59 protein-coding genes (2 of these 59 running past the window's edge) are annotated in these 57,671 nt (G+C 42.2%); 22 read left to right on the forward strand and 37 right to left on the reverse strand.

Annotated features, from left to right (window positions below; translation table 11 throughout):
- From U3A58_RS07450 to U3A58_RS07465, 4 genes are all read left to right on the forward strand, one after another.
- Positions 1–242, forward strand: the 3' portion of a protein-coding gene (locus U3A58_RS07450) for a M16 family metallopeptidase (RefSeq protein ID WP_323822780.1). Its footprint begins 1,000 nt before the window's first position; the window shows 242 of its 1,242 coding nt (coding positions 1,001–1,242); its start codon lies beyond the left edge, outside the window; the stop codon is at positions 240–242.
- Positions 239–721, forward strand: coding sequence for a 2-C-methyl-D-erythritol 2,4-cyclodiphosphate synthase (gene ispF / locus U3A58_RS07455; protein WP_323822781.1), 483 nt, complete (start codon positions 239–241; stop codon positions 719–721). The genes U3A58_RS07450 and ispF overlap by 4 nt, the downstream gene beginning before the upstream one ends.
- Positions 718–1,401 carry a tRNA (5-methylaminomethyl-2-thiouridine)(34)-methyltransferase MnmC2 gene (gene mnmC2, locus U3A58_RS07460; protein WP_323822782.1) on the forward strand — a complete coding sequence of 228 codons (684 nt, stop codon included), beginning with the start codon at positions 718–720 and terminating at the stop codon, positions 1,399–1,401. Before ispF ends, mnmC2 begins: the two co-directional genes overlap by 4 nt.
- A gap of 244 nt (positions 1,402–1,645) precedes the next feature.
- The gene (locus U3A58_RS07465; protein WP_323822783.1) at positions 1,646–2,119 is read left to right on the forward strand and encodes a Clp protease ClpB; all 474 of its coding nucleotides are present in this window, start codon (positions 1,646–1,648) and stop codon (positions 2,117–2,119) included.
- Here the strand turns inward: U3A58_RS07465 and U3A58_RS07470 are convergent.
- The 6 genes from U3A58_RS07470 to U3A58_RS07495 all read right to left on the reverse strand — a co-directional run bounded on the left by U3A58_RS07470 (position 2,116) and on the right by U3A58_RS07495 (position 6,725).
- Positions 2,116–2,619: a hypothetical protein gene (locus U3A58_RS07470; RefSeq protein WP_323822784.1), complete on the reverse strand. Its 504-nt coding sequence runs from the start codon at positions 2,617–2,619 to the stop codon at positions 2,116–2,118. The genes U3A58_RS07465 and U3A58_RS07470 overlap by 4 nt on opposite strands.
- Before the next feature lie 71 nt (positions 2,620–2,690).
- Positions 2,691–3,350: a phosphatidylserine decarboxylase family protein gene (locus tag U3A58_RS07475; protein WP_323822785.1), complete on the reverse strand. Its 660-nt coding sequence runs from the start codon at positions 3,348–3,350 to the stop codon at positions 2,691–2,693.
- Positions 3,351–3,422: 72 nt separating this feature from the next.
- The gene (locus U3A58_RS07480; protein WP_323822786.1) at positions 3,423–4,700 is read right to left on the reverse strand and encodes a Glu/Leu/Phe/Val family dehydrogenase; all 1,278 of its coding nucleotides are present in this window, start codon (positions 4,698–4,700) and stop codon (positions 3,423–3,425) included.
- Positions 4,701–4,770: 70 nt separating this feature from the next.
- Entirely contained in the window at positions 4,771–5,610 is an 840-nt protein-coding gene (locus U3A58_RS07485) for a phosphatidate cytidylyltransferase (protein WP_323822787.1), read from the reverse strand.
- Positions 5,594–5,800 (reverse strand): putative signal transducing protein, encoded by a 207-nt coding sequence (locus U3A58_RS07490; protein ID WP_323822788.1) that lies wholly within the window; start codon positions 5,798–5,800, stop codon positions 5,594–5,596. Before U3A58_RS07490 ends, U3A58_RS07485 begins: the two co-directional genes overlap by 17 nt.
- Complete coding sequence (locus tag U3A58_RS07495) at positions 5,775–6,725, reverse strand: CPBP family intramembrane glutamic endopeptidase (protein WP_323822789.1); 951 nt, start codon at positions 6,723–6,725, stop codon at positions 5,775–5,777. Before U3A58_RS07495 ends, U3A58_RS07490 begins: the two co-directional genes overlap by 26 nt.
- Before the next feature lie 37 nt (positions 6,726–6,762).
- Between U3A58_RS07495 and dusB the strand changes: the two genes are divergently transcribed.
- Together dusB and U3A58_RS07505 are read left to right on the forward strand one after the other, a co-directional pair.
- The gene (gene dusB / locus U3A58_RS07500; RefSeq protein WP_323822790.1) at positions 6,763–7,752 is read left to right on the forward strand and encodes a tRNA dihydrouridine synthase DusB; all 990 of its coding nucleotides are present in this window, start codon (positions 6,763–6,765) and stop codon (positions 7,750–7,752) included.
- A 296-nt stretch (positions 7,753–8,048) separates the two neighbouring features.
- Entirely contained in the window at positions 8,049–8,960 is a 912-nt protein-coding gene (locus U3A58_RS07505; protein WP_323822791.1) for a DMT family transporter, read from the forward strand.
- Here the strand turns inward: U3A58_RS07505 and U3A58_RS07510 are convergent, their stop codons facing one another.
- The 7 genes from U3A58_RS07510 to ubiE form a co-directional block, all read right to left on the reverse strand.
- Positions 8,961–10,031, reverse strand: a complete 1,071-nt coding sequence (locus U3A58_RS07510) for a DUF3810 domain-containing protein (protein WP_323822792.1) — start codon at positions 10,029–10,031, stop codon at positions 8,961–8,963.
- A gap of 10 nt (positions 10,032–10,041) precedes the next feature.
- Complete coding sequence (locus U3A58_RS07515) at positions 10,042–10,623, reverse strand: NifU family protein (RefSeq protein WP_323822793.1); 582 nt, start codon at positions 10,621–10,623, stop codon at positions 10,042–10,044.
- Between the two features lie 77 nt (positions 10,624–10,700).
- Complete coding sequence (locus U3A58_RS07520) at positions 10,701–11,435, reverse strand: ThuA domain-containing protein (protein WP_323822794.1); 735 nt, start codon at positions 11,433–11,435, stop codon at positions 10,701–10,703.
- A 70-nt stretch (positions 11,436–11,505) separates the two neighbouring features.
- Positions 11,506–12,255 carry a M15 family metallopeptidase gene (locus U3A58_RS07525; RefSeq protein WP_416377288.1) on the reverse strand — a complete coding sequence of 250 codons (750 nt, stop codon included), beginning with the start codon at positions 12,253–12,255 and terminating at the stop codon, positions 11,506–11,508.
- A 2-nt stretch (positions 12,256–12,257) separates the two neighbouring features.
- Complete coding sequence (locus tag U3A58_RS07530; RefSeq protein ID WP_323822795.1) at positions 12,258–13,016, reverse strand: SDR family NAD(P)-dependent oxidoreductase; 759 nt, start codon at positions 13,014–13,016, stop codon at positions 12,258–12,260.
- 97 nt (positions 13,017–13,113) lie between these two features.
- Positions 13,114–13,926: a type IX secretion/gliding motility protein PorT/SprT gene (gene porT, locus U3A58_RS07535; RefSeq protein ID WP_323822796.1), complete on the reverse strand. Its 813-nt coding sequence runs from the start codon at positions 13,924–13,926 to the stop codon at positions 13,114–13,116.
- Entirely contained in the window at positions 13,875–14,597 is a 723-nt protein-coding gene (gene ubiE / locus U3A58_RS07540; protein ID WP_323822797.1) for a bifunctional demethylmenaquinone methyltransferase/2-methoxy-6-polyprenyl-1,4-benzoquinol methylase UbiE, read from the reverse strand. The genes porT and ubiE overlap by 52 nt, the downstream gene beginning before the upstream one ends.
- Before the next feature lie 123 nt (positions 14,598–14,720).
- Here ubiE and yihA point away from each other — a divergent pair, with 123 nt between their 5' ends.
- The 6 genes from yihA (at position 14,721) to U3A58_RS07570 (ending at position 19,310) form a co-directional block, all read left to right on the forward strand.
- On the forward strand, positions 14,721–15,323 hold the full coding sequence (yihA, locus tag U3A58_RS07545) for a ribosome biogenesis GTP-binding protein YihA/YsxC (protein WP_323822798.1): 603 nt from the start codon (positions 14,721–14,723) through the stop codon (positions 15,321–15,323).
- Between the two features lie 49 nt (positions 15,324–15,372).
- Positions 15,373–15,819, forward strand: coding sequence for a DUF5606 family protein (locus tag U3A58_RS07550; protein WP_323822799.1), 447 nt, complete (start codon positions 15,373–15,375; stop codon positions 15,817–15,819).
- Positions 15,820–15,865: 46 nt separating this feature from the next.
- Complete coding sequence (locus tag U3A58_RS07555; protein ID WP_323822800.1) at positions 15,866–16,174, forward strand: hypothetical protein; 309 nt, start codon at positions 15,866–15,868, stop codon at positions 16,172–16,174.
- A gap of 78 nt (positions 16,175–16,252) precedes the next feature.
- Positions 16,253–16,729: a lipocalin-like domain-containing protein gene (locus U3A58_RS07560; RefSeq protein ID WP_323822801.1), complete on the forward strand. Its 477-nt coding sequence runs from the start codon at positions 16,253–16,255 to the stop codon at positions 16,727–16,729.
- A gap of 102 nt (positions 16,730–16,831) precedes the next feature.
- A complete protein-coding gene (locus U3A58_RS07565) occupies positions 16,832–17,953 on the forward strand; it encodes a sugar phosphate isomerase/epimerase family protein (protein WP_323822802.1) in 1,122 nt (373 codons plus the stop codon).
- 136 nt (positions 17,954–18,089) lie between these two features.
- Complete coding sequence (locus U3A58_RS07570) at positions 18,090–19,310, forward strand: ATP-binding protein (RefSeq protein WP_323822803.1); 1,221 nt, start codon at positions 18,090–18,092, stop codon at positions 19,308–19,310.
- A gap of 5 nt (positions 19,311–19,315) precedes the next feature.
- On the opposite strand, the gene rnhA is transcribed toward U3A58_RS07570, so the two are convergent.
- Complete coding sequence (gene rnhA / locus U3A58_RS07575; RefSeq protein ID WP_323822804.1) at positions 19,316–19,768, reverse strand: ribonuclease HI; 453 nt, start codon at positions 19,766–19,768, stop codon at positions 19,316–19,318.
- Between the two features lie 36 nt (positions 19,769–19,804).
- The gene (locus tag U3A58_RS07580) at positions 19,805–20,395 is read right to left on the reverse strand and encodes a MarC family protein (protein ID WP_323822851.1); all 591 of its coding nucleotides are present in this window, start codon (positions 20,393–20,395) and stop codon (positions 19,805–19,807) included.
- A 144-nt stretch (positions 20,396–20,539) separates the two neighbouring features.
- Here U3A58_RS07580 and U3A58_RS07585 point away from each other — a divergent pair, with 144 nt between their 5' ends.
- Positions 20,540–21,955: a sensor histidine kinase gene (locus U3A58_RS07585; protein ID WP_323822805.1), complete on the forward strand. Its 1,416-nt coding sequence runs from the start codon at positions 20,540–20,542 to the stop codon at positions 21,953–21,955.
- A 105-nt stretch (positions 21,956–22,060) separates the two neighbouring features.
- Here the strand turns inward: U3A58_RS07585 and U3A58_RS07590 are convergent, their stop codons facing one another.
- Positions 22,061–23,116 (reverse strand): aminotransferase class V-fold PLP-dependent enzyme, encoded by a 1,056-nt coding sequence (locus U3A58_RS07590; RefSeq protein WP_323822806.1) that lies wholly within the window; start codon positions 23,114–23,116, stop codon positions 22,061–22,063.
- Positions 23,117–23,128: 12 nt separating this feature from the next.
- On the reverse strand, positions 23,129–23,542 hold the full coding sequence (aroQ, locus tag U3A58_RS07595) for a type II 3-dehydroquinate dehydratase (protein ID WP_323822807.1): 414 nt from the start codon (positions 23,540–23,542) through the stop codon (positions 23,129–23,131).
- Between the two features lie 331 nt (positions 23,543–23,873).
- Between aroQ and U3A58_RS07600 the strand changes: the two genes are divergently transcribed.
- Entirely contained in the window at positions 23,874–24,059 is a 186-nt protein-coding gene (locus U3A58_RS07600; RefSeq protein ID WP_323822808.1) for a hypothetical protein, read from the forward strand.
- Positions 24,060–24,098: 39 nt separating this feature from the next.
- Complete coding sequence (gene xerD, locus U3A58_RS07605; protein ID WP_323822809.1) at positions 24,099–25,004, forward strand: site-specific tyrosine recombinase XerD; 906 nt, start codon at positions 24,099–24,101, stop codon at positions 25,002–25,004.
- A 99-nt stretch (positions 25,005–25,103) separates the two neighbouring features.
- On the opposite strand, the gene U3A58_RS07610 is transcribed toward xerD, so the two are convergent.
- Both U3A58_RS07610 and U3A58_RS07615 read right to left on the reverse strand, forming a co-directional pair.
- Positions 25,104–25,778, reverse strand: coding sequence for a Tat (twin-arginine translocation) pathway signal sequence containing protein (locus tag U3A58_RS07610; protein ID WP_323822810.1), 675 nt, complete (start codon positions 25,776–25,778; stop codon positions 25,104–25,106).
- A gap of 70 nt (positions 25,779–25,848) precedes the next feature.
- The gene (locus tag U3A58_RS07615; protein WP_323822811.1) at positions 25,849–26,082 is read right to left on the reverse strand and encodes a hypothetical protein; all 234 of its coding nucleotides are present in this window, start codon (positions 26,080–26,082) and stop codon (positions 25,849–25,851) included.
- A 613-nt stretch (positions 26,083–26,695) separates the two neighbouring features.
- Here U3A58_RS07615 and U3A58_RS07620 point away from each other — a divergent pair.
- Positions 26,696–27,568 carry a glycoside hydrolase family 16 protein gene (locus U3A58_RS07620; protein WP_323822812.1) on the forward strand — a complete coding sequence of 291 codons (873 nt, stop codon included), beginning with the start codon at positions 26,696–26,698 and terminating at the stop codon, positions 27,566–27,568.
- A 192-nt stretch (positions 27,569–27,760) separates the two neighbouring features.
- Here the strand turns inward: U3A58_RS07620 and U3A58_RS07625 are convergent, their stop codons facing one another.
- Positions 27,761–30,106, reverse strand: a complete 2,346-nt coding sequence (locus U3A58_RS07625; RefSeq protein ID WP_323822813.1) for a TonB-dependent receptor — start codon at positions 30,104–30,106, stop codon at positions 27,761–27,763.
- A gap of 302 nt (positions 30,107–30,408) precedes the next feature.
- Between U3A58_RS07625 and U3A58_RS07630 the strand changes: the two genes are divergently transcribed.
- Positions 30,409–31,968: an SDR family oxidoreductase gene (locus tag U3A58_RS07630; RefSeq protein WP_323822814.1), complete on the forward strand. Its 1,560-nt coding sequence runs from the start codon at positions 30,409–30,411 to the stop codon at positions 31,966–31,968.
- Between the two features lie 234 nt (positions 31,969–32,202).
- On the opposite strand, the gene U3A58_RS07635 is transcribed toward U3A58_RS07630, so the two are convergent.
- Positions 32,203–33,024 carry a purine-nucleoside phosphorylase gene (locus U3A58_RS07635; protein ID WP_323822815.1) on the reverse strand — a complete coding sequence of 274 codons (822 nt, stop codon included), beginning with the start codon at positions 33,022–33,024 and terminating at the stop codon, positions 32,203–32,205.
- Between the two features lie 254 nt (positions 33,025–33,278).
- Here U3A58_RS07635 and U3A58_RS07640 point away from each other — a divergent pair, with 254 nt between their 5' ends.
- Positions 33,279–33,803 (forward strand): NADPH-dependent FMN reductase, encoded by a 525-nt coding sequence (locus tag U3A58_RS07640; protein WP_323822816.1) that lies wholly within the window; start codon positions 33,279–33,281, stop codon positions 33,801–33,803.
- Between the two features lie 3 nt (positions 33,804–33,806).
- Here the strand turns inward: U3A58_RS07640 and ftsZ are convergent, their stop codons facing one another.
- The 14 genes from ftsZ to U3A58_RS07710 all read right to left on the reverse strand — a co-directional run bounded on the left by ftsZ (position 33,807) and on the right by U3A58_RS07710 (position 49,910).
- Positions 33,807–35,483 carry a cell division protein FtsZ gene (ftsZ, locus tag U3A58_RS07645; RefSeq protein WP_323822817.1) on the reverse strand — a complete coding sequence of 559 codons (1,677 nt, stop codon included), beginning with the start codon at positions 35,481–35,483 and terminating at the stop codon, positions 33,807–33,809.
- Between the two features lie 98 nt (positions 35,484–35,581).
- Complete coding sequence (ftsA, locus tag U3A58_RS07650) at positions 35,582–36,892, reverse strand: cell division protein FtsA (RefSeq protein ID WP_323822819.1); 1,311 nt, start codon at positions 36,890–36,892, stop codon at positions 35,582–35,584.
- A gap of 10 nt (positions 36,893–36,902) precedes the next feature.
- Positions 36,903–37,661, reverse strand: coding sequence for a cell division protein FtsQ/DivIB (locus U3A58_RS07655; RefSeq protein WP_323822820.1), 759 nt, complete (start codon positions 37,659–37,661; stop codon positions 36,903–36,905).
- Complete coding sequence (gene murC, locus U3A58_RS07660; RefSeq protein ID WP_323822822.1) at positions 37,658–39,070, reverse strand: UDP-N-acetylmuramate--L-alanine ligase; 1,413 nt, start codon at positions 39,068–39,070, stop codon at positions 37,658–37,660. The genes U3A58_RS07655 and murC overlap by 4 nt, the downstream gene beginning before the upstream one ends.
- A complete protein-coding gene (gene murG / locus U3A58_RS07665; RefSeq protein WP_323822852.1) occupies positions 39,067–40,176 on the reverse strand; it encodes an undecaprenyldiphospho-muramoylpentapeptide beta-N-acetylglucosaminyltransferase in 1,110 nt (369 codons plus the stop codon). Before murG ends, murC begins: the two co-directional genes overlap by 4 nt.
- 2 nt (positions 40,177–40,178) lie before the next feature.
- The gene (locus U3A58_RS07670; protein WP_323822823.1) at positions 40,179–41,345 is read right to left on the reverse strand and encodes an FtsW/RodA/SpoVE family cell cycle protein; all 1,167 of its coding nucleotides are present in this window, start codon (positions 41,343–41,345) and stop codon (positions 40,179–40,181) included.
- On the reverse strand, positions 41,342–42,694 hold the full coding sequence (gene murD, locus U3A58_RS07675; protein WP_323822824.1) for a UDP-N-acetylmuramoyl-L-alanine--D-glutamate ligase: 1,353 nt from the start codon (positions 42,692–42,694) through the stop codon (positions 41,342–41,344). Before murD ends, U3A58_RS07670 begins: the two co-directional genes overlap by 4 nt.
- Before the next feature lie 5 nt (positions 42,695–42,699).
- Positions 42,700–43,911, reverse strand: a complete 1,212-nt coding sequence (gene mraY, locus U3A58_RS07680) for a phospho-N-acetylmuramoyl-pentapeptide-transferase (protein WP_323822825.1) — start codon at positions 43,909–43,911, stop codon at positions 42,700–42,702.
- A 1-nt stretch (position 43,912) separates the two neighbouring features.
- Positions 43,913–45,376: a UDP-N-acetylmuramoyl-L-alanyl-D-glutamate--2,6-diaminopimelate ligase gene (locus tag U3A58_RS07685; RefSeq protein WP_323822826.1), complete on the reverse strand. Its 1,464-nt coding sequence runs from the start codon at positions 45,374–45,376 to the stop codon at positions 43,913–43,915.
- Positions 45,377–47,485 carry a penicillin-binding protein gene (locus U3A58_RS07690; RefSeq protein WP_323822827.1) on the reverse strand — a complete coding sequence of 703 codons (2,109 nt, stop codon included), beginning with the start codon at positions 47,483–47,485 and terminating at the stop codon, positions 45,377–45,379.
- Positions 47,482–47,865 (reverse strand): FtsL-like putative cell division protein, encoded by a 384-nt coding sequence (locus U3A58_RS07695; protein ID WP_323822828.1) that lies wholly within the window; start codon positions 47,863–47,865, stop codon positions 47,482–47,484. The genes U3A58_RS07690 and U3A58_RS07695 overlap by 4 nt, the downstream gene beginning before the upstream one ends.
- The gene (rsmH, locus tag U3A58_RS07700) at positions 47,862–48,773 is read right to left on the reverse strand and encodes a 16S rRNA (cytosine(1402)-N(4))-methyltransferase RsmH (RefSeq protein WP_323822829.1); all 912 of its coding nucleotides are present in this window, start codon (positions 48,771–48,773) and stop codon (positions 47,862–47,864) included. The genes U3A58_RS07695 and rsmH overlap by 4 nt, the downstream gene beginning before the upstream one ends.
- 4 nt (positions 48,774–48,777) lie before the next feature.
- Positions 48,778–49,212 (reverse strand): division/cell wall cluster transcriptional repressor MraZ, encoded by a 435-nt coding sequence (mraZ, locus tag U3A58_RS07705; protein ID WP_323822830.1) that lies wholly within the window; start codon positions 49,210–49,212, stop codon positions 48,778–48,780.
- A gap of 509 nt (positions 49,213–49,721) precedes the next feature.
- Positions 49,722–49,910 carry a CsbD family protein gene (locus U3A58_RS07710; protein WP_323822831.1) on the reverse strand — a complete coding sequence of 63 codons (189 nt, stop codon included), beginning with the start codon at positions 49,908–49,910 and terminating at the stop codon, positions 49,722–49,724.
- Between the two features lie 377 nt (positions 49,911–50,287).
- Between U3A58_RS07710 and U3A58_RS07715 the strand changes: the two genes are divergently transcribed.
- Together U3A58_RS07715 and U3A58_RS07720 are read left to right on the forward strand one after the other, a co-directional pair.
- Complete coding sequence (locus U3A58_RS07715) at positions 50,288–51,313, forward strand: ligase-associated DNA damage response exonuclease (RefSeq protein ID WP_323822832.1); 1,026 nt, start codon at positions 50,288–50,290, stop codon at positions 51,311–51,313.
- On the forward strand, positions 51,310–52,908 hold the full coding sequence (locus U3A58_RS07720; protein ID WP_323822833.1) for an ATP-dependent DNA ligase: 1,599 nt from the start codon (positions 51,310–51,312) through the stop codon (positions 52,906–52,908). Before U3A58_RS07715 ends, U3A58_RS07720 begins: the two co-directional genes overlap by 4 nt.
- Positions 52,909–53,062: 154 nt before the next feature.
- Here the strand turns inward: U3A58_RS07720 and U3A58_RS07725 are convergent, their stop codons facing one another.
- Together U3A58_RS07725 and U3A58_RS07730 are read right to left on the reverse strand one after the other, a co-directional pair.
- A complete protein-coding gene (locus U3A58_RS07725; protein WP_323822834.1) occupies positions 53,063–55,057 on the reverse strand; it encodes a M56 family metallopeptidase in 1,995 nt (664 codons plus the stop codon).
- Positions 55,057–55,428, reverse strand: coding sequence for a BlaI/MecI/CopY family transcriptional regulator (locus U3A58_RS07730; protein ID WP_323822835.1), 372 nt, complete (start codon positions 55,426–55,428; stop codon positions 55,057–55,059). Before U3A58_RS07730 ends, U3A58_RS07725 begins: the two co-directional genes overlap by 1 nt.
- Before the next feature lie 351 nt (positions 55,429–55,779).
- On the opposite strand from U3A58_RS07730, the gene U3A58_RS07735 reads away from it, so the two are divergent.
- A complete protein-coding gene (locus U3A58_RS07735; protein WP_323822836.1) occupies positions 55,780–56,892 on the forward strand; it encodes an alkene reductase in 1,113 nt (370 codons plus the stop codon).
- Positions 56,893–56,941: 49 nt separating this feature from the next.
- Positions 56,942–57,671, forward strand: partial view of an NRDE family protein gene (locus U3A58_RS07740; protein WP_323822837.1) — the 5' portion only. It continues 38 nt past the right edge of the window; only the first 730 of its 768 coding nucleotides appear in the window; it begins with the start codon at positions 56,942–56,944; its stop codon lies off the right edge, out of view.

Consider the following 57,671-nt stretch of genomic DNA (forward strand, 5'->3'; position numbering starts at 1 on the left):
CTGATTACACGCTTCAAAAAGTAAAAAACCAAGGTGAGGCAATGAAAACGTACGAATCCATCCAAGTACTCAATCGAGCTATTAGTCTTGCAAATTATGCGCAGCTTGGTAATCCTGAACTGTATTACGAGGAATTTGAAAACAAATCAAAAATAAAAGGAGATGAAATCATGACTTGGGCCAACCGCCTGATCCGAGAAGCAAACTCCTCCGTCTTATATTATAAATCTGTACCTGCATGAGCAAATTCAGAATAGGTTTCGGCTACGATGTCCACCAACTCAAAGAAGGCTACGAGTTCTGGTTGGGAGGGATCAAATTAGAATATGAAAAAGGTGCAGTAGGCCATTCCGATGCAGATGTATTGATTCATGTGATTTGCGATGCGCTACTCGGAGCAGCAAACCTTCGAGACATCGGATATCATTTTTCCGATCAAGATCCTAAATTCAAGGGAATAGACAGCAAGATCCTACTCGCCGAAGTAATGGCTCTCCTTCGTGAAGCCGGCTTTGAAGTGGGTAATTTAGATACTACCATTTGCCTGCAACTACCCAAAGTAAATCCACACATTCCAACTATGAAAAAATGCCTTGCTGAAGTCATGAAGGTATCTGAAAATGATATCTCCATCAAAGCTACCACTACAGAGAAACTAGGATTTGTGGGAAGACAAGAAGGTATTTCGGCATATTGTTCTGCTTTAATCTATTCGATATGAGCGGAAATTTAAAAATCATCACTACTGAGGACGGTTCACATTCGCTATACGATGAAGCGTTAAAAGAAAGCTACCACAATTTAGGTGGAGCTTTCAAAGAATCCATTCACATATGTATGCTCTATGGGCTGGACTCTTGGGTAATGAATAACCCGAACAAAAAACCCCTACGCATCTTTGAAGTAGGTTTTGGCACAGGATTGAATGCTTGGCTGACACTGGTATGGGCAGAGCAAAATCAGATCCCGGTGCTTTATCACAGCATTGAGCCATTTCCTTTGCCTGAGGATATTTACTCCCAATTAAACTATGGAGATATGGACGATGCTATTTTTCATTACAAGCCCTATTTACAGCGATTGCACAAAGCTGCCTGGAATGAAGGCCTCATCATGTCGGAATACTTCAACATGAAAAAGGAGAAATCAACACTTCAGGAGGTAGTGCTCTACCCTTGCGATGTCGTCTTCTATGATGCTTTTGCCCCAAGCAAACAGCCCGAAATGTGGGAAAAAGAGATACTCAGTAAAGTTTGTGCATCATTGAACCCCGGAGGAATATTCACCACTTACTGCGCCACTGGGCAGCTGAAAAGAGACTTGAAAGATTTAGGCCTTGAGGTAGAAACTTTACCCGGACCTCCCGGCAAAAAAGAAATGACCAGGGGCTGGAAGAAATAAAGCTTTCCTTAGGAAGGAAGTTTGGGGTTTACAACAAGTTCTAAGTATGATGTAGTTAAAGAAAAATCAGCTAGCTCAAAAATCACTGGGTCAAGTCACAAGAATTGACTCAGGGGAAATCCCAATTTTCAGCATGGTGCTAATTTGTTGGGCTGCTAAGCTTTGCATTCCATTATATTAGCAGTAAACTCAGTAATGAACTTCCCGAAATGGAAACGTTCCGTACTTTATATACTCAAGAAAAATGACCTTCGGATTAGTTCTATTGTTCCTTAATCTATTTGCACCACAATTCACTGAAGCCGGCCAGGCGAAGTTGGAAAAAATGGTAAGCGACCGAGATGCGCTCACCCAGCAATGGAAAGTATCTGAAAGTAAAAAATCAGGAATCTTAGGTAACCGCACCAAAAAAGACATGATCGAAACAAATGAATGGCTAGAGCGAATCATACAAAAGGACAATCTGATTATGGATGAGCTGAGAATGATCGGTGATATAGAAACTACCACTGCCACTCAGACAGGTGAAGACTACAAGGCAATTGCTTTCAGATTAGAAAAGGATGTGCAGGCACTAAAAAGAGCTGTTGCGGAAAGAGACAAATCACTTGATAAAATGCTCAGCTCACGAAGAACATTTGAGTGGACTACTACAATTTTTTTCCTCAGTACCTTAAGCTTGGGATATTGGGTTTACAAAAGCAAAAAAACAGCTTAATCGACCCTCATAAAGGTTTGGGAAGGAAATTCAATACAGTCAGTATCTGAGTTTACTTTCCAACAATCTTCCTGAAAAGTAAATTGGCGCATATCGCTGGAAAAAGTCAATTTACCCTTTGGTATCCTGAAAAAATCAACTACCCCTGGATTCATTTTGTCTTTAGGCCCATAAAAAGGCCCATTTTCACCCCCACCAAAATAAATCAACGCATTAGAATAATAATACTGAAAAGTGCTTTCTTCAAAGTTATACCAGGAAGAAGCTGTCATTCTATACCCTAATTCCTCACCTAATTCTGTTTTTCTGACAGTGGCTGTAAGGTCAAATACACTGTCATTTTTGAATCGGTAACTATCAACAAACCAAATATCCAGTGAGTCCATATAACTTCGTTTTTCCCAAGTTCCGATAAGTGGAAGTCTTGGATCTTCTTCCTCACTACAGGATACCAGACTCAATAAAAAGAAAGCAAATAAAACTGGAAAGGCAGTTTTCATAGAAAGATTTTATGGTTGACAAACCTGATGACGAAAACTATAAGTGAAACGTTACAAGCAACAATTATATTTTACTTCAATCTCGCAATAGGAGTCCTTCCACCCTTAGTTTTCTCTTCCAGCCCAACAAGAACTTCTGCATCTAACGGTAGGAACACATCCACTCTTGATCCGAATTTGATAAAACCGAATTCTCCGCCTTGAACCAATTCAGAACCTGGCTTCACATACCACTTGATTCTTCTGGCCAAAGCTCCTGCAATTTGCCTTACCAGCAATTTAGTCCCATTTGCATGTTTCAAAACCATGGTTGTGCGCTCATTCTCGGTGCTTGACTTTGGGTGCCATGCTACCAGGTATTTTCCTGGATGATATTGAAAAAACTCCACAATCCCTTTAATCGGAGATCTAGTGATATGAACATTGATGGGAGACATGAAAATCGACACTTGTCTTCTATTTTCTTTCAAATATTCTCCTTCGAAAGTCTCTTCGATGACCACTACTTTCCCATCCACGGGAGCATAAACCAAACTTTCGTCTGAAGGCAATTGGATGATCGGGCTTCTAAAAAACTGAAGAATAATCAGATAGAGCACTATACTGCCTAATACGGCAACATTAGATAGCACTCTGGCATCTGGCATAAAATAGATGATCAGGTAATTGCCGGCAACTAAGATAATCAGCAGCCAAAATAACAAAACTCTTCCTTCTCTGTGTATGGTCATAAGCTTCAAAACTAAAAGGCGTGGAGAAATCCCCACGCCTCAAAGATAAAATAATCTTTCGAGAGAAAAGGCTTAGAATCCTCCTCTGTAAGTATATGTCTTCGCCACTTTATCTATTGCTACGATATAAGCGGCTATTCTCATCGGCACTTCATACTTCAATGATGTTTGATACACAGTGTCAAATGCATCTTTCATGATTCTGTCTGAACGGCGATTTACGCGGTCAGCAGTCCATTTGTAGCCCAACCTATTTTGAACCCATTCGAAATAAGATACCGTCACTCCTCCAGCATTTGCCAAAATATCCGGTACGGCCATGATTCCCTTTTCGTTGATGATAGCATCAGCTTTTGCAGAGGTTGGGCCATTTGCACCTTCTACAATTAATTTTGCTTTGATATCATTTACATTCTGAATAGTAATCACATCTTCAACTGCTGCAGGTACGAGTACATCCACATCCAAAATAAGTAAGTCACTGGCAATGGCCATTTTCTCACCTCCCAAAAATCCTTCAAGATTACCCCCGTTGGTATCTCTATATTCTATAGCTTCTACGATATTTATCCCTTTCTCATTGTAGAAGGCACCGGTGTGATCTGAGATTGCTACAATCTTCAAGCCTCTTTCTTCTAGAAGTCTGGCTGCCCAGGATCCTACATTTCCAAAACCCTGTACTGCACAGGTGGCCTGAAAAGGATTGATTTTCAGCTTTTGCATGGCTGCCAGAGCAGACACCATTACTCCACGACCAGTGGCTTCAGTTCTCCCCAGAGAGCCCCCAAGTACTAGCGGCTTACCTGTCACGACCGAACTCACAGTCATCCCTTTCGCTTTGGAATACTCATCCATTAGCCAGGCCATTTCTCTAGGACCTGTCCCCATATCAGGAGCTGGTATATCCTTATCTGGACCAAAGACATCGATCATTGCCATAGTGTACGCTCTGACAAGACGCTCGATTTCACCCTTGGACATTTCTCTGGGATTACATCTCACGCCTCCCTTACCTCCACCATACGGAATGTCCACCACGGCACATTTCCAGGTCATCCAAGCAGCTAGTGCACGGACTTCATCGATGCGAACATCAGGAGCAAAGCGGATACCGCCTTTTGCAGGGCCCAAAATGTTAGAGTGTATTACTCGAATACCTTCAAAGACTTGGATTTTTCCGTTGTCCATTGTAATAGGAAGGGATACGATTACTTGTTTGGCTGGATTTTTCAGAACATTGTACACCTCATCGGAGAGGCCAAGCTTTTCAGCTGCAATGTTGAATCTTTCCATCATTGACTCCAAAGGATTCTCTTTATCCTTGATCGGAGCCGGTTCAATGTAAGCCATATTCGGGTTTGATTTAGTTATTCAAATGCGGTATAATATTAAGTAGATTTTCAATCAACAGGGGCTCAAATTAGAAGATTTTCAAAAAGGCAGTGATAAATGGAGCCGAAAGTAACAATCCGTCAAAACGATCCATAAACCCACCATGTCCGGGAAGTCCCTTCCCAGAATCCTTGATCTCTATTGATCGCTTGAAAAGCGATTCTATCAGATCTCCATAGGTGCCTGCAATAATGATAATCCCGGCAATTACTAACCATTTCCAATCTTCGATCACATGAAAATACCTAGTTAAAATAAAAGCGACTCCAATTGCTGAAAAAGCTCCGCCCAAAAAGCCTTCCCAAGACTTCTTTGGGGAAACTCGTTCGAATAACTTAGTCTTTCCAAATTTCGTTCCCGCAAAATAGGCTCCTGTGTCACTAGCCCATAAGATCAGAAGACAGCCAATAATGATCTCATAATTATAAGTAGCATCTACTGAAAATACTGCAAGATTTAGTAATGAAAAGGGCACCGCCACATAAAAAAGTCCTAAAAAAGTATATGCAACGCCAGTGAAAGGTTTTTTGTCAGTTTTACGATAAAGTTTTATAAAAAATGTAAGGGAGACAATCGGAAAGATCAAAAAGAAATATTTATCTGAAAGATGCTCCTGCTGTACCAAAAAGGTGAGACAGAATATCATCAATCCGAGAAAGGTGCCGAAGCTTCTCAGTGGCAGCATCCCGTCCAATCCACTCAGCTTATAAAACTCCATTTGAGAAAAGCCTAAAATCCCAGCAAAAACCAGAAAATAAGTGTAGTCAGAATAAATACACCCACCCACTATGATCAATGCTCCAAACAATGCGGTAATGGCTCTCTGGCCTAGGTTACTGTAATTATTAATATTAAAACGTGATCTCATTCTGAATTATGTTATTAGCCGACATCATATTTTCACTCTGCACGTGCACCTCATAATTCCCAAAAATCTGATAGACAGTTTCTTTTTTATTCAATATGACAGCTTGAATTTGATGCTCCTCTAATATTCCTTTGACTATCTCAGCTCTCACTTGCATGGGAGTTTCAAATACCTTGTTCCAGTTCTCCATTGGGCTTATTTATTTTCTTAAAGTAAAAGATTCCTGCCAAAAGAACCAATAAACCGATGATAGCAGCAGGATAAGATACTGTATCTGTAGATTCCATATCAAAATCTATCATTCCTTGATTGGAAGCATAAACCATCAGTACAGTAATTGTATTGTTTGCTATATGAGCTAAGATAGGGTATGTGAGGCTTCCTGAATAATAATAAAGGTATCCAAACATGCCTCCCAAAAATAATCTGGGAAGAAAGCCGTAAAACTGTAAGTGGATCGCTGAAAAAATAAGAGCTGTGACCCATACTCCAGCGTGACCATTGTCGGTGTACAAATGCATCTTAGGCTGGATCAGGCCTCTGAAAAACATTTCTTCTCCTATTCCTGCAAATACCCCAATGACCAAAACCCCCATCAGCAACTCCGGGATCGACTGAAAATCCGTCAGAAACTTAGTTAGCTCCATTAGCTGTCCCTCCATTTCTTTCATCCAAGACTCCATGTCCGACAAGAACTCAGGAAGCACCAACTGTGAATTCCAATACACTAGCAACCCATTGAAGAGCATGCCTCCTACAGTGATCAACAAAACCAATCCAGCTCCTTTTAAGGTAAATTTTGGTAATTGAATCTCCCAATGAAGATCGGCCTTATCTATGGATCGAATGATCACATAAGCCGCTACCCAAAATCCAATTCCAGACCCGATCCCCTGCACAAAAAACATGGCCATTCGACCATTAGTAGGTGAATAATCACCCGTCATAAGCCCCATAATCTCTTGAATAGAGATATTGAATAGAAATGGCGCCACAGCAAGGGCGGCTACTTGTAATATGATCAAAATTCCAATAGACACTAAAACAGTGACTACCAAGGACAAAAGCCAACTCTTTCTCTTGGCAATTTCTGTTTCAGTTTCGTATATCTCCATAATTGGGGTAAATTTACGCGCAAATTTAAAATAAGAAGTGGTTAAGATAGGAAACTTGGAGTTAGGGGAGTTCCCATTGTTGCTTGCACCAATGGAAGATGTGAGTGATCCGCCGTTCAGGGCAGTCTGCAAACAAAATGGTGCAGACCTGATGTACACGGAGTTTATCAGCTCAGAAGGCTTGATTCGCGACGCTGCAAAAAGCATAGCAAAGCTTGATATTTTCGATTACGAGAAGCCGATTGGGATTCAGATTTTCGGAAATGAAATTGCCTCCATGCGTGAGGCAGCAGCTATCGTGGAAGAAGCCAGACCAGATATTTTGGATATCAATTATGGCTGTCCTGTAAACAAAGTTGCATGCAAAGGCGCCGGCGCTGGAATCCTCTTGGACATCGACAAGATGGTCTCCATGACAGCCGAGATCGTAAAAGCCGTAAACATCCCCGTGACAGTAAAAACCCGCCTAGGTTGGGACAATGACACCATCCGCATCGTGGAAGTAGCAGAACGGCTTCAGGACGTGGGAATTCAAGCCATCAGCATTCATGCCCGTACGCGTAAGCAGATGTACAAGGGAGAAGCTGACTGGAGTTACTTGAACAAAGTAAAAGAAAATCCACGTTTACATATTCCTGTCTTCGGAAACGGAGATATAGATTCGCCAGAGAAGGCGCTGGAATACAAAAATAAATACAACGTCGATGGCATGATGATCGGTAGGGCATCTATCGGATACCCGTGGATTTTCAATGAGATCAAGCATTTTCTAGCCACTGGAGAAAAACTTGCCGCTCCTGGGCTGGAAGAAAGAATTGCCGTCGCAAAAAAACACCTGGATTTCTCCGTGGAGTGGAAAGGCCAAAAACTTGGGATTTTAGAAATGAGAAGGCACTACACGAATTACTTCCGCGGCATGCCAAATTTCAAACAGTATCGCGCTGAAATGGTTACTGCTGAAACTTATGAACATGTCTGTGAGATTTTAGAACAAGTCTCTGATGTTTATGCGGATCACGTTTTTTAGTGAAGGTGACCGAATACAAGAAAGTTTGATTACAAAAAACAACATACAAACTCTTTGGATTACAGGGTTACTCGACAAACTGAAGACAAGTATACTTGCTTTCAAGATTTGTATGCAAACACGCTTGTCTTCAAGATTTAATTAGAAATGGAATACAAGAGCGAATAATAATACAACCTCATAACATTTGCTCTAGCAGCACTGCATCTAAACTTACAACTTTCTCACTACCAGAATGACAAACTATTCTTTGGTTTTACTTCCTTTGTGAAGAGGTCAACTTTCCGCCTTAGACGATGTCCACTACCACCACCGACAGCAATCTCAAAAACTGGGGTTTACTTATTCTTTTGTCTCTGATTTGGGGCAGCTCATTTATTCTCATCAAAAGAGGGCTGGAAGTGTTTTCAGCAGGAGAAGTTGGCGCTTATAGAATTGTAGCTGCTGCTACATTCCTGTTACCGCTTTCTATCCCAAGAATTAAAAATCTTGATAAAACCCAGATCAAAAATCTGATTATCGTGGGATTGGTAGGGAGTTTTATTCCTGCTTTTCTTTTTGCAAAAGCCCAGACACAACTCAGCAGTTCCTTAACAGGTGTACTCAATGCGCTGACGCCACTTGCAGTAGTGGTTATTGGGGCCTTGTTTTTCAATTCCAAAATAACCCACCGAAATGGGATAGGCTTAGCCATCGCATTTATCGGAGTCTTCATATTGGTGACAGTAAAAGAAGGGACTAGATTCGGTGCTTTTGCCGATATCAATTCACATGCATTCTATGTGATCTTGGCCTGTATCTGCTATGGTTTCAATCTGAATATTATCAAATACCGCTTCCAAAAACTCAACCCCATAGAAATCACAGCGATTTCCCTCATCATGGTTTTACCTGTAGCATTGATCTATCTAATGGCAGCCACACAGTTTTCTTATAAAGTAGTGAATGTGGAAGGTGCGTTGCCAGCATTAGGATATGTCACGCTACTCGGAGTAATGGGGACAGCAATTGCGCTGATTATTTTCAATGTGATGGTGAAGACCGCTACGCCTGTCTTTGCTGCTTCAGTGACCTATATTATTCCGATTGTGGCTATCTTCTGGGGTGTCCTTGATGGAGAAGTCTTGCTTTGGGGTCACTACATAGGAATTGTAGCTGTGATCGTAGGTGTTTGGTTTGGGAATAGAAGAAAGATAACAAGCGCATGATCAGCCTTTCATCCGCTCTCTCCAGGCAAAAGCTAGCTTAGGCAATTGCTGATAACTATTGATTCCAGCTTTTACCCCTTGGGTTTTCAGGAACACATCATTGGTCTTTCTGCTCAATTCCAGTGAATAAGGCTTAATTGCGTCACTTGCTTTCTGTAAAGAAACAAGATCATTTCGTACTCCTCTATCCAAGGTTTTCACCCATTCCTTGTAGTCTTCTGGTGCCATTCGATAATAATCACGGATTTGATAGGTCAACAACCGCAATTGGCCTGAATAGCGCAAAAGTGGATCATCACTATTGGTGCAGATCACCCAGGCAATAAAATTTGCTTCACCCTCGTCAGTAACTCCATAACTGTGCGCCATTTCATGTGCCACCGTGAACGGCTGCTCCAGTGCATGTAAAGTTGGATCGATGTAACTTTCCCCAGTAAAAGGAAAATAAATACCGAGAATCCCCATTTTCCGCATAAATCCGGGAGGTGGAAAAAGCTTCGTTCTTGGCCTGCCTGTGAAATTCAATCCCAACATATCGAGGTTGTCGGCGATATTTTCCCGCACAAGCTTTTCCAGTTCAGGATAAGGTAAAATCTCTTCAATTGCAGCAGTGTCCTGAGTAATGAAATTCCGGTATTGCTGCACCAAGCGCTGGGTAATCAACACTTCGCTTTTCAGCTCCTCCAGATTCATAGCTCGCGGACTAAGTGCCAACTGCTGCACTATTGGCGTCCGCTGATAATTGAATCCCCATAGAAAAAGAAAAAAGAAGACTAAGGCTCCAAGCCCATTTGCAAGTGCTCGGAAAGTGTAAAACAATTTCCACTTCCATCCTTTGCGGTTGGAAAGTCTAAAAATATATACTCCTAAAACCAAAAGTACGGCTGCTATAAACAAATAAACGCTGGGAAAAGGCAATTTTCCCAGCGTCATATCTATTACATTCCGAATACCCGGAAAGAAAATTCTAGAATAAATATCGTCAGTAGCTTCAGGGTTTTGAGCCGCTAAGTAGCGAATTCCCAGAGCAATAACTCCAAGAATCGCCCAAGACCAATCTCTTTTACCCATAAAAATCAGCTTAAACTCCCTCTGCTACCACTTCCTTCACTTCAGGAAGCATTCTGGTAAGTAGGTTTTGAATTCCGGCTTTCAACGTCACCGTGCTTGAAGGACAGCCTGAGCATGAGCCTTGCAACTGAACTTTCACTACTCCCTCATGGAACGAATGAAACACGATAGCTCCTCCATCTTGCTCCACAGCAGGCCGTATGTACTCATCCAGAATCCCCTTGATCTTTTTCACTACTTCCGAATCATTCTCATCAAAAAGAGGATCTTTTTCAAAACCAACAGGAACTGGTGCTTTGCCTGATTCCAAATATTGCTTGATATGATCACGAACAATTCCCTGAATCTCGGCCCATTCTACACTTTCGGACTTGGTGACCGTGACAAAATTAGAAGCTATGAAAACACGCTCCACAGCCGCGAAATTAAAGAGCTCTAAAGCCAGCGGATTGATCTTGGCACCTTCCGCATCCGGGAAATCAAAGCTTACTCCCTCATCCACCAACATAAAGTTGGCTACAAATTTCAGGGAATTAGGATTAGGATTGGCCTCCATGTAGAGGTGAACAGGTCTAGCTTGTGCTTGTAGCATGGTAATCTTGATGTTTGTTTAGAAAACCGATTTGCTGGTATTAAGTTCCAGCAAATCGGATTTTCCTGGCAAATGTATTATTTATAAGGCTCACCGGTAGCAGCGTACCAAATACCACCATAGAGATGCTTCAAGAAAGTCGGGTCTTCCCAAGCAGACTCCACATGGCCTAATGCAGTGTAAAATACTCTTCCTCCGTCAAATTCATGATACCAGGCCATTGGATGGTTGTCACCATTTCCTTTTGATACTTTGTACGTGCTTTCATCCGCTTTGATCAAGACCTTGATATCAGGATTGATCTCTCTGAATTCATACAATTCATCTGTCCACAACCAGTTTTTCGGTAAATGCCAAGTCGATGGATGCGTCTGATCCACTACCTCAAGTCTTAGGGTTTGCTGAGCCGGATGAGAGAGGAAATAAGCTCCAATCATTTTGTTATACCATGGCCATTCGTATTCTGTATCTGTGGCCGAATGAATTCCTACTACCCCTTTGCCACTTTGTACAAATCGCTGAAAAGCAGCTTTCTGCTCATCATTGAAAATGGTACCGGTGGTGGTAGTCAAAATCACTACATCATATTTCGCTAGTTTCTCATCTGTAAATTCTCCCGCGTCTTCAGTCGTGTACACACTGAAAACATCGGTTTTACCCATTTTCTTCAATGCTACTACAGCATCAGCTATGGATTGATGGCGGAAACCAGCCGTTTTGCTGAAAACCAGCGCTTTGAATTGCTGTGCAGGAGCAACCAATATTACACTGAAAATAAGCCCGAGGGCTAAAATTGTACGTTTTAAGTTCATAGGATTTGATTTGTTGGGTTATTGTTAACTATTAAAAACTGAATATTTAAACATTGATAATTGACCCCTGTCAATTGATAATTTCAAACTTTTCTCCAGCTTCTTTTCTGCTGAATGCATTGAAATGCCACCATTCCGACCCTATTCCAGTGAAGCCATTTGCAGTCATTACTTTTCGCAGAATATCTCGATTAGCAATTTGAGTTGCAGTAAGCTTCCCTTCAGCGCGCATTTGTTTTTCGCGGTCAGGATAAGCAGGATAGCCAAAGTAATCATAGCTTGTCCCCATATCCATCGTAGAATCAGCTTTCGTGTCAAATATGGTCAAATCAACCGCAACACCGAAATTATGTAAGCTGCCTTTTTTAGGGTCTGCGACATAGAGCGGCTTTAGGCTGTCAGGTTTGTCTAGAGTATCCCAAAGAATCTGCTGCACACTTAATGGACGAACGCCATCATAGACCAGCAAGGTATATTCGGGGTATTCACTTTGTAGCATTTCCTGAGCCTTTTTTAAGCGCGCAGCCACTTCTGGCTGAAGAAAAGCTTTGGTCAAGTCTCCGTAAACATCCTTCTTGAAGAAATTATCTACTGTAGAATACTTCAGCTCTACTCTAATATCAGGGATTTCTTCCTCCACATCCACCAAACCTTGAGTAATCAATTTCTCTTCCAATTCAGACTTTTTTACTTCTAACTCAATGTCCTTTACCGGATCCAATACTTCCCGCTGCTGCTCAGAGAAAACCTCCTGATCGCTCTTCTGAGTAGTCCCACAGGCAACTAAAAGTAAGAATAATGGAAAATAGAATTTGCTCACGGTTAGGAATCTTTTTGTACTATCGTGGCCGAAGCCTGTGCAGTTGGTAATACCACCACATCTGCAATCGTCACATGCGAAGGTCTAGTTACCGCAAATTCCACGATATCCGCAATATCCTGAGCGACCAGTGGCTCGATTCCCTGATAAACAGTCTCTGCCCGACTTTCATCACCCTTGAATCTTACCAATGAAAACTCAGTTTCTACCAAACCCGGGTGAATCGCTACCACGCGAATCCCAAATGGATTCAAGTCTAACCTCATCCCTTTAGTGATTGCATCTACGGCATGCTTGCTTCCGCAATAGACACTGCCATTGGGATAAACTTCCTTACCCGCGATAGAGCCTATATTGATAATCATTCCTGATTTCCGCTCCGTCATTCCAGGTATAATTGCTCTGGACACGTACAGCAGTCCTTTCACATTGATATCCATCATCGCGTCCCAATCGTCTAGATTGGCAGTTTGTACGGGGTCGATTCCATGGGCATTTCCGGCATTATTGATCAGTACGTCTATGGCTTTCCATTTTTCAGGAAGATTGTCCAGAATCTCCTTTACTTTTGCCCGATCACGCACATCGAATACTAAAGGCAAAAAATCAATTCCTTGGGGCAGTTCTGACTTGAGGTCCTCCAGACGATTTCCGCGTCTTCCTGTTGCGATAATGTCAAATCCTATTTTAGCAAGCGAAATAGCAGAAGCTTTGCCGATTCCAGAAGTTGCTCCAGTGACTAAGGCAATTTTGTGTTTCATCCTGAAAGATAAACAGAAATAGATTTAGGCAGAAACCAAATAGATAGCTTACTCTAAAAGTCTAATTTCCACAAGCTCAACGCTACACCTTTATGTGCTATTGAAAATTCAGGTATAGTGTAATACTTTTTCTTTTAATTGAGGAAATCGCATCCCGAAGATCCGACCGTGTATTTTCTGCTTGATAAGCATTCATCAGTCCATGCGAAAAACGAATCTCAGGGGCAAACTTGAAGTATTTGAAATAAATCTCGAATCCCATTCCGGCTTCAATAGAAAAATCCTGCCCTGTCATCACAATGTCATCCACATTCGCCTCATCCTGACCTTTGGTACGAAACTGATAACTCGCACCACCTACCCAATACATACGTGTATTGTTGAAACGAACAGATCGATATTTGAATAAAAGTGGGAGTTCAACTATGGTTGCTTCAGAAGTGAATACTTCACTAGTTGACGTATTGAGGTTTCCCCCATCAATTACCTCATCCGTAGTTAGGATTAAGGTAGGATCAATCACATTGAAATAACTTACTTCCGTTTTGTATTCATAAAATCCAACCTTTGGGGTAAACATCAAAGAAACTTGGTCATGAAATCTCAAAATACCAATAAATCCAAGAGAAAAACCAGGCGAAAATAGCGGCTGAATACTCCTCACATTGGTGAAGTCATTGGTAACCTGAGAATTCAGGAAAGCATCAGTATATTTCACTCTTAGGGTGCTATTATGTCCCGCAAGAAAAAACCCATACGATAGGGTTCTGTTGTCTGATCCGGACTCCGAAGTCAAGCCAAACATGCCTTGTCCAAACGTAGGAATGGCCGCAAAGAAAAACACTAAACCTACTAGGACTATTTTGTTCCTACATAGATTGAGCTTATTCCAAATGTGAGTGGTTTGCATAGGTTGCTTGTGAATCCAACTGTATTCATAATTCTGAGGAAATCCATTCCATCTGGAAAGGCCTGTACTGACTCAGGAAGATAAGTATAAGCAGAATTGTCTTTGGATACAATTTTGCCAATCTGAGGAAGAATAGCCTTGGAATAAAAGGCATAGGCCTGCTTCATCGGAGCTTTTCTTGGCTTGCTGAATTCCAATATCACCACTTTACCTCCTGGCTTCAGTACGCGATACATATCAGCTAATCCTTTCTCTAGGTTCTCAAAGTTCCTGACACCAAAAGAAACGATGACTGCATCAAACTTATTATCTTCGAAAAGTAAGCCTTCCGAATCCCCAAGTTGAAGCTCGATTTTATCCTCCAGGCCTTTTTTCTTTATTTTTTTGCGGCCTTCTTCCAGCATTCCCTCAGAAATATCCACGCCGATAATCTTATCCGGGTTCAAAGAAAGTGCTTCAATCGCAAAATCTCCCGTACCGGTAGCAATATCCAAGATCAATTTGGGCTGATCCTCTTTCAGGTATTTAATTGCTTTTCTTCGCCAAGTGATATCAATTCCCATGCTGAGCACGTGATTGAGTAAATCATATTTGCCTGAGATGTTATTAAACATCTCAGCTACTTGATCTTTCTTGGAATCTTGCTTGTCTTTGTAAGGTACTACGGCCATCGGAATTCTGTCTTTGAAGGAGCAATATTAGCGAAGAAACACGAGGAATGGAAAAATGTTCCGATTCGTCTCTTCATACCTCATTCCGGATAATGTCGTACTTTTGCACGCAAATACTAGCAGATGATCCAGAAAGCCACCTTTGTAATCAGTAATAACAATCCCGGAAATTGTCCAAAACCAGACCGTGCTGAGATTGCTTTTATCGGCAGATCAAATGTGGGCAAAAGTTCTCTGATCAATATGCTGGTCAACCAGAAAGGGCTGGCAAAGACTTCTCAGAAACCAGGTAAAACCCAATTGATCAACCACTTCCTGATCAATGACAAATGGTATCTAGTCGATCTGCCGGGCTATGGCTTCGCCAAAGTAAATCTGAAAGTGAAGCAAGGCTGGGAAAGCATGATTACTACTTACCTCACCAAGCGAGAGAATCTTTGCGGTGTTTTCGTTTTGATAGACAGCAGATTGGAACCTCAGCAGATAGACTTGGAATTTCTGCTTTGGTGCGGATCTCAAGGTGTGCCTACAGCTTTGGTATTCACCAAAGCAGATAAACAGTCCAAGTCCAAAACTGATCAAAACATCAGGAAATTCTTAAATAAGACGAGAGAATTATTTGAAGAAGAGCCAGACTACTTCGTCACTAGTGCAGAAGCTAGCACCGGCAAAGAAGAACTGACGAAGTTTATTGAAGAACTAATAACAGAATATGAAGCTAGGTGAATCATTTAATTGATAATCCTATATTTGCATCCTTGAAAAAATAAATCAAATGAATTTTAAAGATCTTGCCACCGTAGCCGGTAAACCCGGTTTGTTTAAAGTTTTGAAGCCTTCACGCACAGGAGTAATCCTAGAAAGCATGGATACCAAGAAAACCAAACTTGTAGCTGGTATGGCTCAACGTGTATCTATTTTAAGTGATATTTCTATCTATACATTGACAGAGGAAGGAGCTGAACCGCTGGAATCCGTGATGCAAAAGATTGAAGCGGAATTCCAAGGTGACTTGGGTCTGGACGCCAATCCTGATGACGCTGAGCTTAGAGCATTCATGAAGCATGTTCTTCCTGAAGTGGATGAAGCCAGAGTTTACGCCTCTGACATCAAAAAGCTGATCACTTGGTACAACTTACTTCGTGCACAAGCACCTGGAGTATTGGTGAAATCTGAGGAAGAAAAACCTGAAGACACAAAGTCTGAAGATAAATCAGAATAATACTAATCTAGCCCCGATTCACCTCAGGGCTTTTTTGAAATCAAGTATGAGTGAATCCTTGTCTCACGATGCTTATTCTTTGCTTCGCAAAGACTTTGAACTTCCAGAAGTCAGCTCAGAATTTGATGAAGAAAAAGCCATAGCCACGCTTTCCAAAGTCATCTCATTTATGCTGGACCGGGAGTTTGAGCGATTGCTGCAGATTTGCTATCGCATAGATTTAGGGGAAGACAAGCTCAAAAAAATCTTACATGAATCCGAACCAGATCAGGTAGCTCCTGATTTGGCAAAAGCTCTTTGGGAAAGACAAAAAGTAAAAGTAGAACTCAGAAAAAGGTATTCCGCAAATGAATAATGATGAGTGAAGCACTTTTCTAAAAGTCTAAATCTAATTTTTATTACTTTAGACTTCTATTTTAAACCATTTTTCTCTATGAAACCATTATTCAAATTAAATTTTCTAGTGGCACTCACTTGCCTTGTTGCTTTAGGATCATGTGGCAGTGAAGACGATACTGATCCGATGAAGACAGATGCCGAACTGATCGGGTCGGGCATAGCATGGAAATTTAGTAAAGTCACTGCCGCAGGAATAGATGCAAGCGCTTTTATTGATGCCTGCCATCTTGATAACCTAATTACATTTAACTACGAGACTAACCTTAGAACCGGAGTAGTAGATTCTGGTGCCACCAAATGTGATGATTCTTCTCCACAGACAGAAGATTTCACATGGGATTACAATGGAGCCACTAAAATCTTATCTGTCGATAGTGATATCATCGATATTCCAGGTGCAGCAGGTGATTTAAAAGTGGTAAGCGTCACAAGTAGTGAGCTTGTGGTTTCTCAAGATGTAGCGTTGCCGGGCTTTGGTACGCAAGAAGTGAAGCTCACCTTAGTTCATTGATTTCCTTTAACCTTCTTTAAAATCCTAAAAAGGAAATAAACCATGCACTTGTAAGCGCATGGTTTATTTCCTTTTTTTGCCTCACCCCCAAACTACCAAAAAATGGCAAACCCAATCTGGATCATGACCTCTGCTTTTGACCAACTCAACTTGGATCAAACGGTAGAGAAAGCATTAGAAATCGGCGCTCAAGGACTTGATCTCTGCGTTTTCAGAAAAGATGGTACTAGAGATGATTTCGTCGCTACGCATTTGGACTATGAGAATTTTGACCCAGAAGAAGCCAAAAAACTGATTGAGAAATTTAATAGAGTAAAACTTCGCCTTTCCATCGGAGCCTTTGATAATCTAATCGGTGGTGACCCGACTGAGCGAATCAAGAATCAAAATCATCTTTTGAAACTGATCCGAATGGCGTACTTGCTTGGAGGAGATGAAAACGATGTAAAAGTCGGGACTTTCGTGGGCTACAATCACGAACTCGGAAATCAAGAGGGTGGCTTTGAAAAGAACTTGCTCGAATATCAGCGAATCTTCGGGCCGATCATCCGCTATGCAAATAGTCTTGGAGTAACTGTACTTTACGAAAACTGCCCAATGGAAGGCTGGAGAAGCTCAGGACACTTTGGTACGTTTAATAATCTTCCGGGAGTGTTGGCAGCCCGGAAAATCATGTATGAACTTATCCCAGAATCAAATCACGGAGAAATCTACGATCCTTCGCATGATGTATGGCAACATACTGACCCCGTAGAAGTGATCAAAAATACCGATATGAATCGCCTAAAGAGAATTCATGTCAAATCCACTCGAAACAATCCTGATCCCTTCTGGGGCAATATGTATCCCATGCAGGAAGTCAAAACAGAATGGGCAGAAAAAGCAGGTATTCCATCCAGCACCAACCCATGGGACAGACATCACTATGAAGCAACTTTACCAGGGTTTGGACTAGGCGACTCGATGGATTGGCGAGAGTTTGTCAATGTTCTAAAAGAAAAAGAATTCTCTGGCCCTTTTGAAATCGAAAACGAAGCCGTGCTGTCTAAACAAACCGGAAATATGGGAGCAATCGTCCAAGGCTGCAAAGCTGCTGTTCAAAACCTTGCTCCTCTCCTTTATAAATTGAGTGAAGAGGGATGGACATATCCTGAGTCAGAATACAAATCACTTTTGGAAGTCAATCGTGAGGATGTGCCGCTGATGACGATGGATAGATTATGAGGTACTAAATCAGAAGTTTGTAAATAAAAATTCTAATAGTTTATGCTGTTATCGTAAACTATTATCTTCCATAAAAGTAAACTTTTATACTTTGATAAAATAAACAGTATCTTTGAGGTAATAAAGATCTCATCTAATGATACTTAAAGAAGAAATAGCGTCGGCAGTAGCAGGGCAAAAAAAATTAGTGCTCAGGGACAACTCTATAACCAAGAGAGAAGCTGCCAAGAATTTAAAACCTTCCAGCACGCATATAGAAGTAATCACAGGGATACGTCGTTGTGGGAAAAGCACGCTAATGCGGCAGATCATCTCAGAAACCCAGACAGACTTTTCCTACCTCAACTTTGAGGATCCACGGATATTTGGTTTTGAAATAAGTGACTTCCCAAAACTAGATGAGGTGTTTGGAGAGGAAAACTCAACCTATTTCTTTGATGAAATACAAAACGTGCAGGGCTGGGAGGTCTACATAAGACAGCTTCATGACCGGGGGCAGAAAGTCTATGTCACCGGCTCGAATGCATCATTACTCAGCCGAGAACTTGGAACAAGACTTACAGGCCGTTATTTAGCCCATGAGATATTTCCTTTTTCTTATCAGGAATTTTTGGAATACAATGCAAAGCCAGATGAACAGACAAGTTTCGAAGAGTATTTGAACTCAGGCGGATTTCCGGAATATCTACGTGACAAAAACCCTGAGGTATTACAAAACCTACTCAAGGATATCGTCTTTAGAGACATCTCCATACGCTACAGCATAAAAAACACCAAGACGCTCATGGACATCACGCTTTTCCTGATATCCAATGTAGGAAAAGAGATGAGCTTCAATAGCCTTAAAAAAACTTTTGAGGTAGGATCGGCGACTACTGTTTCCGACTATTTGTCTTGGCTAGAAGATGCCTATTTACTCTTCTTTCTGCCAAGATTCAGTTGGTCAGCTAAAAGTATCTCCAAGAATCCCAAAAAAGTTTATTGCATAGACACTGGATTTGCCAAGGCAAATTCATTGAGTTTTAGCAAAGATCAAGGAAGATTGCTTGAAAATCTCGTGTATATCTTGCTCAGAAAAACAAGATTAAAAACCTACTATTTCAGGGAGAATAAGGAGTGCGATTTTGTCGTTTTTGAAGGTGATTCCTGCAAATGGCTTATACAGGTCACCGAAAAAATCCATCTCGATAATCAAAAGCGCGAAGTGGATGGACTTGCAGAAGCCATGGAATTTTTTGGGAAAACTGAAGGCTTTATCCTCACGCTTGATCAAAGGGATACACTTTCTTCAGAGGGAAAAAACATGCAAATATTACCCGTCAAAGTGTTTCTTGCCGAATTCTTAAATAAACTTTAGGTAAATCATAAACTCGCTTCGTAACCCGTATCGACCTTTAGATCAAACCCTTCGGCCGCTTGCACAGCCAGAACATCGCATCTTTCATTTTCGAGATTTCCTGCATGTCCTTTAACCCAGATGAATTTCGGCTTGTATTTCAGATGCAGCGGAATGTAACGAAGCCACAGATCAGGGTTTTTCTTGTCCTTAAAACCCTTTTTCTGCCAAGCCCAAATCCAGCCTTTTTCTACGGAATCGACTACATATTTGCTGTCTGAATAAATCTGCACTGGAAACTCATCAGTGGTAAGTGCCTGGAGCGCACGGATCACAGCCAACAGCTCCATGCGATTGTTGGTGGTCAGGCGAAAGCCTTCAGAGAGTTCCTTTCTATGTTTATTGAATTTCAGGACGGCACCGTAGCCTCCTGGACCTGGATTGCCTTTGGCTGCACCGTCAGTGTAAATGGAAATCATGGGGCTAAGTAAATGAAAATACGTTAATGATGTGGCTTAAATCCCTGACTCCATACTTAATGGGAAGGCATTTGTCTTGAAAATCTTCACGGCGATGGAAAGCAAAATAATCCCAAAAATCCTTCTTAGAACATCTAAACCGGTCCTTCCTATTTTTCGCTCCAGCCAACCAGTACTTTTCAGCACAATGTAAACCAAGACCAGATTCAGGAGAATTCCTATCGCAATGTTAATCTGCGCAAACTCAGCTTTCAGCGTCAAAATCGTCGTGAGTGTACCCGCTCCTGCGATCAAAGGAAATGCAATTGGCACGATAGAAGCAGTTTCGGAAGCATCCGGACCTGATTTGAAAAGCTCGACTCCTAAAATCATCTCGGCACCGATCGCAAAGATGATCAGCGCACCGGCAATCGCGAAATCCTCCACTCCTATTCCGAATAGACTTAAAATAGATTTGCCTGCAAAAAGAAATAAAATCATCAATACACCTGCTGCCAAGGTGGCTTTTTCGGACTGAATATGACCCACTTTCTGCCGCAGATTGACAACAATAGGGATAGAGCCGAGAATATCAATCACTGAAAAAAGGATCAGGGAAACCGATAATATTTCTTTCAAATCAAACATTCCGCGAATGTACTTATAAACCATTCAGCTTTTCAAAACCTCAATGGTTTATAAGTTTTACGTTTCTAAAAACACACTTAAAAGCCAGATTATTGAGTGAATTTTTTAATCTTTATCAAACTCAAATAAATAGAGGAAAATAATATGGCCCTAGATTACCCTTCAATATTGTTTTTTTTAGCACTCAATAATTTATTCATAATTGCCTTATTCATCTTTCAATATTTTTACCATCACAAGCGATGGTATTTGCTATTAGTTGCACTGGGGATTGCGTTTCAAGTAATCGCTATCGTCCTGTTTAATTTTAGAGATCATTTTCCTCCTTTATTTTCATCCCGGATAAGCAATTTCCTTATGATTTCCAGTTTTGCACTGACTTCATTTGGCCTTCTTTCTTTCGATGGTAAAATTCGAAAAAAGGTCATGTGGGTTTTCATTACTGCCGTTTTTCTGGGTTTTTCCTGCATTTTAATCGTCGAAGATAACAACACAATTCTCCATGTAATACGGATAGCATCCTCTTCATTTTTCTTTATCGTTGGCTCCTATTATCTTTTTACCAATAAGAATAAGTACAAATCCGCATTACTGATAAGTGGAGTGCTTTTGATCTATTCTATGTTCCAGCTGATCAGGGCTTTTTATATTTACCAATTAGATCAATCTTATATTTTTACAACTAATTCAACGATTGGTAATTGGTTTCTGATAATTTCTCTTTTTGTCATAAGTGGTTCCAGTATAGGTTTCATTATGCTTTTAAAAGAGATTGATCAAAAAACCATACTTGAAAAAAATATAATAATACAACAGAGTAAACTTAAACTAGAAGATTTACACCTAACCCAAAATAAGCTGTTTTCCATCATTGCACATGATCTAAGAAATCCGTTTAACAATATTATAGGCCTGTCTGAGCTACTCAAAGAAAGCGATATGGGTGAAGTAGAATCTGTAGAATTTATTGATCTAATTAATTCTACTGCAAAAAACACCCTTAATTTGCTTGATAACTTGTTGAATTGGGCAAAGTCACAAACGGGGGAATTAAGTTTTATCCCAGATAAAATCATACTGTCCAGAGTCATAACTGAGATACTCTGGCTTAAAGAATCGCTGGCAAAGGCTAAAAATATTACTTTGAATTATGCACCAACGAGTGATATCGTATTATTTACAGACAGAAATATTTTAGGGACTATTTTGCGAAATCTAATTTCAAACGCAATAAAATTCACAAATCAAGGAGGGTGCATTGGTATCTTAGCGACTACAAGCGAGGATGAGGTGGAGATTTCTATTTGCGACAATGGAGTAGGAATGAGCGAAGAGACCATTCGTAAGATTTTTGACCCATCCACTACCATGACATCCCTAGGTACTGATAACGAAAGTGGTTCTGGCTTAGGTCTAGTGCTTTGCAGAGAGTTTGTAGAAAGACTTGGTGGGCATCTTTGGGTTGAAAGTGTAGAGGGACAAGGAAGTAATTTCAAGTTTACCCTACCTTTAGCAAGTGAGGTTCTTCCGTCTTACAGCTCCTTAAACAAAGAAAATTAGGCGTCTGGCGTAATTGCCGTGAATAATTAAAATGGCTCAAGTCTGAAGAACCAGCAAAGTGCTTATAAACCGCGCCCTCTGTGTAAAACTCCGCGTCCTCCGCGGTTAAAACCTTCCCAAAAACGCAACCAACTTATCCATTTCCGCATTCGTGATCGCAGGGAAATTGGCGATTCGGAAACTGGTAGGCTTATGAGGACCATAGCCAGATCCTAACTGCATTCCTTCCTTTTCAGCATCTTTCTTCACAGAGGCTATCAAATCCTCAGAACCAGTAACTGCCAATACAGTGGTACTTCTAGTTTCTGCATTATCTACTAGCATCCGAAGTGATTTTGATTGAGCTACGGCATTTTCCAACTTTTGCATACGCTCACGAAGATTTGCATCGATGTGCTGGATTTCCTGTAAGTCTTTTAAAACCCGGTTGAGCAAATAGATCCCAAATACATTTGGCGTGTAATGCGTCTGATAACCCACAGCATTTTCCAGCATAAAACTCAAGCTGTTGTATCTGCCTTTCTCTCCTTTACTCTCGCATTTTTCTATGGCTTTAGGAGAAAGTATCAAAATGCCCAAACCTGCTGGAAGACCGAAGCATTTTTGCACCGATGCGTACCAAATATCTGCCAAGCTAAAATCCAATTCAATCCCGGCCATAGAAGAAGTTGTATCCACAGCGATCATTTTCTCGGGGTATTTTTCCTTGATCGCATCAATCACCGACATCGGAACTTGAGTGGCATTGGCAGTTTCATTTTGCGTCAGCGCAATCACATCAAAATCCTCTGAAATCTCCAATCCTGCCACATCGATTGCCTCGTTCGCTTCGATTTTCAACCCATCAGTAGCCGGATTGATATGCTTCGCAAAGCCTATCCACTTTTTCCCAAAGGAACCTGAGTAAATATGAAAACTCGCCTGTTGCACGATAGATTGGGTGATGATCTCCCAATTTTCGGTAGCACTGGATGTGAAGAGCAGCTTGTAATCATCCGGCATATGCAGCTTTTCACGCATCAGTTGCTCAGTTTCCTGATACAAATGCATAAAGGCATTGCTGCGGTGATTTGCACTCAGAATACCTTCGTTGTAGGCATCTTGCAAATAAGTAGGAAGGGCATCGTATACTTTGGATGGCCCAGGAGCAAAAGTAAGCATAGTAGGTAGTGGTTATTGAAAATAGAGAATTCCTAGCGCGTAGCCTTTGAGGCCAAGGCCTGAAATCATTCCGACACAGGATTTGGAAATGATGCTTTTGTGGCGGAATTCTTCCCGCTTATAGATATTCGAAATATGTACTTCTAAGACAGGAGTTGTCACTCCGGCGATGGCATCAGAGATTGCTACGGAAGTATGAGTAAAGCCACCTGCATTCAGAAGAATGGCATCAAAAGAAAATCCAACTTCGTGAATCTTATTGATCAGTTCGCCCTCTATATTACTTTGATAATAATGAAGATCAATATCCTGAAAAGCTTTTTTCAAGCCCTCAAAATATTCTTCGAAAGAAGTACTTCCATAGACTTCCGGCTCTCTTTTCCCAAGTAGATTAAGATTTGGCCCGTTAATGATCAGGATTTTCAAAACAAAATTCGGTTTGATGGTTATCAGCTCAAAGTTAAAAGGATTTTCAGGTTTTAAAGTGGTAAAGTTGGAAGGTTGAAAGTTTCTTGTGATTTTCCGTAATGCAGGCAATGATGTTATTTTCTTTGTTTAGGTGGACCGAAGACCGAAGACGGGTGACCGAAGTTGCCTTCCATTATTTAGTTTGCCATCTCTTATGTTGCTGTTGAATTCCTGCAGGCAGAAAAGCTGATATACGTAAGATTTTATTCCAAAAGCTTATAGAATATTCTATTGAACAAATAGCTGAACGAAAATCCCTAAATTTACTTTTGGGTCTAATCACTTGGATATGGAAAATGAATTAATCAATAATCTGATTGCTGAAATTCTCAAAAAAAACGATCACAAAAATCCAAAGGAAGTCGTAGAAGAAGCTTTAAAAGTTTATCTGAGAAAAATCAAATTGGCTGAATTAGCCAATCTAAGAGGCAAAATCACATGGGAAGGAAATCTAGACGAAATGCGGGAATGTTAATTTTCCAACCTCTCAATTTTTCAATTTTATAAACTTCCTATGCACAAAGTCTGGGAAAACCACATCAAACAATTCCGCCATTACCTCAAACTAGAGCGATCGCTTAGCGGGAATTCTATTGAAGCTTATACCAGGGATGTGGAAAAACTGGCGAAATACAGTGATACAAATTTCCCTGATCAAAGCCCTTTGACGCTGGAACTGGAACATCTAAGAAGGTTTGTAAACGAACTAGCCAAGCTGGAAATATCGGAATATACCCACGCCAGAATTATATCAGGAATCAAAGCTTTTTACAAATACCTGATGTATGAGGACAGAATCACCGAAGACCCTGCTCAGCTTCTGGAAGCTCCGAAGCTTGGTCGTAAACTTCCCGACACACTAAGCTATCAGGAAATTGTGCAGCTTTTGGAGGCAATACCACTCGGAGAACCTGAAGGCCACCGCAACCGTGCGATGCTGGAAATGCTATACAGTTCAGGACTTCGCGTTTCTGAACTTACCGAATTAAAAAAAGGACAGGTGTTCGAAGATGTAGGTTTTCTGAGAGTGACGGGCAAGGGAAACAAAGAACGTCTAGTGCCCATCGGAAAAGATGCCTTGAAATATCTAAACATCTATAAAGACGAAGTCCGTGTACACCAAACTATCGCCAAAGGCCATGAAGAATATGTTTTTCTAAACCGAAGAGGGAAGAAACTTTCCCGGGTAATGATCTTTCTGATTATCAAAAAAACTGCTGAGCAAGCAGGAATCGAAAAGAATATTTCCCCCCACACGTTCCGACATTCCTTTGCCACTCATCTGATCGAAGGAGGAGCCGATCTCCGTGCAGTGCAGGAAATGCTTGGCCATGAAAGCATCACGACCACGGAAATCTATACTCATCTGGATCGGGATTATTTGAGGCAGGTGTTGACGGATTTTCATCCGAGGAAGTAATTAAATTCAAGCTCACCCATGGCAGGTAAGCTTGAAAACTTGGAGCACATAACCTATGAAAGCAATAATTACTCGTCTGTAATTTTAGTTCTCGCCTTATTAATTACCGGCAAAAATATATCCGCATCCATTTTCCTGAGCTCTGCCTAGCGCCCAAACTCCAGATGGCACAATCTGAATACCTGGCAATACCCCATTTTTCCATTCTTCATAAACTGCTGCGGCCTCTTTACCGATTTGCTGAGCCTTCGCACCACCATAAACGTTCAATGCCAAGTCACAGACGCAAAACATCGCTCCTCTGGACTGAAGTTCTTTGATCCCTTGAATTACTGGAACAGGAAAATCACCCTCCTGGGGCTCATAATAGGGATTTCTCAAGGAAGGCTTTTGGGTTTTTTTGTCCATTATCCCAAAAAACTCCCCTAAATTATATTTCTCCCAAAGCTCACTCTTCAATGCAAACGGGATGGCTGAATGCCTTAAGACTGACATAGCTGTAATATCAGAATCTTCCGATCCTGTCTGATTATTAGATAAATAAAAAGCCCAATTCCAAATAATTGCAAAACCGTCGTGAGGTGTAGATCCGTCATACACCACCCTGTGAGAACCTTTTATCTTCTTAAACCATTCATCCGCTTCGTGGATAAATTTTGTGCTATTACCATTAATTCCCTCAGCCAAAACGGCTGTTCCTACGTTAGACATGCTAGCAGTTGCAGCGAGAGTTCCGAGGAATTTTCTTCTAGAGTTTACATTTATGCGTTCCATAATTGAAAGGGTTTAGGTTGAAGTTTGAATTGATTATTTTTCGGTTTCATATTTTGATTCAGACTGAAAATTATCTGAATCGTAATATTTCTCTTATCACAGAAAGTTTTTCATAATTTTTACCATAAGATGCATTTACGCTGTCTAACCCCTCTTCCATCATAAAATCCACATAGCCTTCCCCCTCTGAATGTGGATGCACTGCACACCAATATTCTTTTGCCCACTTCGTGATTTCTTCCCTATTGATTGGGTTTTGATCTACTCCGACTATTTCCTGATAGCAATTCGTAAAAAGTGACATAGCTATAAAAATTATGTTTGAATCAGATTAAGGTACAAAACTTTATCCACACCCCCGATTAATCTCGTGACATTCAATACATTACTTGATAAATAAAAAACTATTGGAACCTTGGCTCGGCGAGTCTAGCTATCCGAACCAACACCTTTATTGGAGATGCATATATGGAAAAAGATTGTAGATGCTAGGTTAGAAATAACAGATTCACCTCTACAGATAACCATTTCGTAGTAGTTCAACTCAGTGATTCAGCAGACTTAAACCCGATGAACTTTCAACTAGTTATATATTCCAAAGTCATGAGACAATAAATTCTCTTATCTTCAATCCAATGAAATCGAGCATGCCGCAGACGTCACACAGGGGGATGATTATTCCCAGCATACACCGCAACAGCAGATATGCTTGTTCTTAGGGCGCGTAAGGCTGTCGCAGCAGCGAGCCAGGCGGCTGGCCTGCGGGGTGGAGCTTTGCTGGCGTCTTGACTTTTTGGTTCTTTTGCGTCAAGGCAAAAGAACAAAAGAAATTTTGAACATGACTAGAAAGTCACACACTGGGATGATTATAATGCATGCGAGATTCCATATGGCCTTAAAGAAAAAATTATAAACATATGAAACACGTATTTATCTTACTTTTTTTGCTAATGGCTAGCTTTGTTCCAAATGAATCAGATCAAAAGCATAAGTCTTTCTGCGAGGACTTCTCAGAATCTAGGTTAAAGAATTTTCGCTACGGCTCAACAGGAGCGAATGTCGATTTTAAACATAAAATTGGGATTTCATCTCCATCTGAACGAAAAACCAAGATACTGTCCTTCAAACTGAATCCGGATGAAATAGCTGGCCCAGGTAAGGGACCAGAGATTATCACCAAGCATTTCACCCATTTCGGGACTTACTCTACTAGGCTTAAAGTGCCTAATGCAACAAAAAAGCAGCCTAATGTAGGTGCTGTGGTGGGCTATTTCACCTACCATGAAGACGATCAAGAAGGCCTGAGCGAAATCGACTTCGAATGGCTGCTGGCTGACCCAAGAATCATCTACGTGGGCACTTGGACGGGTGAACATGGCAAGCTGCAACGCATAGGAAGAATCATCAATTTAGCAGAGGGAAAAATAATCGAAACGATCTCAAAAGTGGGATTCGACGGGACACCAACACCTTTGACCGGCTCACAAAATATCCCTGCAAGTATCCCTGCTATCGAAAATTTCGATGCTTCGTCGCAGTTTCACACCTATGGATTTGACTGGGAAAGTGACAGATTACGCTGGTGGATGCTACATCCTGAGACGGCTGACACACTTGTTCTATGGGATTATCAAGGTTCGCAACTCGGGATTCCCCAGCATGCATCCAAGTATCGGATGAACTTTTGGCATACAAAGGACTGGGCGGTGGAAGGGAAACCTAATTCACTTGAAAAACCTAAATTCCCCTTTGAGTTGGAAGTGGACTGGATGGAGTACAAAGAGAAATAAGAGAACACTTGAAGAGATTTTACCATACTTGATCCAAAGAAATCCCAATATGGTTTCCAAAATGTGGCCAGTCCCCATCTTTTGCTTTTATTGGCCCCAAAAACCCCTACCTATCCGCAGGCAGAAGAGACTGAAGTTCCATATTATACATCTACATTATTATGTATTCTCTAAAAACTGTCCTCAAGTTCATTAGAACTCTACCCGGTAACTCAAAATAGGAATCAACGGAGTTTGATAGGAGGTTTTGATCTCTCCGTCCATAGGTTCGAAGTAGCTCCCATAGACATTTTTGCGGTTGGTGGCATTCTGGATATCCAGTGCCCAAGTACGGGTGGACTTGGGTTTGTTTTTCTTTAGACTAAAGCGAAGATCTGTGCGGAAATAGGCTGGATTCTGAGCTGTATAGGCCAGGTTCTCATCATATACGCCCTCCCCTTTTTCTATGGATTCCTCCAGATTGATCGGTGTGGTGCGAAGCCCACCAGTGTAGATGGCACGGACATTCAGTCCGAGCACTCGCTCTTTTTTCAGCTTGTATTCTTTGCCGGCAGTCAGCGTCACATTGAAATTGCCATTGTAGGCCGTATTTCTCCAGATATTCTCGTTGGTTTTGTACTTGGAATTGTAGAGAGAAGTGGAAAGCAGAAAGTACAGGTCATTGTGCGTAAACTGCTCCAAGGTAAGCTCCACTCCATAGTTTCTTCCAAAGCCTTCATTCACCAGCGGGTCAGTAGCAAAAGTCCATTGCTGATTGATGATGGAATAAGTTTCATCCGCAACGCTTTTGATCGGTATATCAAACAAAAGTTGATAGTAAGTCTCCACTTTCATGCGCAAATATGGATTTAATGAGCGATCATAGCCCAGCACAAAATGATGCGATTTGCTCAGACCAAGATCTTTATTAGGAAGGATAATCTGTCCGTTCACCTCTTGCTCGGCGAAATATGTTCCCAATGGCTGCACCTGACTGTGGAGTCCATACCCGAAGCTCAGACGCTGCTTTTCATCCAGCGCATAAGAAGCACTGAGTCTTGGCTCTATCGAGTTAGAGTTGTTCAGCAAAAGCTGTAGGTAATGCAGCCCGACATTCAACGTCAGTCTCTCGCTGGCACGGTAATTCAGTTGGGAAAAAGCCTGAATACTCTGTGTATTTCCTTTAGAATTGATGTTGGTTTCCAAGCTTTGTGCAGCTTCCTCAAAGTCGTCCTCGCGTAGGTTGTAATACAATTGATTAACATAAAACCCACTTCTCAAACTCGCTTTGGCGGAAAACTTGGTATTCAAAACAGAACTTAATGTGACCTTGGAATTGCTGTAATTTTCATAAAAACGATCCTGAGACTGCAAGTTGTCATCCAGTCTGGATTCTGTAGTACCCAAGGCATTTCCTGAAGCCAGCACAGTAGTTTGAAGGAAATTCGCTTGGTTCAATATAAATGAATGCTTGATTCCCACTGCACCCGTATTAGAAAAGAAAGTGCTTCCGTAGCGATCGCCCTCAGATTCCCATTCCAGCGAATCCTTTTGCGCATCGCCTTTCTGATCACTCAGCCCACCGAAGCCAAATAGGGTAATGTTACTTTTCGCACCAGTTGGCAAATAGATATTAAAGGACAAATCCTGAAAATTGGTCACAAAGTCACCAAGCGGAAGACCGATGTTTGATAGCAAAGAAAGCGTAGAATAACGGTAGTTGACCAGATAAGAACCTTTGTAGTTTTTGGCGATCGGGCCTTCTGCCGCCAAGTCCAAACCTAAAAACCCTGCTTGAATTGTGAATTCTTGGTTTTCATTATTCCCTTTTCTCAGACTCAGGTCAAACACGCCTGAAAGTGCATTGCCATATTCCGCAGGAAAAGCTCCGGTCACGAAATCAGAATTGGCCAGCAACTGAGAACTCAAGATGGATACGCCACCACCAGAGGTGCCGGGATTGACAAAGTGATTGGGATTTGGAATATCTATCCCTTCCATCCGCCAAAGCAAACCATTAGGACTGTTGCCACGGATGGAAATGTTATTGTTGCCGTCATCTGTGCTGGTTACTCCAGAGAAAGAGGCTGCCATTCGGCCTGGATCATTTACAGCTGCAGCAAATTTCCTTGCTTCCTCTACAGAGAATGTTCTTCCACTGACCTGAATCATATCGTTGATAGTCCGGTCTTTTTCAGTAGCCGTCACTACAAATTCATCGATTTGTGTGATATCCTCCTCCAAAGGAATTGTCAGAACCACTTCCTTACCTGAGTTCAATTGGACGTTGGGAAAAATAATTTCCTTAAACCCCATAAAACTTACTTTAAGCGAGTAAGTGCCCAAGGGTAATGCCGCGAGTTTGAAATACCCATCCACATCTGTGGTAGTTCCAATTACTGGATCTGAACCCAAAATCATCACCGTTGCGCCAGGCATAGGAGCCTTTGTAATCTGGTCGATCACATTGCCACGGACCGTTTGAGTGAGTTGCTGTGCTTGCAGGGGATTGATCGCCATGAAAAATATCACTCCAAAAATTTTAGTAAACGAATTCATCTTAATTGGTTTAGTTTGGATCTATGACAGGGGAGTTGGGGTTTACCCTTAGTGATATGTGAAATTTCTCTCGCGGCGGCAAAGTTTATTCCTCCCGCGAAGGCGCAACGGCGCAATTTTTAAAAGTTCGTCATTGCGATAAGCGAGGTACAAGTGTAGAAGCAATCTGAATTTCTCTTGTATACACAACATTTTTATTCCCCCTCTTTCAATTTCCGACTTTATGGCACCAACCAACAACAATCCAAATTCACTTTCCATTTTTTAAATCTCTACTTTTATGCCCTTGTAAGCACACGACCATGGAGAAGGGAAATAAATCTGTCACCCCAGTAAAAATCACACCTGAACAAATCGCACAATGCATTGCTGTACTGGAGGGATTGAATGAGGACACAGATCAGATTTTTGACATTCCTAAGGAAAGTAGGCTTGCGCTTCTGATGGCCGCGGGACAATTTTCCCGTCCCTGCAAAGACGAACTTGCTGAGCGCAAAAAGAGCGCAAAAAAAATCCACCGTAAAAAAGTAATTGCAAAGGACATTCTAGCCCGAAAGACTACGGGTATTCGTTCTGCGCGGGAAGCTTCTATTTTCATAGCTCCTAGCATGCTGGCTTTGACTGGCAAGGAAGCCGAAGAAGCTACCCAACTTGAGTCTCCCAGGGAATGCTACGTCTGCAAGGAATCCTTTGACCGACTGCATCATTTCTACGACACTATGTGTACGGGCTGTGGAGATTTCAATTATGCCAAGCGTTTCCAAACGGCAGATCTGAAAGGCCAAGTGGCTTTAGTCACGGGTTCCAGATTGAAAATCGGCTACCACATCACGCTCATGATGCTTCGTGCAGGCGCTACGGTGATTGCAACGACTAGATTTCCTGTGGATTCTGCATTGCGCTATGCCAAGGAACCTGACTTCAGTGAATGGGGCGATCAGCTTCATATCCATGGACTGGATTTGAGACATATTCCAAGTGTGGAGATTTTTTGTAATTACATCGAGCAGCAATACAACCGCTTAGATGTGCTGATCAACAATGCTGCCCAGACCGTTCGGAGACCAAGTGGTTTTTACCAGCATTTGATGGAAAATGAGTCCTTATCATGGACTGATCTATCTTCAGCTTCGCAAAAATTACTTTCCGATCATCATGCTTGCTTGCAGGAGATACGTGCGCTGAGCCAGGAATTTGCCGAAGGCGAAAGTAAAAATCTGCCTGTTTCCTGGCATGGAAAGCAACTTGGAATCGGGCTAACTTCTTCTGCTCAGCTGACCCAAATCCCTTACAGCATCGATGATTCTTTAAGTTCGGAGGAAATTTTTCCTATAGGAAAACTCGATGCAGATCTTCAGCAGGTGGACTTGCGGAAAACAAACAGCTGGCGGCTTAAGCTTGGCGAGATTCAAACCAACGAAATGCTGGAAGTACAGTTGGTGAATTCAGTGGCACCTTTTGTACTATGCAACCGACTAGTAAACATCATGAAGAAGGATAACACCGGCAAAAAACACATCATCAATGTCTCGGCAATGGAGGGGAAATTTCATCAGTTTCACAAGGAAGCCCGACATCCGCATACCAATATGGCCAAGGCAGCGCTGAATATGATGACGCTGACTTCTGCGGCAGAATTACCCAAATTAGGAATTTACACGAATGCCGTGGATACTGGATGGGTGACAGATGAAGATCCTGCGGAGCTAGCGAAGCGAAAGCAGGAAGTGCACGACTTCCAACCACCACTGGATATAGTCGATGGAGCTGCCCGGGTATTGGATCCACTCTTTGATGGAATCAATACAGGAAAACACTGGAATGGAAAATTTTTGAAGGACTATAAGCCTACTAGCTGGTAGGCACTTGATGTCTCCCACCAAGGCGCAAAGGCGCAGTTTTTTTTAATGAGAATTAACAATCGTGGATACTGGGGTTGACATGGGGAGCACAGTTAATGCGTCACTCCCAATGTAAAAATGGTCTGAAAGCTATAACTATGCTTGGTAAACTATGATCTCTATGTGACTATATGGTTATAAAAATCTTATTAGTCCAGCTTCTGGAGAAGCCGGTCAGCGGTGAAGCTTTCATCCTCATCCAATCTGCCTTACCAATTCCTTGATGATCTCAGCCATCATAGGCTCAGCTTTAGCAGCAGCTTCAAGCACTGCGGCTATGGTAACTGGCTGGATTTTGCCTTCTACCCCTAAGTCGGTAATCGCAGAAACACCAAAAACCTCGATTGCCATTTGTCTCGCCACGATCACTTCGGGCACTGTACTCATTCCCACAGCATCCGCGCCTAATACCCGTAGATACTTGTATTCTGCGGGAGTTTCCAGATTTGGGCCTTGCACTCCAGCATAGACACCTGTGTGAACCCTGAAATTATTTGCTTTCGCAAATCCCAACGCAATAGCAATCAAATCTGCTGAATAAGCATCGCTCATATCAGGGAATCTTGGACCAAATTCCTCGTAATGCTTTCCACGAAGTGGGCTCTCTGGAAATAAATCGATCTGATCACGGATCAACATCACATCCCCAACTTCATGATCTGGATTGAGACCTCCACTGGCATTTGAGACCAGCAGCGTTTTCACTCCAAGCTTCTTCATCACACGAACTGGAAAAGTAACCTCCTGCATGGAATAGCCTTCGTAATAATGAAAGCGTCCCTTCATAGCCATTACTTTTTTTCCTGACAGCTCCCCGAAAATCAATTTACCGGAATGACTTTCTACAGTAGATAGCGGAAAGTGAGGAATGTCAGCATAGTCAATTTCCTTTTCCACGATGATTTGATCACCCAAATGTCCCAGCCCGGTGCCCAGAATGATCGCTGTTGATACTTCACTGGTATAGTGTGAACGAATAAAAGAAGCTGCTTCAGAGATTTGATTTAGGTAGTTCATAAAGTTGAATCTGTTTTACAGCAATGATGCCAGTATCCATAATTTTTTTACTTTACTGGAAGGAAGACCGAAGACGGGTGACCGAAGTAACCTAAATGCCAGAGTTTACAAAATCCTATGATGCTTTAATCTTTTTACTGGTTTAAAAGCTTAAATACATTAAGTTAAATTTGCCTGCCCTAAATATATAAATTACCTCCCAGCTTCGAACTTTTGCCTAGGCAAGAATGTATTCCTTTCAGAAAAACCAGAAAATGATCAAGATAATCGTAGGAACCAACCGCAAGAATTCAGTTTCAAAAACCATCGCTGAGCTTTATCAGGCAATTCTCAAAGATAAAGGGGAGGAATCCGAAATCCTTGAATTGGAAAACTTACCCAGTGATTTTATAGAGAATGCTTTGTATGAAAATAATGGGAAGCATGAATTGTATAATGAGTTTCATGACCAATTGGTGGGTGGAAAAAAGTTTGTGTTCATCGTGCCTGAGTACAACGGCTCTTTTCCGGGAATCCTAAAGACCTTCATCGACGGAATGACTTATCCTAATACATTTAGGAACAAAAAATGTGCTTTAGTAGGTATTTCATCTGGAATAGGCGGCGGTGGCATCGCAATGAGCCACCTTACCGACATCTTCCATTATCTGGGAATGCAGGTCCTTGCTCTAAAGCCAAAACTGGCCAAAATAGAGCAAAATATGTCAGATAACCTGCTCACCAACAGGTTGTACTTGGACTTGCTGCAAACCCAGGCAGACATGCTGCTTGATTTTTAGGACTTAGTCCACATTATCGTGCAGGAATCTATTATTTCCTAGAATCTCATTGTCATCGTTCAAGTTGTACTTGCTGATGCTTGGCTCGGAACTATGCTGAGGTTCGTTCAAAACGACATTCTTACGCTGATAAGCAGGCACTTCCATTTTTTCCTTCAACTCTTCCGGAGTTGGATTAAATGCACGGTTACCTTTTAGCTTTTCGAAACGCTCATGAGCTCTTTGAATCGCCTTCTGCTTCATTTGCTCATAGTAATCATTTGCAAAAGCTGGAGTAGTTGCTTCTTCCTCTTTCTTAGGCTCTTCTACAGTTTTCTTTTCATCTTCTTCTTCGAAAAGATCGTGTACGATTTTCTCCTGAGCTGGCTTTGGAGCTTCCGCTTTCACTTCTTCCTTAGGCTTCATGAAAGAGAATAGGCTTTCTTTCTTAGGAGCTGGTTTAGGAGCTTCAGTTGGTTCTTCTTTCTTTGGAGCTTCAGCCGCTGGCTTCACTTCCGGGGCAGGAGTTTTAGGCATGGAGAATACAAACGTAGATCCGTTAGAAACTGGTTCTTCTTTTACTTTCTCAGATTTTCCTGAGTCCAAATTGATCACTGTCTTTTCTTCCTCTACTTCCTGCACTGGAGTGCTGGCTACTGGAGCTGGAGAAGGTGCGGCAATTGCTTTGGCAGTTTCTTCTCTCTTGGTGCCAGCCAATCTATCCATTTCAAAACCAGTAGCAATCACCGTCACACGGATAGCTTTGCCCAATTCCGGATCTATGCCTTGACCGAAAATAACCTCAGCGTTGTCACCTGCTTTTTCTTGGATGTACTCAGTGATTTCGCTCAATTCGTCCATTGACAATTCCTCTTCTTCGCCAGACATGATAGAAAGCAAGATCTTCTCAGCTCCTTTGATATCTACATTATTCAACAATGGAGAAGAGATAGCTGCACCCGCAGCACGGATTGCACGTCCTTCGCCTTCCTCAGTGGAAGAACCCATCACAGCTGCACCTGCGTCTTTCATTACTGTCTTCACATCTTCAAAATCCACATTGACGTCTTGATGAACAGTGATGATCTCAGCGATAGATCTAGCAGCAGTAGATAGAATATCGTCCGCTTTGCTGAAAGCAGTTCTGATAGCAAGATTGCCATAGATCTCTCTTAATTTGTCATTCAGAATAACCAGCACCGTATCGCAATTCTCACGTAGCGCTTCGATACCTGCCTGGGCTACATTCATTTTTTTCTTTCCTTCAAACATGAATGGCGCGGTCACGATACCCACTGTCAGGATATTAAGTTCTTTTGCGATTCTCGCTACCACAGGAGCTGCACCGGTACCGGTACCTCCTCCCATTCCAGCTGTGATGAATACCATTTTGGTATTATCAGCCAATAGCTCACGGATCTCATCCTCTGATTCTATAGCTGCATTTTTACCTTGCTCAGGATTTGCGCCCGCACCTAGGCCTTCGGTCAAATTGGCACCAAGTTGCAACCTAAGAGGAACTGGGCTAGACTTAAGCGCCTGAGCGTCGGTATTGACTACCACAAACTCTACGTCTTTAATTCCTAGACCAAACATGTGGTTTACGGCATTAGAACCGCCACCACCTACGCCGATTACTTTTATAATCGACTTCGGGTTTTTGTGTAAATCAAATCTGTAATCTTTCATGTTATCTGACATATTTATTTTTATTGGTGAAATTTTCTAAGGTTGTTCTAAATGGGTTGGTAAATGGGGAAATTGGCAGCAAAGCTGGCAATCTCCCCCAATCATAAGCCCTAGTAGTTACTATCGTCTCCGATATCATCGCTGAGAATTCCTTTCAGTCTTCCGGCGATCTTATCGAAAATGTCTTTTGGCCTGATGTCCATTGATTTTGGGTTTCTTATTGTTTTCCCATTGGCAGTACGCTTGGCATACCCCTGATCTCTGTCATCAAGTGCTTTGAAACCCGCAAGTACCAAACCTACTGATGTAGCGTACATTGGGCTCTTCACTTCCTCGATTACCGACTTGCCCAAGTGCTCGTTTGGATAGCCTATTCTGGTATCCAGGCCAGTCATGTATTCGAATAATTGACTGATAAATTGCAGTTGCGAGCCACCACCTGTAAGGACTATGCCCCCGGCCAGCTTTTTGTAATGCCCGCTTTGCATAATCTCATTCTGTACGATCTCGATGATCTCTTCCATTCTTGCCTGAATGATAGAAGCTAGGTTTCGGATAGAAATCTCTTTTGGGGCTCTATTTCTCAAGCCTGGAATCGACACGATCTCATTAGGATTAGCTTCTTCTGTGATCGCTTTCCCAAATTTTGTCTTCAGAAGTTCAGCTTGATTTTGCATCACCATACAGCCTTCTTTGATGTCCTTGGTGATGATATTCCCACCCAAAGGAATCACGGCGGTGTGGCGGATAATATTCTCATAGAAAATGGCGATGTCTGTGGTACCGCCCCCTATATCTATCAGGCAGACACCTGCTTCTTTTTCATCATCACTCAATACAGAAAGTGAACTCGCCAATGGCTCCAGAATCAATTGCTTGGAAACTAATTCTGCACGGCGAACGCATCTGTTGATATTGTTGATAGCGGTGGTCTGAGCTGTGATGATATGGAAATCAGCCTCCAGGCGTGTACCCGACATCCCAACCGGATCTTTGATACCACCTTCGTAATCCACCGTATAATCCTGTGGCATTACGTGAATAATTGTATTTCCCGGAGGGATCAGAATATTTTCCATTTCACTGGAAAGTCTTCTCACATCCTCTATCGTGATCTCATCTTCCGTCGGCTGACGCATAATGCTGCCACTCTGAATCTTACTTTGGATATGCTGACCCGCAATTCCTACAATGACATCGACGATGTCCACATTAGCCATTTCTGAAGCCTCCTCTACTGCCTTTTCTATAGCATGAACTGTCTTGTCTATGTTGGTCACCACCCCACGATCAACTCCGTCAGAAACGGCCTTGCCCATGCCCAGCACCTCGAGTTTGCCATACTCATTTTTGCGGCCCACGATGACACAGATCTTGGTTGTCCCAATGTCCAGTCCTACTATTAATTCTTTATTTTCCATATCCAAGCTATTATTCACAGACGATTTGATCCTTAAACTTTACACTTACTCGGTCGTAAGCATTCCAGCCCTTGCGAGGCAGTATTTCCTTATAAAAGACCGCTATTCGGTCAAACTTATTTGCTATATCATGTGCATCTCCAAACTCAATAACCTGTCTTCCTACTTGCTGAAAAAGACGAATGTTATCCTTGGTATTCACTTCCACTTCGGTGATCTGCGCATTCCAAAATTCATCTTCAGTGATGAACCTGATCAAGTCCATCAACTCAGGCATGTCAGCAGTGATATCGCCTTTATCCATCAGCATTTCTGCATAGTCTCCTTCCAGTATGAGTACACGACTCGTGTATGATGTAGAAGTAGGAATCACCTTGCCCTCCGTAGTGATATACCCATCCGCCGCCATAGGCTGAGCTATTCTCGCGATAGGCTGATGCTGGCTGATCTTCAAATTCAATATGCCTTTCTGCCCAAGCATTGCTTGCACAGACTTCACAAATGGATGTCCTAGCAACCTAATTTCAATATCTTTCATCGGTACCTCTTCCAGCATTAATCCTGGTTTTAGATCAGGAAATGCTTGGCCTAGGATCCTGGCGATTTCAGCATCCTCCACAAAATAGACTCCGCTTACGCCTTCAATATTTATTTCAGTCCCCTGGAAAGTTTTATAAAGTGTCTGCTTTTCTACAAAGCCAATAAATCCTACCAGCACTAAAGTGAGCACTACAAAAGCGAGTATCTTTTTTACGTTTGCCTTTATCATGATGCAAATCGGTTAAGTCCTTCTTTCATCCAGGTAGCGATTCCTGGCACCAGACGATCTATATCTCCCGCTCCAAGGGTAACCAAAACCTCCGTAGAAGCCCGATCCAAATGACTCATCAAATCCTCTTTAGCCACCAGTTCCTTATGATCGGTATTGATTCCTGCCAAAAGCATGGCAGAAGTAACCCCCTCGATAGGAAGCTCCCTCGCAGGATAGATATCCAGCAAAAACACCGAATCTGCCAGCGAAAGACTCTCTGAGAAGCCTTCGGCAAAATCTCTCGTGCGCGTGTACAAATGCGGCTGGAATATCACCGTCAATTTCTTCGTCGGAAACATCGCTCTCACCGAACTCAAGCAAGCTTTGATCTCCTCCGGATGGTGTGCATAGTCATCAATGAAAACATGATTTCCTTCGTTCACATGAATTTCAAACCTTCTTTTTACGCCTTTGAAAGAGCTGATTCCTTTTCTGATCTGCTCCACTGAAATCTCGTGATCCAATGCAATAGCAATTGCGGCCAAGGCATTTTCTACATTATGAAAACCTGGAATAAACAACTCCAGACCCTTGATCTCATTCTTTCCATCCAGATAATCAAAGACAAATGATCCCGGTCTTGCCTGAATATTCTCAGCATGGATGCCAGAGGATCTCAAGCCATATTCACGAGTCACGACTTTGGGCAGGCGCCCTCCTCCAAGTCTTTGGGTAGCAAACTGCTGTATGTACACTCTTCCTTTTTTATCTACCAGATGGACAAACTCCAAGTATCCATCCAAGATGTGTTGTTCGTCTCCATAGATATCCAAGTGATCCGGATCAGCACTTGTGAGCACTATCTCATTGGGATGAAGTCTGAGAAACGAGCGGTCAAACTCATCCGCTTCCACCACTACCAATGTTGGTTCCTTGGATTTTTTATCACCAAGAATGAGATTGCTTTGATAATTCTGCGTGATTCCACCTAGAAATGCCACCACAGGTTTTCCGGCAGATTTCAGCATGTGCGCTATCATGGAGGAAGTGGTAGTCTTGCCATGAGTACCTGCTACGGCTATGGTGTAGTAGGCACTTGTCACCATACCTAGCACTTCCGATCTCTTCTTGAACTGAAAGCCGTTTTCCTGAAAGAAATTCAACTGAACACTGCCTTTCGGCATAGCCGGAGTCCAGATGATCAGCGCCTTTTCAGGGCTGTCTTTGATCACATTTGGTATAGTTTCCAACTTATCTTCGAAAGAAACCTGCATTCCTTCTGCTATCAATTGATCGGTAAGTGACGAAGGCGTACGGTCATAGCCGGATACAGCAAATCCCTCATGGCGGAACCAACGGGCCAAGGCACTCATGCCTATGCCACCGATACCAAGCAAATGGACGCTATTTATTCCTTCGAAACTCATGTAATCATTTGTTCTACTTCTTCCACTATAGCATTTGCCGCATTGGGCTTAGCTAGATTTTTTATATTTCTTCCTAATTTCTCAGACAGGTTGCTATCCTTCATTAGCTCATTTACTTTTAGTTCTAAAGCGCCTACTGCCTCCGAGTCTTTCAGTAGCAAAGCAGCATCATGACTTACATAAGCCATGGCATTTTTGGTCTGATGATCTTCTGCCACATTGGGAGATGGGATGAAAATCACCGGCTTGCCGACTAGCGAAAGTTCTGAAACCGAAAGTGCTCCAGCTCTGGATACAATCACATCTGCAGCTGCGTACGCCAAATCCATTTCACGGATAAATTCATGCAGATGAATAGACGCCAGACCAGAGTCGACCAGTTTGGATTTCATTTCTTTGAAATAAAACTTGCCACACTGCCAAAGCACCTGATAACCTTCTTCATCCAGTTTTTGCATATCCTTCAGCACTGCTTGATTGAGCGTCCTAGCTCCAAGTGAGCCTCCCAATACCAAGAGTGTTTTCTTAGCGGGATCCAATCCAAAATGCGTCATTGCCTTTTCTCTTTTTCCGGATAAATCAAGGATATCCTTTCGAACAGGATTGCCTGTATAGGCGATTCTATCAGCTGGGAAAAAGCGATCCATCGCTGGATAAGCAACACAGATTTTTTTGGCTCTTTTAGCCAGAATTTTATTAGTCAAGCCTGCGTAGGAGTTTTGCTCCTGTACTAGCGTGGGAATACCCTTTCGCTGCGCAGCATAAAGCACTGGCCCACTTGCATAGCCACCTACCCCTACCACTGCATCTGGTTTAAAATCGGCGATGATTTGCGAAGCTTGAGTCAGGCTTTTCAATAGCTTAAATGGAAATTTCAAGTTTTCAAGAGATAGGCTTCTTTGCAAACCAGCCACAGGAAGTCCAATGATCTGGAACCCAGCCTCAGGCACTTTCTGCATTTCCATTTTGCCCAAAGCACCCACAAATAAGATTTCACTGCCCGGGTGTTTTTCCTTCCAGGCATTGGCAATAGCGATAGCCGGATAGATATGCCCTCCGGTACCTCCACCACTGATCAAAATGCGATATGTGTTTTGTGCGTTAATAGTTATGTGGTTTTAAGTCTTGTTCTATTGCCAAAAGCGGTGCTTGTCTGTGATTCATCCTGATGATCACCACGACTGACAGAGAGAATGATCCCCAGTGATATGCCCGTGAATACCAAGGATGTCCCTCCCATGCTCAAAAGCGGTAGTGGCAAGCCAGTAATCGGCACTAGGCCCACTGCCACCGCCATATTGACTAATGCTTGGATGACTAAGGCGAAACTCAACCCTGCAGATAGCAATCCTCCAAATGCTTTGTTAGAATTCGCCACGATCCGCATGCCTCTGTACAGAAGCGCGAGGTATAGAAACAGCACAGAGAATCCTCCGATCAGACCATATTCTTCGATGATAATGGCATAGATAAAATCCGAATAAGGATGCGGAAGTGAGTTTCTCTGCTCAGAATTCCCTGGGCCTTTTCCACCGATTCCACCGGTCGCTATTGCGATGTATGACTGCTCTGCCTGGAATGGAATTTCATCCGTGTTCATGAAGTCCTCCACTCGGGATACAAGTGTAGCGCCCCTTTGTCCTATAAATCCTGCCGCAGTCAGCCCTAAAGCTCCCACCATTAATACCATCGCGAGGTACTTAACGGGGACTCTGCCGATGAACATGATCAGAAGACAAGTCAACAAGAGTAAAATGGCCGTGGAGAAATTTGCCATAGCGATCAGGCCACTGATCAAGCCTATGGCGATTATAATCGGCACGAACGTGCTCTTAAAGTCCTTAATGTTATTTTGCCGCTTGGCTAGCATTCCTGCTATCGATGCAATCAAAGCTAATTTTGCCAAATCTGAAGGCTGAAAAGCTTGATTGATAACCGGGATGGTGATCCAGCGATTGGCCTCATTGATATTAGAACCAAATAAATATGTCACCAGCAAGAGTGGAATGGAAATAATCACTCCCAATCGAGCATAGACTGCATACTTTCTATATGGCACTTTGTGCGCCAGCCACATCACTACCAGTGACACGAATATCAACATGGAATGTCTTATCAGGTAGATCTCGGTGTTACCACCGGCATATTTATATGCCAACGATCCTGTCGCAGAATACACCACCAGAATACTGAAGAGAGACAATAGAATGACAATGCCCCAAATAATTGGGTCGCCTTTGAAATTCCTGTCTATCCATGCTTTGAACTCTCTCATGCGATGGGATTCGGTTTAAGGTTCTCTACTGCCTCACGGAATTGCACTCCGCGATCTTCGTAATTTTTAAACAAGTCAAAGCTTGCACAGGCCGGTGATAGCAAAACTATATCGCCAGACTCTCCAAGTGCTTGACCCCAATTCACGGCCTCTTTGATATCTTGGGTTTCCCGGATATCTGGTATAGCCAAGCCAAAAGCCGTTTTCAATTTCTCATTGTCTATTCCAAGACAAATCAGAGACTTCACTTTCTTATTTGCCAAAGGCAAAAGGACAGCGTAATCATTCCCCTTGTCTATGCCACCTGCTATCCATATCAATGGATTCTCGTAACTAGCCAATGCATAAGCTGTGGCTTCTACATTAGTACCCTTACTGTCATTGATATATTGCACTCCATCTACCTCGCGGATAAACTCCATGCGGTGAGGAGCATTTTTGAACGTTTGAAATCCAGCTAGCATCGCTTGCTCATCCACTCCGGCGATCAATGCTGCAGAACCTGCACAAAGGGCATTTAAAATATTATGCTTACCCTTGATAGGAAGAGCCGCAAACGGAATTTTCACAGATTTATCCTCTATCTTGATTTCAAGAGAGGATGCGTTGAAATCCCCCCCATTTGTTTGGGCTGTCTCCAAGGAAATCCAATTTTGAATCGGTAGAATAGTTCTGTTTTTTAATCCTTCCAAGGTCAAGACATCCTCTGCAAGTAGAATTGCCCGATCAGTTGGTTTCATATTTTTGAAAACTGCAAACTTAGAATCGATGTATTTATCAATCTGATAATCGTATCTATCTAGGTGATCTGGCGTGATATTAGTGAGAATGGCGACAGTAGGTCTTAAGCTCACAAAACCATCAATCTGAAAACTACTGCACTCAATCACCCACCACTCGTGGTCATTTTCTACCAATTGAGCAGCCCAGCTTTTACCTACATTTCCAGCTAGTCCCACATCCAAACCTGCTTCTTTCATTAAGTGATAGGTCAGCAATGTAGTAGTGGTTTTACCATTGGTTCCGGTGATCGCGATGATCTTCCCTTCACTGTATTTGCTGGCAAATTCCAACTCATCGATCACAGGAATCTTAGCTTGCAAAGTCTTTTGAACGATCGCTACACTAGCTGGTATTCCTGGACTTTTGATGATTAGGTCAGCATTAAGGATGTTCTCTTCCGAATGTTTTCCTTCCTCATATGCAATTTCCAATCGTTCCATTTCAGCTTTTCTAACCGAAGAAATCTTCCCTGAATCAGAAACGAAAACGGCATAGCCCTTCTGTCTGGCAAGCATTGCTGCTCCCAATCCGCTTTCTCCTGCGCCCAGAACGACTATTTTTTTCATTTCTATTATCTAAGTTTTAGAGTTGCTAAAGTGATCACTGCCAACAAAATCCCTACAATCCAGAATCGTGTTACGATCTTGGCTTCAGGTATATTTTTCTTTTGGTAATGGTGATGCAGCGGCGACATCAAGAATATTCTCCTGCCTTCACCGTATTTTTTTCTAGAGTATTTAAAATAACCCACTTGGAGCATCACGCTGACATTTTCGATTACAAACACCCCACACATAATTGGAATTAGCAATTCTTTGCGAAGCGTCAAAGCCAAAACAGCAATCACTCCACCCAGCATCAAGCTGCCGGTATCTCCCATGAACACCTGAGCAGGATAAGCGTTGTACCAAAGGAATCCTACACAAGCTCCGATAAATGCCGAAGCGAAAATCACCAACTCTCCCGAGTTTGGTATATACATAATGTTGAGGTAGGAGGAGAAAATCGCATTACCGCTGAGGTAGGCGAAAATCGCAATCGTCAATCCGATAATTGCTGATGTTCCTGCGGCTAGACCATCTATTCCATCCGTGATATTTGCTCCGTTAGAAACGGCCGTGATAATGAACGTCACCACGAAAATGTACAAGATCGGCGTCATCGTCTCACCCATAAATCCAAGCAAAGTCTCGTAGTTCAGCTCATTATTTTTGGTAAAAGGAATGGTGGTTTTAGCCACTTTCACATCTCTGAAAGTCGGAGTTTCTACCACGCCTTCTTCTATGGAAACCGGGTTGGTGAACTCACGGATGACTACGCTCTCATGGAAATAAAGCGTAGAACCTACAATAATACCTATACCGATCTGACCGATGATCTTAAATTTGCCGGCAAGGCCCTCTTTGTTTTTCTTAAAAACCTTGATGTAATCATCTATAAATCCTATGGCACCAAGCCAAACGGTGGTAATAAGCAGTAGAATGATGTAAATATTATTCAGATCTGCGAAAAGCAACGTAGGAATCAAAATCGCTGCAATCATCATCAAACCACCCATCGTAGGAGTGCCTTTCTTTTGATTTTGTCCTTCCAATCCAAGATCTCTTACCGTCTCTCCGATCTGCTTGTTTCTGATCCACGCGATGATTTTGTGACCAAAAGAGATGGTGATGATCAATGAAAAAAGCGATGCCATCCCCGCACGGAAGGAGATGTATCTAAACACCCCTGTTCCCGGAATATCCAGCACTCGGTCCAAATAATCAAAAATAGGATATAACATCTCAGCTCTGTGTCAATTGTTGTAAAAACTCGGTTACTACTTCAGTATCATCAAAGTGATGTTTCACCCCTTTGACCTCCTGATAATCCTCATGGCCTTTGCCGGCGATCAGGATGATATCTCCTTTTTGGGAAAGCATACAGGCCGTCTTAATAGCTTCTCGGCGATCCACTATGGTTAATGTTTTTCTGATTTCAGACGTGCCTACTCCAGCCTCCATGTCTTTCAATATTTCTTCTGGCTCCTCAAAGCGGGGATTGTCAGAAGTAAGTATGGCTTTATCGCTTTCCTGAACAGCTATTTTCGCCATTACAGGACGCTTGGTCTTGTCGCGGTTTCCACCGCATCCAATTACTGTGATCAGTTGCTCGCCTCCCGTTCTTGCTCCATTGATTGTCTTCAGGACGTTGTCCAGAGCATCGGGTGTATGTGCATAATCCACGATAGCGGTAATACCGGCAATAGAGATTCTATCAAAACGACCTTTGGCTCCACGAATCGCCGATAACTCACGGAGCACTTCATCCTCCTCCTCACCCAAGAGCACTGTGACTCCCAAAACGCCAAGAAGATTGTAGGCATTGAATGCGCCGATCATTCTGAACCAAATCAGCTTGCTGTTGATCTCCAGCTCAAGTCCTTCAAGCGTATTTGAAATGATCTTGGCCTTAAAATCAGCAGGGGATTTAAGCGCAAATGTCTGATGCGTAGCCTTGCAATTCTGTAGCATGATAGCTCCACGCTTATCGTCCCCGTTTACCAGCGCAAAAGCATCTTTTGGAAGCTCGTCAAACAATTTTTTCTTAGCCTTGATGTAGGCATCAAACGTACCATGATAATCTAGGTGGTCGTGGCTGATATTTGTAAAAACAGCTCCAGCTAGCTTCAATCCAGCTACTCTCTCTTGCACAATCGCATGAGAACTCGCTTCCATAAAGCAATGCGTACAGCCTTCTGCTACCATTTTGCGAAGCAAAGCCTGCACACTCACCGCATCTGGAGTGGTATGTGTCGCATGTATTACTGTTTCATTGATCTTATTCTCCACCGTGGAAAGCAAGCCAGTGCTGTAACCCATTCGCATAAATAACTGATGCAAAAGGGTAGCTGTAGTCGTCTTGCCATTGGTTCCTGTGATGGCTACTACTTGGATAGTCTCTGAAGGATTATCAAAATAGTTACTTGCCATGACGCCAAGTGCACTAGCAGAGTTCACTACTTCTACATAGGTCACTCCGTTCAGAAGTTTTTCAGGCAATTGCTCACAAACGATACTCTGAGCACCCAATCCGATGGCTTTTTCAATGAATTCATGTCCATCTACCTGAGTACCATTGATTGCCACAAAAGCACTTCCCTCCGTCACTTGACGGCTGTCAAAGACAATATCTTTCACCCCCAGCTCCATGTCTCCTGTGGTAGAGGTAAGTGATACTTTATATAATATGTCTTTCAGTACTTTCATTTATCCTAATACCAGATTTATGGTTGCGTTTGGCATCAAAGCAGTTCCAGGAGAAATAGACTGGCCTTTCACTCTGCCCTTTCCTGTGTAATTGACCTTCATTCCTTTATTCTCAAGTATGAAAAGCGCATCTCTTAGCGGAAGTCCGGACACATCCGGGACAAGGGATTGATCCGTATCATTGACGTTCATTTCCACACTAGCTTCATGTGCAACAGTCTTCACCCACTCTTCCGGATTTGCAGGGGAAGCTTTCAATCCCAATTCCTGAAAAATCCCCTGTAACTCTTCCGCTTTACCGGCTTTCACATAAGGTAATTGAGTCCCTGCTGCTTCAGCTCTCAAAATCTCTTGCTGATTATCCGGATTGAGCTCTATGTCTAGTGCATAGATTTTGTCTGCGATTTCCTTGAACACCGGTGCTGACACATCTCCCCCATAAGCTGCAAAGCCTTTTGGACTGTCTATCACCACGATCATGGAATACTTCGGATGATCTGCAGGGAAATAGCCTGCAAAGCTTGTGTAATAATTTCTGGTATATTTTCCGTTGACCAGCTTCTGGGCAGTGCCTGTTTTTCCCGCTATTTTATAATCTGCATTGGCAATATTCCTCGCAGTACCTCGCACTACTACGCCTTCTAGCAGGCTCTGCAGGAGTTTGATGTTTTTCTCAGATGCGATTTGCTTACGCACTACTTCAGGCACATACCGTTGTTCTATCGTATTCCCTCTGGAAATCGCTTTTACGATATAGGGCTTCATCATTTTCCCACCATTTGCCACAGCATTATACAGAGCGAGTGTATGAAGTGGGTTTAGCTTTATTTCATAGCCTATGGAAATCCATGGCAGGGAAGTGCCATACCAGTCTTTTGCTCCTGGTTTTTTGAAAAAAGGCTTTCCTTCTCCTATCAGCTGAAAACCAAAAGGCTCTCTCAAGCCGACCTTGTCTATGTATGCCATGAATTTGGACGGACTAGAACCGAAGTGCTCATCAACCAATTTGGAGATACCCACATTGGAAGATTTCTCAAATGCCTCCCGAATCGTCAGCGTGCCAAAACCTCCATAATGAGCATCACGCATCACTTGGTTATAAAATTTGTGTGCGCCATTGCCAGTCTCCACTGTTTCTTCCAGTGTGACCTTATTTTCTTCCAATAGCACAAGCATGGAGAGAAGTTTGAATGTGGAGCCAGGCTCTGTATTTCCCTGGTCGCCGATGGCGAAATTGTAATTCTCTCCATATCCATTTCCACTGGTATTTCGCTGCAAATTGGTGATCGCCTTGATCTGTCCAGTCTTTACCTCCATCACGATCACAGCACCAAATTCGGCATCTCGATCTGTCAATTGACGTCTTAGGGCTGTTTCTGCTACATCCTGAATATTGACATCCAAGGTAGTGGTGACATCATAGCCATTCTCAGGCTTCACATCTTCTGCATCAAAAACCGGCTTCCAGCTCCCCCCAGCTAATCGCTGAAAAAGCGCCTTACCATCCTGACCCTGCAAGTAATTATTGAAGCTGTACTCTATTCCGGCACCGTAATCATTCTCATTCAAAAAGCCAACTGTTCGGCTGGCAAGGGAATTAAACGGTCTATATCTTTTCTCTACCTTCTCGAAAATCACTCCACCCCCTAATCTCCCACTTCTGAAAATCGGCCAGTTGGACATTTCCTGCATGCCTTGATAGCCGATTTGCTTTCTGTTCAATACCAGATACCGCTTATTATCAAGCCTGGCATCATTGATCATTCTTTTATATGAGGCTGCTGATTTATCCTTGTAGTAAATAGAAAGCAATCTTGCCAGGGAATCAATTCCGGCTTTGAAACTATCCGACTTAGCAATAGTAGGATCTAGGGCCACTCTATAAAAAGGCAGGCTGGTTGCGAGCAAACTTCCATCGCTTGCGAAGATATTGCCTCGCGTGGCAGGTACCTCTCGGTATTGAAAGTTGATTGTTTCGGCTTTTTCACGCCATACGTCTCCATCCGCCATCTGAAGTTTGGCGACGTTGTACGGGATAGCCGCAGAGCAAAGCGCTATCAGGATGAACACCACCCGTACTCGGAGCAATATGGATCGTTTAAAATTCACTTTTCTACTTCAATTTTTATCGGTGGCTGATTCAGTTCAAATATTCCTTGTTGGGCTACACGCTTAGCCACCTCAGATTGCATGCTACTCAGCATGTATTCTGCTTCCAGCGTAGTGACATCTGCACGAAGATCTTCTACTTCCTGCTGTGCTTTTTCGATCTTGCGCACCATGTTTTCCGCGCGGTGATTGCTCCAGATATAGATCAAAGCCAGTAAGGCCACAAATCCAACCGGGGGAACCAATTGGACAGGCACTCCTTCACCCAATATGCCAGTGATATCCAGCTTCTCTTCCATCCAGCTAAAGATGGATTTGCGAGGGCCGCCTTTTGGCTTGTTACCCGATTTCAATTTTTTTCTGTAAGCGTTATTACTCATACCTCTGTCTTCTTCGCTATTCTGAGTTTTGCACTTCTTGCTCTAGGATTAGATGCTATTTCCTCCGCATCTGCCACCACAGCTCCTCTGCTGATTGGCTCCAGAGGCCGAATAAGATTCCCATAGAAATCCTTTTCCACCTCACCTTGAAATTTGCCTTTGATCATCAGGTTTTTCACCAAGCGATCTTCCAAACTGTGATAGCTCATCACTACCAACCGACCTTGGGGCTTAAGCACATCGACTGCTTCCATCAGCATTTCTTCCAACGCACCCATCTCATCGTTTACTTCTATTCTCAAAGCCTGAAAGACCTGAGCGTAATATTTAAAGTCTTTGCCCCGAGGAGCGTATTTCTTCAGAAAGGAGGTAAAGCCCTCTGTAGTCTCAAATGGTTGTGAAGCTCTTTCGGAGACGATTGCTTGGGCGAGTGTCTTGGCATTTTTCACCTCACCATACATCCCGAGAATCTTATGCAGCCTGCCTTCATCGTATGTATTCAATACCTCTTTGGCAGAAATATCATCTGATTGATTCATTCGCATATCCAGGCTACCGCTGAATCTGGTAGAAAAACCTCTGCTAGGCTCATCGATCTGATGGGATGAAATCCCCAAGTCTGCTAAAATGCCATCGACTTTCTTCACCCCATGCAGCCTCAGGTATTTTTTCAAATCCCGGAAATTGGCTGCGATAAATGTGAAATTTTCGCTCGCAGGAATATTAGCCTCAGCATCCACATCCTGATCAAATGCATATAAATGCCCCTTATCCAACTGCTTCAAAATCTCTCTGGAGTGTCCGCCTCCACCAAAAGTCAGGTCCACATAAATCCCGCTGGGATCAATAGACAATCCTTCAGTGCATTTGGCTAGCATCACTGGGATATGGTAAATAGACTCCGTCATGAGATTAAGAGAGATGTTTTTCCATCAGGCTGGACAAATCCGCCGGATCCTTGATTATGTTATTCAGGTAGTTTTCAGAATTCCAGATTTCTATTCTAGTCCCGTTTCCCGCTACCATGATATCTTTCTCTAAGCCGGCATAGATTTGAAAATGCTTTGGTATCAACAACCTGCCGGCACTATCCAACTCCACATCAGTGACTGAATTGAAAAAAGACCTTTGCAACAACCGCTGCTCAGCGTTATTAATGTTCAGAGACTTTATTTGATTCTCCAGTTTCTTATACTCCACTAACGTATATAGAGCCAAGCACCTATCTTCAGCCATCCGCAGCATAAGCGTACTCCCATTAGCCTCCGGAATTGCCGCCTTGATCTTGGCCGGCAAAACCAAACGCCCTTTGGGGTCTAGCTTGCAATCGTATTGACTGTTGAACATAATTTCTTGAACCCTTTAGAATGTTGAGTTTGTAGTAAAGACAAAAGTAATAAAATGACTTTCACTTTCTACCACTTTCCCCCACAATTTACCACTTTCACTTAAAAGTAGACAAATCTTTATTCCATCCCAATATTTAGTCGAAAAAATCAAGGTTTTTTTTAAGGGTATAGTATTGATTAGAAAGAGGTTAGATCTTCCCCAAAATGGGGCAAAACAGAGCATTTTAGCCCTTTCTTATCGTTGAAAAAGAATATCTTAGCTATATGGCGGGAGACTTCAATAGAAAAGTGGGGAGATTTCCCATGATCCATCTAAACTCTCCTCCGAAGTGGGGAGATATCCCCCAGGTAATAGAAAGTTAATCAAGTGAAAAGAAAGAATGCCAGCTTCAGAAAAAATACCCATAAAAGTTTACCCAAAAGTTCAAAGGCTAAGTTGTATGAAAATGCATAAAAAAGCGCTATCGAGTTGAGAACGCTTTTACATTTTGGCATTATTCAAGTTTATTAACGGTCGATAAAAGACTTCACTTCTTCTTTGGATTTTCCAGTTTTCTTCTGAATTCTACCAAGAAGCTCATCTGCTTTTCTTTCATCATCAGTCAAATCGTCATCAGTCAAATCACCGTATTCTTGCTTCAACTTACCTTTTATTACGTTCCAGTTTCCCTTTACTTTATCCTCAAATGCACTCATGCCTTTTTGGTGTAAGCGGTAATTATATTAATTAATTGTATCACTAAATATTCATAATTAATGCCATGGAGGAGTACCTTTAAAAATCAATTTCAGATCGCAAAAAAGACCTTATTTTTATATTAATTAACATGATTATGATCCCAAAAGACAATTAAAATGGGGAATCAAATTCGGGAAATGAGGAGAATTAATCCGTTGACTCGATTAAAGTTTGGGGCTAAGTTCCCTACTGCTTGCGTTCGCTTATTTTTGGTTCTAAAGGCCTGACTTCTACAAACCACTTTATCCATGATGGAAAAGTAAAAATATCTACTTCTAGCATTCGGGGGAACAATCGTTGTATTGAAAAGTTTTGATTATTAACCCCCCTTTAAATGTCTGCTTCTCAACTCTTGATTTTTAACTCCAAAGGAATTTATTGTCCGCAAGCACAGGTTTACATTGATCCTTGGAAGCCGGTGAAGCAGGCAATTATAACACATGGACATTCTGATCATTCCAGATTTGGACATAATAAATATCTAACACATCACACTAACATCCCAATAATCCGCCATAGACTAGGTGAAATAAATGTGCAGGGAATAGGCTGGAATGAGCCTTTTCAGATAAACGGAGTCACATTTAGCCTTCATCCTGCCGGACACATCATAGGCTCCTCGCAAGTAAGAGTAGAATATAAAGGTGAAGTCTGGGTTTTCACAGGAGACTATAAAACAGAAAATGACGGAGTTTGCACTCCTTATGAATCGATCAAATGCAATACGATGATCACCGAATGCACATTTGGACTTCCTGCTTTCAAGTGGAAAACACAGGCATCTGTCTTCGAAGAAATCAATTCTTGGTGGCAAAGCAATAAATCAGAAGGCAAAACCTCGGTTCTTTTTGGTTACACGTTAGGTAAAGCCCAACGGATTCTCAAACACCTTGATCCTTCAATAGGGGAATTATTCACGCACGGAGCTGTGGAGAATATGACGGAAGTGCTTCGACCACAGCTAGAAATGCCTAAAACAACCCTCATAACCAAAGAAACTACCGCCAAGGAAATTAGGGGAAACATGGTAGTTGCTCCTCCAAGTGCTCACGGCTCTCCTTGGATGCGGAAATTTGTTCCTTTTGAGACTGGCACCTGTAGTGGCTGGATGGCTTTTCGCGGAGCGAGATCACGCCGTGCTACAGATAAAGGGTTCGTGCTTTCTGATCATTGCGATTGGCAGGGACTATTGCAAAGTATCAAAGCAAGTGATGCAAGTCGAGTAATCTGCACCCATGGCTACACAGACATATTCAGCAGATACCTCCGGGAAATTGGATATGATGCCAGTATAGAAAATACTGATTACGATGGTGAAAAAGAAGATTCTTCTATCGCAGAAACTGTAGAATTAGCATGAAACAATTCGCCGAACTGATTGAGAAGCTAGATTCAACCAATAAAACCAACCAAAAAGTGGCTGCTTTGGCTGGATACTTTGCAGAAGCAGATGAGCAGGACAAGCTATGGACGATGGCAATTCTATCTCATAGAAGACCGCCACGGCCTGTGAATACCACCTTGTTACGGGTTTATGCTGCCGAACTTGCCCAGATTCCCCTTTGGCTGTTTGAAGAAAGCTATCATATCGTTGGAGACCTCGCAGAGTCAATAGCGCTGGTAGTGCCCAATGATGAGCATACTTGTGAAAAGTCTCTGAGCGAGATTCTCGATGAGCTCGTTTTATTGAAGCCTAAAACGGATCTCGAAAAAAAGGTATATGTGCAGCAAATGTGGATGCAATTGGATTATTATTCCCGTTTTGTGTTTACAAAATTACTGACAGGATCCTTCCGGATCGGTATCAGCCAGAAGTTGATGACCAAAGCTCTTTCACAGGTCACCTTAGTTCCTGAAGATGAACTCGCCTACCGATTAATGGGCAACTGGAGTGCGGATGACAGCACTTTCGAAGAGTTGATCTTTGGAAGAAATGAGCAAGCCTACGTCTCCAAACCTTATCCTTTTTATCTCGCCTACGCTCTCGAAAATGAAGTCAATGAATTAGGGAACGTCTCCGATTGGATAGCTGAGCATAAATGGGATGGGATACGCGGACAGGTGATTTTCCGGAAAAAAGAAATCTTTATCTGGTCCAGAGGAGAAGAACTTGTAACAGAGAAATATCCTGAAATAGCAGGATTAGCCAATTTTCTTCCGGAAGGAACTGTAATCGACGGAGAAATACTGCCGTTTATAAATAGTCAAATCGGCCTATTCAACGATCTGCAAACCCGTATAGGTAGAAAAAATGTAAGTAATGCTATTCTTACAAAAGTCCCTGTAATCTTCAAATCTTATGACATTTTAGAATTTAACGGACAAGACATAAGAAACCTAAGCTATCAGGAGCGTAGAGTTTTTTTAGAAACTCTAGTTTACAATGCTAACCATCCAGTCTTACAAATTTCCGATCAAATTAGCTTCAATTCATGGGAAGAAGTAATCGCGGAGCGGGAATTATCCAGAGAAAAGCGCAGTGAAGGATTGATGCTAAAAAATAAATCAGCCAGCTATCAGGTAGGCCGGAAAAAAGGAGATTGGTGGAAGTGGAAAATTGATCCGCTGACAATTGATGCTGTGCTGACTTATGCGATGCGAGGACATGGCAGGAGAACAAACCTTTTTACTGATTATACTTTTGGGCTCTGGCAACTAGATGAAAATGGTAAAAAAGAGTTAGTGACTTTTGCAAAAGCCTATTCTGGACTTACCGATAAGGAGTTTGCACAAGTTGACAGCATAATCAAACGCACTACCTTAGAACGATTTGGGCCGGTGCGTAGCGTGGAACCAACACTAGTGTTTGAGCTGGCTTTTGAAGGAATTGCTTTTTCCAATCGTCATAAAAGCGGAGTAGCTGTTCGATTTCCAAGGATTCTACGCTGGCGCCAGGACAAGAAAATAGCTGACGCAAATACGCTTGATGATTTGAAAGCATTGATTCCCAAGTGATTTTGCACAAATATTTAGGAAAGCTTCCATCTCGCTCATATCAAGTTTTTGGAGAATTAATTCCCAAAAAATAGACCTGCCCAACGGACAGGTCTTTTTCAAAGTATCAACACACAATTACCTATTCAGGAATAGTTTAAGATGAACGGCAGTTCTATTTGTTGTCGTCTTTTTTCTTTAATTCTTGTTGAATTTTTTTCTGATACTCTTCTATTTTGGCTGCATTTTCTTTTTGCCAAATTTCCATTTTACGCTGGTATTCCTCCATCTTGGGTTGCACTTCCTTTTCCCATGCCTTCATCTTCTCCTCATACTCCTTCATTTTAGGCTCATTGGCATCTTGCCATGACTTCATTTTGGCTTCGAATTCTTTCATTTTGGGCTCTTGGCTTTTCTGCCATTCCTCCATTTTCACCTCAAATTCCTTCATCTTAGGTTCGAAGGCCTTTTGCCATTCAGTCATCTTTTTTTCAAAAGCCTCCATATGGGGCTCATACTCTTTTTGCCATTCGGTGACTTTTTTCTCATAGGCTTCCATTTTCGGCTGCATCGCACTCTCCCACTCTTCCATTTTTACAGCATACTCTTTGGCTTTTTGCTCCATTTCTTTCACCCATTTCTCTTTTTCCGATTTGGTCATATTTATCGTATCCATTGGAGAAAAAGAATTGGTATCAAAGGCGAAAACAGGTGGAGAAACCATGAAATCCATGGCTGGCATACTTCCCATATCAAAATCCATGGCTGGCATATTCCCCATGTCAAAACCAATCATTGGAGCCATCTCGAATGTCATTGGTGGTACAGGGGCCATAGCAAAATCCATCTCTGGCGGCATTGCTTGAGCTGGAAATGGAGGCATTGGAGCAAGTACTAAATCAGGCATATTTTCCACGACTATGGTTTCGCCATTGTGCTGGTACACATATGATCCCTTTGTAGTATTCTTTATTATTACTGTATCACTTTTTGATATAATCGTATCAGCCGACACATTGACATTAGAGTTGACATCTAGATTAATGTTAACATTTTCTTCAACTTCGACCACCTGATTTAAATTGGTGTTTAAATTCACCGATAGCGGTTTAGTTTTTTCTATAGAGACAGGAACGTCCTGCTGTGCGGTGGCCATTAGGCCTGCACTTAATAAGAGTGTTAGTAACATAGGGATAGAAATAATAGGGTTTTGTGGATAAGTCTGGGCTGGATGTCCCAATATTCTTTTGATTCTCTGAAGGGTAGGATTTCTTTTTTTTGAGACAGCCAGCGCCAGTTCAGGTGGATTTTGCTTCGCAAAATTCAATACTTCCGCTAAGCTGTATGCCAACTCTCGTGGTGAAACTCCAGCTTTCACTGCCACATAATCGGCAGCATTTTCTCTCAATTCTTTCACTGTCTGATTCATCCACCAATAGCAAGGATGATAGAAGAAAAGCACTTCCAGTGAAGACTGAAGAAGATTTGCCAAGTAATCGTTACGCTTCACATGCGCAAGTTCATGTGCAATGATAGCTTCTAACTGTACTGGGCTCAACTGCAAGACCAAGGCAGCGGGGATAAGTATAATAGGTTTTAGATAGCCGAATGTAACAGGAGAAACACCATAAGTAGTAAGTTTAATCTCAACGTTTTTGGTGACACTCATTTTTGCCATGAGGCGATAAAGCATTTTCTCCAACTGAAAATCCTGAGGATCTGAGGATGATTTTCTAAGCGTCCTGATTTCGGAAAGGCTGTTGAAAAGACGAAACAAAAACAACAAAGCGCCCAGAAACCAAAAGTTCACCAAGAGAGGTAATTGAAGCTCTATCCAGTTTATCAGCATTTTGATCAAGGCCTCTGCTCCCAGACTCGCTGAGGCTTGTACTTCACTTAGTATAATTCCTTCAAATGCTATTCGCTCCATCAACGGAGTCGGGCTAAAGCTGGAGAATTCGTAGATAAAGGTGGCTATTGCAAAAAGCAAACTTAGACCTAAGCCACTCAATGCAAGGTTATACTTGAAGCTAGGGCTGCTTTTGTGAAAGACTTTCAGTACTAGCCACAGCACAACTCCAATCAAAATTAATTGCCAAAGTGAGTGCACGAGTGTCCAGCCTATGGCAAAGAGTAAACTTTCGGAAACCCAGTCGTTCAAAAGATTCATTATTTCGTATTTTCTAGTTGGTCTAAAAATGCGCGAATTTCATCTAATTCCTCCTTGGAAGGGTTTTCTTCACCCAAAGCCTGGAGTACCAATTTCTGTGCAGAACCGCCAAAAGCTGTAGTCACAAGATTTTTTAATAATGACTTCTGTGTATCCTTTTGATTGGTGGCTGGGCTGTAAACATGCGTTCGTTGGGCTTCATTTCTATTGACCATCTGCTTTCCATGCATGTTTTGCAAGGTCTTCAGCGTGGTCGTATAGCCAGTATCCTTAGTCTCAGCCAGTCGCTCATGGATCTGACGAACAGTTGACTCTTTCATTTCCCACAATAGGGAAAGTATTTCTAATTCGGATTCGGTTGGCTTACTCATGCGAGGTTATACGATTATTTTCGTAGTAAAGATATACGAAGAGAAGCGTAAGTTCAAAATATCTACGAAATTAATCGTATTAAAATATATTAACCAACTGATTACCAGTTTTTTAAGTCTGTCAAAATACTTCATAAGTGTTTTGGGTAAGGTTTAAAAATGATTGAGAACAAGTCTTTTTATGGATAAAAAAGTGTTCGGTTGTAATCTTTGGAAAGGTTTTGAATGGAGATAGATAAGAATTCAAAACAATTTGTAGGAAAATCTTCTTACAGCTCAAACTCGATTTGAACTTTCCTTTCCCGACATTAGTTGTATAGACATCTATTTTACAATTAAACCAACTATAACATGAATAACAATCAAGAATTATTGAAACCCATCACACTTACAAATGGGTTAGAATTAAAAAATAGAGTTTGGATGGCGCCGATGACAAGAAGCCGCGCTGCCAATCCTCAAAATAAGCCTTTTGAGATTCACGAAAAGTATTATGCCCAACGGGCTTCTTCCGGATTGATAATTACTGAAGGCTCCCAAGTTTCCAAGGAAGGCGTAGGGTACATCAATACACCTGGAATTTACTCAGTTGATCAAGTAGAAGGCTGGAAAGGCGTAACCAAAGCAGTACACGACGAGGATGGAAAAATTTTCATCCAACTTTGGCATGTGGGAAGAATTTCCCATCCAGATTTTCATGGAGGAGAGCTTCCACTAGCGCCATCCGCAATCAATCCAAATGAAAAGTCCTACACCCCTGAGGGCTTCAAAGAAACTGTCACGCCGAAAGAAATGACGCGGGAAGAAATCAAACAGACTATTCAAGACTTTAAAAATGCCGGAAAAAATGCGATGGAAGCTGGATTTGATGGGGTAGAAATCCACAGTTCCAATGGCTATTTACTTCATCAGTTCTTCAATGCTACCAGTAATGTGAGAAGGGATGAGTATGGTGGATCAATAGAGAATCGAGCAAAAATTCTTTTTGAAATCATAGATGCTCTGAAAGAGGTGATGCCAGAGCAAAAAATTGGATTGAGGCTGAATCCATCGCTTAATGGCGTATTTGGAATGAAAGCCGATGAAGAGACAATTCCTACCTTTGAATACATCGTCAAGAAGCTGAATGATTACGATTTGGCCTATTTGCATCTTTCGGAGCCATTTACGGACGTTTCAGATATTCCTTATTTGGTAAGTAATATAGCCAAGCACTTTAGACCGTTATATAAAGGAACATTGGTCATCAATGCTGGTTTTGACCAAGAAAAAGGAAATAAAGTAATCGGATCAGGCGATGCAGATGCTGTTGCCTATGCTACTCTTTATATTTCCAATCCGGATTTGGTCGAGCGGTTTAAATTCGGAGCGGATCTTGTCCAGCCTGATAAAGACACGTTCTATACTCCCGGTGAAGAAGGATACACCGACTACCCAAGTCTTGAAGAAATTAAAGTTGGATAATCACCTTAGAGGCCGGAATTTCCGGCCTTTTCTTTCTTATTTTTAAGCCATGTGTCTTGTAGCTTTATCCTGGAAATCGCATCCGGAATTCCCTTTGATCATCAGCGCCAACCGTGATGAGTTTTTTGAGCGGCCTTCTCAGGCAATACACCTTTGGGAATCGGGTTTTTACGCTGGAAAAGACTTAAGAAGCGGAGGGACATGGATGGGAATCCACCCAAACGGCCGCTGGTCATTATTGACTAATTATAGGGATTTCCTTCATCAAAGAGAGTCAAAAATCAGCAGGGGAAAGCTTGTGCAGGATTTTCTCGAGAGTCAAATAGACCCTGAAACATATTTGAAAGACATAGAGCAAAACAAAGTCCTCTATGATGGCTTTAATCTGCTGGTATCAGATGGAAATCAGCTTTTATACTACAGCAACTTTGGAGAAAGCGTCAGGGAAATTCAACCTGGTATCTATGGCTTGAGCAACGGGCTGATCGATGATCCTTGGCCTAAATCGCAGCTTGCCAAGCTACAGTTAGAACAATTGCTAACACAGAGTTTTGATGAAGATGATTTGCTGCAGATTCTCAAATCTACCGAAACTGCCAATCCGGAACTCCTCCCGTTTACAGGTATGGCACCTCAGATGGAGCGAGCACTTTCCTCCCAGCTGATTAGAATTAACGGGGATTACGGCACTGTTTCTTCTACAGCTGTGTTACAGCACAAATCTGGATTAACCAAACTTAAAGAGCGGACTTTCGACTGGGATTACCATAGATTTGAAG

The organism is Algoriphagus persicinus (genome assembly GCF_035156415.1).
In the GTDB taxonomy this organism is placed as follows: domain Bacteria; phylum Bacteroidota; class Bacteroidia; order Cytophagales; family Cyclobacteriaceae; genus Algoriphagus; species Algoriphagus persicinus.

Coding starts and splice junctions, on each gene's coding strand:
- ispF (WP_323822781.1), top strand. CDS start 239: ATGAGCAAATTCAGAATAGGTTTCGGCTACGATGTCCACCAACTCAAA.
- mnmC2 (WP_323822782.1), top strand. CDS start 718: ATGAGCGGAAATTTAAAAATCATCACTACTGAGGACGGTTCACATTCG.
- U3A58_RS07465 (WP_323822783.1), top strand. CDS start 1,646: ATGACCTTCGGATTAGTTCTATTGTTCCTTAATCTATTTGCACCACAA.
- U3A58_RS07470 (WP_323822784.1), bottom strand. CDS start 2,619: ATGAAAACTGCCTTTCCAGTTTTATTTGCTTTCTTTTTATTGAGTCTG.
- U3A58_RS07475 (WP_323822785.1), bottom strand. CDS start 3,350: ATGACCATACACAGAGAAGGAAGAGTTTTGTTATTTTGGCTGCTGATT.
- U3A58_RS07480 (WP_323822786.1), bottom strand. CDS start 4,700: ATGGCTTACATTGAACCGGCTCCGATCAAGGATAAAGAGAATCCTTTG.
- U3A58_RS07485 (WP_323822787.1), bottom strand. CDS start 5,610: ATGAGATCACGTTTTAATATTAATAATTACAGTAACCTAGGCCAGAGA.
- U3A58_RS07490 (WP_323822788.1), bottom strand. CDS start 5,800: ATGGAGAACTGGAACAAGGTATTTGAAACTCCCATGCAAGTGAGAGCT.
- U3A58_RS07495 (WP_323822789.1), bottom strand. CDS start 6,725: ATGGAGATATACGAAACTGAAACAGAAATTGCCAAGAGAAAGAGTTGG.
- U3A58_RS07505 (WP_323822791.1), top strand. CDS start 8,049: ATGTCCACTACCACCACCGACAGCAATCTCAAAAACTGGGGTTTACTT.
- U3A58_RS07510 (WP_323822792.1), bottom strand. CDS start 10,031: ATGGGTAAAAGAGATTGGTCTTGGGCGATTCTTGGAGTTATTGCTCTG.
- U3A58_RS07515 (WP_323822793.1), bottom strand. CDS start 10,623: ATGCTACAAGCACAAGCTAGACCTGTTCACCTCTACATGGAGGCCAAT.
- U3A58_RS07520 (WP_323822794.1), bottom strand. CDS start 11,435: ATGAACTTAAAACGTACAATTTTAGCCCTCGGGCTTATTTTCAGTGTA.
- U3A58_RS07530 (WP_323822795.1), bottom strand. CDS start 13,016: ATGAAACACAAAATTGCCTTAGTCACTGGAGCAACTTCTGGAATCGGC.
- porT (WP_323822796.1), bottom strand. CDS start 13,926: ATGCAAACCACTCACATTTGGAATAAGCTCAATCTATGTAGGAACAAA.
- ubiE (WP_323822797.1), bottom strand. CDS start 14,597: ATGGCCGTAGTACCTTACAAAGACAAGCAAGATTCCAAGAAAGATCAA.
- yihA (WP_323822798.1), top strand. CDS start 14,721: ATGATCCAGAAAGCCACCTTTGTAATCAGTAATAACAATCCCGGAAAT.
- U3A58_RS07550 (WP_323822799.1), top strand. CDS start 15,373: ATGAATTTTAAAGATCTTGCCACCGTAGCCGGTAAACCCGGTTTGTTT.
- U3A58_RS07555 (WP_323822800.1), top strand. CDS start 15,866: ATGAGTGAATCCTTGTCTCACGATGCTTATTCTTTGCTTCGCAAAGAC.
- U3A58_RS07560 (WP_323822801.1), top strand. CDS start 16,253: ATGAAACCATTATTCAAATTAAATTTTCTAGTGGCACTCACTTGCCTT.
- U3A58_RS07565 (WP_323822802.1), top strand. CDS start 16,832: ATGGCAAACCCAATCTGGATCATGACCTCTGCTTTTGACCAACTCAAC.
- U3A58_RS07570 (WP_323822803.1), top strand. CDS start 18,090: ATGATACTTAAAGAAGAAATAGCGTCGGCAGTAGCAGGGCAAAAAAAA.
- rnhA (WP_323822804.1), bottom strand. CDS start 19,768: ATGATTTCCATTTACACTGACGGTGCAGCCAAAGGCAATCCAGGTCCA.
- U3A58_RS07580 (WP_323822851.1), bottom strand. CDS start 20,395: ATGTTTGATTTGAAAGAAATATTATCGGTTTCCCTGATCCTTTTTTCA.
- U3A58_RS07585 (WP_323822805.1), top strand. CDS start 20,540: ATGGCCCTAGATTACCCTTCAATATTGTTTTTTTTAGCACTCAATAAT.
- U3A58_RS07590 (WP_323822806.1), bottom strand. CDS start 23,116: ATGCTTACTTTTGCTCCTGGGCCATCCAAAGTATACGATGCCCTTCCT.
- U3A58_RS07600 (WP_323822808.1), top strand. CDS start 23,874: ATGGAAAATGAATTAATCAATAATCTGATTGCTGAAATTCTCAAAAAA.
- xerD (WP_323822809.1), top strand. CDS start 24,099: ATGCACAAAGTCTGGGAAAACCACATCAAACAATTCCGCCATTACCTC.
- U3A58_RS07610 (WP_323822810.1), bottom strand. CDS start 25,778: ATGGAACGCATAAATGTAAACTCTAGAAGAAAATTCCTCGGAACTCTC.
- U3A58_RS07615 (WP_323822811.1), bottom strand. CDS start 26,082: ATGTCACTTTTTACGAATTGCTATCAGGAAATAGTCGGAGTAGATCAA.
- U3A58_RS07620 (WP_323822812.1), top strand. CDS start 26,696: ATGAAACACGTATTTATCTTACTTTTTTTGCTAATGGCTAGCTTTGTT.
- U3A58_RS07625 (WP_323822813.1), bottom strand. CDS start 30,106: ATGAATTCGTTTACTAAAATTTTTGGAGTGATATTTTTCATGGCGATC.
- U3A58_RS07630 (WP_323822814.1), top strand. CDS start 30,409: ATGGAGAAGGGAAATAAATCTGTCACCCCAGTAAAAATCACACCTGAA.
- U3A58_RS07635 (WP_323822815.1), bottom strand. CDS start 33,024: ATGAACTACCTAAATCAAATCTCTGAAGCAGCTTCTTTTATTCGTTCA.
- U3A58_RS07640 (WP_323822816.1), top strand. CDS start 33,279: ATGATCAAGATAATCGTAGGAACCAACCGCAAGAATTCAGTTTCAAAA.
- ftsZ (WP_323822817.1), bottom strand. CDS start 35,483: ATGTCAGATAACATGAAAGATTACAGATTTGATTTACACAAAAACCCG.
- ftsA (WP_323822819.1), bottom strand. CDS start 36,892: ATGGAAAATAAAGAATTAATAGTAGGACTGGACATTGGGACAACCAAG.
- U3A58_RS07655 (WP_323822820.1), bottom strand. CDS start 37,661: ATGATAAAGGCAAACGTAAAAAAGATACTCGCTTTTGTAGTGCTCACT.
- murC (WP_323822822.1), bottom strand. CDS start 39,070: ATGAGTTTCGAAGGAATAAATAGCGTCCATTTGCTTGGTATCGGTGGC.
- U3A58_RS07670 (WP_323822823.1), bottom strand. CDS start 41,345: ATGAGAGAGTTCAAAGCATGGATAGACAGGAATTTCAAAGGCGACCCA.
- murD (WP_323822824.1), bottom strand. CDS start 42,694: ATGAAAAAAATAGTCGTTCTGGGCGCAGGAGAAAGCGGATTGGGAGCA.
- mraY (WP_323822825.1), bottom strand. CDS start 43,911: ATGTTATATCCTATTTTTGATTATTTGGACCGAGTGCTGGATATTCCG.
- U3A58_RS07685 (WP_323822826.1), bottom strand. CDS start 45,376: ATGAAAGTACTGAAAGACATATTATATAAAGTATCACTTACCTCTACC.
- U3A58_RS07695 (WP_323822828.1), bottom strand. CDS start 47,865: ATGAGTAATAACGCTTACAGAAAAAAATTGAAATCGGGTAACAAGCCA.
- rsmH (WP_323822829.1), bottom strand. CDS start 48,773: ATGACGGAGTCTATTTACCATATCCCAGTGATGCTAGCCAAATGCACT.
- mraZ (WP_323822830.1), bottom strand. CDS start 49,212: ATGTTCAACAGTCAATACGATTGCAAGCTAGACCCCAAAGGGCGTTTG.
- U3A58_RS07710 (WP_323822831.1), bottom strand. CDS start 49,910: ATGAGTGCATTTGAGGATAAAGTAAAGGGAAACTGGAACGTAATAAAA.
- U3A58_RS07715 (WP_323822832.1), top strand. CDS start 50,288: ATGTCTGCTTCTCAACTCTTGATTTTTAACTCCAAAGGAATTTATTGT.
- U3A58_RS07720 (WP_323822833.1), top strand. CDS start 51,310: ATGAAACAATTCGCCGAACTGATTGAGAAGCTAGATTCAACCAATAAA.
- U3A58_RS07725 (WP_323822834.1), bottom strand. CDS start 55,057: ATGAATCTTTTGAACGACTGGGTTTCCGAAAGTTTACTCTTTGCCATA.
- U3A58_RS07730 (WP_323822835.1), bottom strand. CDS start 55,428: ATGAGTAAGCCAACCGAATCCGAATTAGAAATACTTTCCCTATTGTGG.
- U3A58_RS07735 (WP_323822836.1), top strand. CDS start 55,780: ATGAATAACAATCAAGAATTATTGAAACCCATCACACTTACAAATGGG.